The organism is Pseudomonas haemolytica (assembly GCF_009659625.1).
Lineage (GTDB): Bacteria > Pseudomonadota > Gammaproteobacteria > Pseudomonadales > Pseudomonadaceae > Aquipseudomonas > Aquipseudomonas haemolytica.
Window position 1 is genome coordinate 230,687 of record NZ_VOIW01000005.1, and the last position, 57,671, is coordinate 288,357.

Annotated in this window: 48 protein-coding genes and 1 pseudogene (2 of these 49 running past the window's edge); 17 read left to right on the top strand and 32 right to left on the bottom strand. The window is 59.2% G+C overall.

The window, feature by feature from the left end; genetic code table 11:
• Positions 1–343, bottom strand: the 5' portion of a protein-coding gene (locus tag FRT59_RS17685) for a ComEC/Rec2 family competence protein (RefSeq protein ID WP_153871850.1). It extends 1,094 nt beyond the left edge of the window; only the first 343 of its 1,437 coding nucleotides appear in the window; its start codon is at positions 341–343; the stop codon falls past the left edge of the window.
• A 149-nt stretch (positions 344–492) separates the two neighbouring features.
• Here FRT59_RS17685 and FRT59_RS17690 point away from each other — a divergent pair, with 149 nt between their 5' ends.
• Positions 493–957, top strand: coding sequence for an NUDIX hydrolase (locus tag FRT59_RS17690; RefSeq protein ID WP_153871851.1), 465 nt, complete (start codon positions 493–495; stop codon positions 955–957).
• On the opposite strand, the gene FRT59_RS17695 is transcribed toward FRT59_RS17690, so the two are convergent.
• Positions 954–1,514: a cysteine hydrolase family protein gene (locus FRT59_RS17695; RefSeq protein ID WP_153871852.1), complete on the bottom strand. Its 561-nt coding sequence runs from the start codon at positions 1,512–1,514 to the stop codon at positions 954–956. The two genes, FRT59_RS17690 and FRT59_RS17695, sit on opposite strands and share 4 nt — an antisense overlap.
• A gap of 383 nt (positions 1,515–1,897) precedes the next feature.
• Here FRT59_RS17695 and FRT59_RS17700 point away from each other — a divergent pair, with 383 nt between their 5' ends.
• Positions 1,898–4,096, top strand: a complete 2,199-nt coding sequence (locus FRT59_RS17700) for an OsmC domain/YcaO domain-containing protein (protein ID WP_153871853.1) — start codon at positions 1,898–1,900, stop codon at positions 4,094–4,096.
• 120 nt (positions 4,097–4,216) lie between these two features.
• Here FRT59_RS17700 and FRT59_RS17705 read toward each other — a convergent pair whose 3' ends face one another.
• From FRT59_RS17705 to FRT59_RS17725, 5 genes and pseudogenes are all read right to left on the bottom strand, one after another.
• Positions 4,217–5,383, bottom strand: a complete 1,167-nt coding sequence (locus FRT59_RS17705; RefSeq protein WP_153871854.1) for a cystathionine gamma-synthase — start codon at positions 5,381–5,383, stop codon at positions 4,217–4,219.
• Positions 5,380–6,756, bottom strand: a complete 1,377-nt coding sequence (locus FRT59_RS17710) for a pyridoxal-phosphate dependent enzyme (protein ID WP_034119840.1) — start codon at positions 6,754–6,756, stop codon at positions 5,380–5,382. Before FRT59_RS17710 ends, FRT59_RS17705 begins: the two co-directional genes overlap by 4 nt.
• Before the next feature lie 159 nt (positions 6,757–6,915).
• Positions 6,916–7,026, bottom strand: a pseudogene (locus FRT59_RS17715) (VOC family protein); the annotation flags it as partial.
• 103 nt (positions 7,027–7,129) lie between these two features.
• Complete coding sequence (locus FRT59_RS17720) at positions 7,130–7,849, bottom strand: SDR family NAD(P)-dependent oxidoreductase (protein ID WP_153871855.1); 720 nt, start codon at positions 7,847–7,849, stop codon at positions 7,130–7,132.
• Between the two features lie 65 nt (positions 7,850–7,914).
• Positions 7,915–9,099, bottom strand: a complete 1,185-nt coding sequence (locus FRT59_RS17725; RefSeq protein WP_153871856.1) for an MFS transporter — start codon at positions 9,097–9,099, stop codon at positions 7,915–7,917.
• A gap of 94 nt (positions 9,100–9,193) precedes the next feature.
• Between FRT59_RS17725 and FRT59_RS17730 the strand changes: the two genes are divergently transcribed.
• The 3 genes from FRT59_RS17730 to FRT59_RS17740 all read left to right on the top strand — a co-directional run bounded on the left by FRT59_RS17730 (position 9,194) and on the right by FRT59_RS17740 (position 12,389).
• Positions 9,194–10,081 (top strand): LysR substrate-binding domain-containing protein, encoded by an 888-nt coding sequence (locus FRT59_RS17730; protein WP_153871857.1) that lies wholly within the window; start codon positions 9,194–9,196, stop codon positions 10,079–10,081.
• A 113-nt stretch (positions 10,082–10,194) separates the two neighbouring features.
• Positions 10,195–10,806 (top strand): hypothetical protein, encoded by a 612-nt coding sequence (locus FRT59_RS17735; protein WP_153871858.1) that lies wholly within the window; start codon positions 10,195–10,197, stop codon positions 10,804–10,806.
• A gap of 368 nt (positions 10,807–11,174) precedes the next feature.
• The gene (locus FRT59_RS17740) at positions 11,175–12,389 is read left to right on the top strand and encodes an aldose 1-epimerase family protein (RefSeq protein ID WP_153871859.1); all 1,215 of its coding nucleotides are present in this window, start codon (positions 11,175–11,177) and stop codon (positions 12,387–12,389) included.
• A gap of 21 nt (positions 12,390–12,410) precedes the next feature.
• Here FRT59_RS17740 and FRT59_RS17745 read toward each other — a convergent pair whose 3' ends face one another.
• Positions 12,411–12,527 (bottom strand): magnesium chelatase subunit ChlI family protein, encoded by a 117-nt coding sequence (locus tag FRT59_RS17745; RefSeq protein WP_411828935.1) that lies wholly within the window; start codon positions 12,525–12,527, stop codon positions 12,411–12,413.
• Between the two features lie 98 nt (positions 12,528–12,625).
• Here FRT59_RS17745 and hchA point away from each other — a divergent pair, with 98 nt between their 5' ends.
• Both hchA and FRT59_RS17755 read left to right on the top strand, forming a co-directional pair.
• Positions 12,626–13,504 (top strand): glyoxalase III HchA, encoded by an 879-nt coding sequence (gene hchA / locus FRT59_RS17750; RefSeq protein ID WP_153871861.1) that lies wholly within the window; start codon positions 12,626–12,628, stop codon positions 13,502–13,504.
• Between the two features lie 23 nt (positions 13,505–13,527).
• Positions 13,528–14,220: a PA1136 family autoinducer-binding transcriptional regulator gene (locus tag FRT59_RS17755; RefSeq protein ID WP_153871862.1), complete on the top strand. Its 693-nt coding sequence runs from the start codon at positions 13,528–13,530 to the stop codon at positions 14,218–14,220.
• A 26-nt stretch (positions 14,221–14,246) separates the two neighbouring features.
• On the opposite strand, the gene FRT59_RS17760 is transcribed toward FRT59_RS17755, so the two are convergent.
• Positions 14,247–15,392: a serine hydrolase domain-containing protein gene (locus FRT59_RS17760; protein ID WP_153871863.1), complete on the bottom strand. Its 1,146-nt coding sequence runs from the start codon at positions 15,390–15,392 to the stop codon at positions 14,247–14,249.
• Positions 15,393–15,449: 57 nt separating this feature from the next.
• Positions 15,450–16,517, bottom strand: coding sequence for a fatty acid desaturase (locus tag FRT59_RS17765; protein WP_153871864.1), 1,068 nt, complete (start codon positions 16,515–16,517; stop codon positions 15,450–15,452).
• Positions 16,518–16,822: 305 nt separating this feature from the next.
• Here FRT59_RS17765 and FRT59_RS17770 point away from each other — a divergent pair, with 305 nt between their 5' ends.
• Positions 16,823–17,386: a recombinase family protein gene (locus FRT59_RS17770; RefSeq protein WP_153871865.1), complete on the top strand. Its 564-nt coding sequence runs from the start codon at positions 16,823–16,825 to the stop codon at positions 17,384–17,386.
• A 95-nt stretch (positions 17,387–17,481) separates the two neighbouring features.
• Positions 17,482–18,000 carry a GNAT family N-acetyltransferase gene (locus FRT59_RS17775; RefSeq protein WP_153871866.1) on the top strand — a complete coding sequence of 173 codons (519 nt, stop codon included), beginning with the start codon at positions 17,482–17,484 and terminating at the stop codon, positions 17,998–18,000.
• Here FRT59_RS17775 and FRT59_RS17780 read toward each other — a convergent pair.
• Entirely contained in the window at positions 17,997–18,617 is a 621-nt protein-coding gene (locus tag FRT59_RS17780) for a LysE family translocator (RefSeq protein ID WP_153871867.1), read from the bottom strand. The two genes, FRT59_RS17775 and FRT59_RS17780, sit on opposite strands and share 4 nt — an antisense overlap.
• 281 nt (positions 18,618–18,898) lie before the next feature.
• Between FRT59_RS17780 and FRT59_RS17785 the strand changes: the two genes are divergently transcribed.
• The 3 genes from FRT59_RS17785 to FRT59_RS17795 all read left to right on the top strand — a co-directional run bounded on the left by FRT59_RS17785 (position 18,899) and on the right by FRT59_RS17795 (position 22,903).
• Positions 18,899–19,432, top strand: a complete 534-nt coding sequence (locus tag FRT59_RS17785) for a sigma-70 family RNA polymerase sigma factor (RefSeq protein WP_198809852.1) — start codon at positions 18,899–18,901, stop codon at positions 19,430–19,432.
• Complete coding sequence (locus tag FRT59_RS17790) at positions 19,429–20,397, top strand: FecR domain-containing protein (protein ID WP_153871868.1); 969 nt, start codon at positions 19,429–19,431, stop codon at positions 20,395–20,397. The genes FRT59_RS17785 and FRT59_RS17790 overlap by 4 nt, the downstream gene beginning before the upstream one ends.
• Positions 20,398–20,473: 76 nt before the next feature.
• Positions 20,474–22,903, top strand: coding sequence for a TonB-dependent siderophore receptor (locus FRT59_RS17795; protein ID WP_153871869.1), 2,430 nt, complete (start codon positions 20,474–20,476; stop codon positions 22,901–22,903).
• Positions 22,904–23,101: 198 nt separating this feature from the next.
• On the opposite strand, the gene FRT59_RS17800 is transcribed toward FRT59_RS17795, so the two are convergent.
• A complete protein-coding gene (locus tag FRT59_RS17800) occupies positions 23,102–24,016 on the bottom strand; it encodes a LysR family transcriptional regulator (protein WP_153839610.1) in 915 nt (304 codons plus the stop codon).
• Between the two features lie 151 nt (positions 24,017–24,167).
• Between FRT59_RS17800 and FRT59_RS17805 the strand changes: the two genes are divergently transcribed.
• Complete coding sequence (locus FRT59_RS17805) at positions 24,168–25,178, top strand: zinc-dependent alcohol dehydrogenase family protein (RefSeq protein ID WP_153871870.1); 1,011 nt, start codon at positions 24,168–24,170, stop codon at positions 25,176–25,178.
• Positions 25,179–25,335: 157 nt separating this feature from the next.
• Here the strand turns inward: FRT59_RS17805 and FRT59_RS17810 are convergent, their stop codons facing one another.
• The 16 genes from FRT59_RS17810 to FRT59_RS17885 form a co-directional block, all read right to left on the bottom strand.
• Positions 25,336–25,692 (bottom strand): VOC family protein, encoded by a 357-nt coding sequence (locus FRT59_RS17810; protein ID WP_153839612.1) that lies wholly within the window; start codon positions 25,690–25,692, stop codon positions 25,336–25,338.
• Between the two features lie 56 nt (positions 25,693–25,748).
• Complete coding sequence (locus FRT59_RS17815; RefSeq protein ID WP_153871871.1) at positions 25,749–27,242, bottom strand: methyl-accepting chemotaxis protein; 1,494 nt, start codon at positions 27,240–27,242, stop codon at positions 25,749–25,751.
• Positions 27,243–27,426: 184 nt separating this feature from the next.
• Positions 27,427–29,580, bottom strand: a complete 2,154-nt coding sequence (locus FRT59_RS17820) for a TonB-dependent siderophore receptor (protein WP_153871872.1) — start codon at positions 29,578–29,580, stop codon at positions 27,427–27,429.
• Positions 29,581–29,802: 222 nt separating this feature from the next.
• Positions 29,803–30,564 carry a PIG-L deacetylase family protein gene (locus tag FRT59_RS17825; RefSeq protein ID WP_153871873.1) on the bottom strand — a complete coding sequence of 254 codons (762 nt, stop codon included), beginning with the start codon at positions 30,562–30,564 and terminating at the stop codon, positions 29,803–29,805.
• 181 nt (positions 30,565–30,745) lie between these two features.
• Positions 30,746–31,405, bottom strand: a complete 660-nt coding sequence (locus FRT59_RS17830) for a glycosyltransferase family 2 protein (protein WP_153871874.1) — start codon at positions 31,403–31,405, stop codon at positions 30,746–30,748.
• Positions 31,402–32,001 (bottom strand): SAM-dependent methyltransferase, encoded by a 600-nt coding sequence (locus FRT59_RS17835; protein ID WP_153839616.1) that lies wholly within the window; start codon positions 31,999–32,001, stop codon positions 31,402–31,404. Before FRT59_RS17835 ends, FRT59_RS17830 begins: the two co-directional genes overlap by 4 nt.
• Positions 31,998–32,756, bottom strand: a complete 759-nt coding sequence (locus FRT59_RS17840; RefSeq protein ID WP_153871875.1) for a PIG-L deacetylase family protein — start codon at positions 32,754–32,756, stop codon at positions 31,998–32,000. Before FRT59_RS17840 ends, FRT59_RS17835 begins: the two co-directional genes overlap by 4 nt.
• On the bottom strand, positions 32,753–33,751 hold the full coding sequence (locus FRT59_RS17845; protein ID WP_153871876.1) for an acyl-CoA dehydrogenase family protein: 999 nt from the start codon (positions 33,749–33,751) through the stop codon (positions 32,753–32,755). The genes FRT59_RS17840 and FRT59_RS17845 overlap by 4 nt, the downstream gene beginning before the upstream one ends.
• Before the next feature lies 1 nt (position 33,752).
• A complete protein-coding gene (gene glgX / locus FRT59_RS17850; RefSeq protein ID WP_153871877.1) occupies positions 33,753–35,912 on the bottom strand; it encodes a glycogen debranching protein GlgX in 2,160 nt (719 codons plus the stop codon).
• A 121-nt stretch (positions 35,913–36,033) separates the two neighbouring features.
• The gene (locus tag FRT59_RS17855) at positions 36,034–36,303 is read right to left on the bottom strand and encodes a DUF2934 domain-containing protein (RefSeq protein ID WP_153871878.1); all 270 of its coding nucleotides are present in this window, start codon (positions 36,301–36,303) and stop codon (positions 36,034–36,036) included.
• A gap of 23 nt (positions 36,304–36,326) precedes the next feature.
• Positions 36,327–39,077 (bottom strand): malto-oligosyltrehalose synthase, encoded by a 2,751-nt coding sequence (locus FRT59_RS17860; RefSeq protein WP_153871879.1) that lies wholly within the window; start codon positions 39,075–39,077, stop codon positions 36,327–36,329.
• On the bottom strand, positions 39,074–41,158 hold the full coding sequence (malQ, locus tag FRT59_RS17865; RefSeq protein ID WP_153871880.1) for a 4-alpha-glucanotransferase: 2,085 nt from the start codon (positions 41,156–41,158) through the stop codon (positions 39,074–39,076). The genes FRT59_RS17860 and malQ overlap by 4 nt, the downstream gene beginning before the upstream one ends.
• The gene (treZ, locus tag FRT59_RS17870) at positions 41,155–42,900 is read right to left on the bottom strand and encodes a malto-oligosyltrehalose trehalohydrolase (protein WP_153871881.1); all 1,746 of its coding nucleotides are present in this window, start codon (positions 42,898–42,900) and stop codon (positions 41,155–41,157) included. Before treZ ends, malQ begins: the two co-directional genes overlap by 4 nt.
• 20 nt (positions 42,901–42,920) lie before the next feature.
• Positions 42,921–44,477: a glycogen synthase GlgA gene (gene glgA, locus FRT59_RS17875; RefSeq protein WP_080752987.1), complete on the bottom strand. Its 1,557-nt coding sequence runs from the start codon at positions 44,475–44,477 to the stop codon at positions 42,921–42,923.
• Between the two features lie 463 nt (positions 44,478–44,940).
• Complete coding sequence (locus tag FRT59_RS17880; protein WP_153871882.1) at positions 44,941–45,894, bottom strand: D-2-hydroxyacid dehydrogenase family protein; 954 nt, start codon at positions 45,892–45,894, stop codon at positions 44,941–44,943.
• A gap of 25 nt (positions 45,895–45,919) precedes the next feature.
• Positions 45,920–46,924: an alpha/beta fold hydrolase gene (locus FRT59_RS17885; protein WP_153871883.1), complete on the bottom strand. Its 1,005-nt coding sequence runs from the start codon at positions 46,922–46,924 to the stop codon at positions 45,920–45,922.
• Positions 46,925–47,219: 295 nt separating this feature from the next.
• On the opposite strand from FRT59_RS17885, the gene FRT59_RS17890 reads away from it, so the two are divergent.
• From FRT59_RS17890 to FRT59_RS17905, 4 genes are all read left to right on the top strand, one after another.
• Positions 47,220–48,491, top strand: a complete 1,272-nt coding sequence (locus tag FRT59_RS17890) for a hypothetical protein (protein WP_153871884.1) — start codon at positions 47,220–47,222, stop codon at positions 48,489–48,491.
• Positions 48,409–49,212, top strand: a complete 804-nt coding sequence (locus FRT59_RS17895; RefSeq protein WP_153871885.1) for a hypothetical protein — start codon at positions 48,409–48,411, stop codon at positions 49,210–49,212. Before FRT59_RS17890 ends, FRT59_RS17895 begins: the two co-directional genes overlap by 83 nt.
• Before the next feature lie 18 nt (positions 49,213–49,230).
• Positions 49,231–51,222: an RCC1 domain-containing protein gene (locus tag FRT59_RS27015; RefSeq protein WP_167524289.1), complete on the top strand. Its 1,992-nt coding sequence runs from the start codon at positions 49,231–49,233 to the stop codon at positions 51,220–51,222.
• A 150-nt stretch (positions 51,223–51,372) separates the two neighbouring features.
• The gene (locus FRT59_RS17905) at positions 51,373–53,277 is read left to right on the top strand and encodes an RCC1 domain-containing protein (protein WP_153871886.1); all 1,905 of its coding nucleotides are present in this window, start codon (positions 51,373–51,375) and stop codon (positions 53,275–53,277) included.
• Positions 53,278–53,430: 153 nt separating this feature from the next.
• Here FRT59_RS17905 and FRT59_RS17910 read toward each other — a convergent pair whose 3' ends face one another.
• The 4 genes from FRT59_RS17910 to FRT59_RS17925 all read right to left on the bottom strand — a co-directional run.
• Positions 53,431–56,445 carry a hypothetical protein gene (locus FRT59_RS17910; RefSeq protein WP_153871887.1) on the bottom strand — a complete coding sequence of 1,005 codons (3,015 nt, stop codon included), beginning with the start codon at positions 56,443–56,445 and terminating at the stop codon, positions 53,431–53,433.
• A gap of 123 nt (positions 56,446–56,568) precedes the next feature.
• Complete coding sequence (locus FRT59_RS17915; RefSeq protein WP_198809785.1) at positions 56,569–57,009, bottom strand: YqaA family protein; 441 nt, start codon at positions 57,007–57,009, stop codon at positions 56,569–56,571.
• A 3-nt stretch (positions 57,010–57,012) separates the two neighbouring features.
• Positions 57,013–57,459 carry a DUF411 domain-containing protein gene (locus FRT59_RS17920; RefSeq protein ID WP_153871889.1) on the bottom strand — a complete coding sequence of 149 codons (447 nt, stop codon included), beginning with the start codon at positions 57,457–57,459 and terminating at the stop codon, positions 57,013–57,015.
• Positions 57,460–57,541: 82 nt separating this feature from the next.
• Positions 57,542–57,671 carry the final stretch of an SRPBCC family protein gene (locus tag FRT59_RS17925; protein ID WP_153839628.1) on the bottom strand. The gene runs 329 nt beyond the window's last position, so 130 of the gene's 459 nt are visible here — the last part of the coding sequence; its start codon lies off the right edge, out of view; it ends in the stop codon at positions 57,542–57,544.

The following is a 57,671-nucleotide window of genomic DNA, read 5'->3' on the forward strand; positions in this document are numbered from 1 at the left end:
GGGGCGTAATGCCACAAATGTGCAGTACGACAGTCTCAGCGTTATCCCCGAACATAACGACTAACGCTTCAACCGAATTCTCGCTTGCATGGGAAGCTACCTTGAGTTGCACCCATTGGCCTTCAGACGCTTCAAAGGTTGGGAGCCGCTGCGCCAGAGAAGAGAGAGACAGACGCAGGGTCAGCAAACCGCCGATTCTTTTTTCTCCGTAATAGCGAGAGCGTGATTTTCGTGTACTGAAACAATCAAACGTTACCCAGCCATCCCCATCCCCATCGAGCTCTATGTCGACAAGCGCCTTGAACGTCCTGCGTTTGTATTTCATCGAATCATGGTCCTTCATGGCTCTGTCGCTCCTCGCAATGGCTTGGCTGTATTGGTTTGTGAGGGAATGTTACAGCAACCTCCAGCGCGAAGTGCTTGCACAACGAATACGCCGAGATTCGTGCAGTTAAAATGACGTGCCATCGTGATAGGAAAGGACTCAAGCACATGCGTGAACGCAAAGCAGCACGACTACTGCTAATAAGCCCTGCACAGCAAGTGTTGCTGTTCCGCTTCGAGCATAAAGACGGCGCGTTGGCCGGCAGGAATTACTGGGCCACCCCGGGCGGTGGCGTCGATGCCGGGGAAACCTTCCACAGCGCCGCGATTCGTGAGTTGCGCGAAGAGACCGGCCTCACAGTGAGCAGCGTCGGCGAATCCGTGGCAGAGCGCAGCTTCCCGCTGATGCTGCCCAGCGGCGAAACCGTGTTGGCGGTCGAGCGGTACTTCGTCGTGCATGCACCCGGCGAAGCGCTTTCCAGGGCCGAGTGGACGGCAGAGGAGATCCAGGTGATGGCGGATCATCGCTGGTGGTCGGCTGAGGCATTGCGCGCAACGACGGACACGGTCTGGCCGCAGGCGCTGCTAGAAATGCTTGTGCAGGCGGAGGTCTTTGCCCCAGGCCCTGTTTAGCTATTGGTCAGAATCTCACCGGTGTGGAGCACCCTGGCATAGTCCATCGCCAGGTTACTGAGCGATAACGCGTGCACATCTTCAGCGGGCCACAAGCGCCCCGACAGGTCGGTTTGATCGAAGGTAAAACAGGCATCCGCCGCCACGATAACGTCAAACCCCAGGTTGCCGCCTGAACGCACGGTGGCCTCCACGGAGTTGTTGGTGATGACCCCGGCGATCACCAATTGCTTGATCGAGCGCGTGTGCAGCCAGCGCTCCAGGCCCGTGGCGATGAACGCATCCGGTACGTTTTTCTCCACCACATGCTCGTGGGCCAGAGGTTGCAGTGCGTCCTGGAATTCACAGCCTGGCTGACCTGGCCAGAAGACAGAAACGGGCGAGCGGGAGATATGCCGCACGTGGATGATTGGCCGTTGAGCCCGCCGCCATGCGTTCAACAGTTGCTGTATATGCAGTTCGGCGTCTGGATTGTTGCGGCGGCCAAGGCTGGGGTTGCCCATGCCTTTTTGCATGTCGATGATCAGCAGTGCGGCGTTCATCGCTAACGGTTCCATGGCCTGTCCTTTTGCGGGTGAGGTGCGAACATATCAGCCAATGCAGGGCTTATACAGTGACCACTATGTAACTGACATATCGCAATCCAAATGTGGGAGCGGGCTTGCTCGCGAATGTGTTCTGTCAGTTGATAAATATTTCACTGATACACCGCATTCGCGAGCAAGCCCGCACACATTAGTACTGCCGCAACCAGTTTGGCCGTGAACGCCTGATGCTCACCAGGCCGAACGTCCAGGCCACCAGCGAATGGCCTTGGGGAATGAACTGTGCGGCAGGAGCTGCACCGATCGGCAGCCCAGACGCAAAACCCTGAGACTTCCCGGCGAAAATCTTCATAATGGCGGCCAATTTGTTTAGCTCGTTATTCTGGTGTGCCCGCATGGAAATTAAGGTCAACTTTCTCGACAACCTTCGGCTTGAAGCCAAGTTCGATGACTTCACGGTCATTGCCGACCAGCCCATCCGCTACAAGGGCGATGGTTCGGCACCGGGGCCATTCGATTACTTCCTGGCTTCGTCGGCGTTGTGTGCGGCGTACTTTGTGAAGTTGTACTGCCAGACGCGCAATATTCCCACGGAGAATATTCGCCTGTCTCAGAACAACATCGTCGACCCGGAAAACCGCTACAACCAGATCTTCAAGATCCAGGTCGAGCTGCCGGCGGACATCTCTGACAAGGACCGCCAGGGCATCCTGCGTTCCATCGACCGTTGCACCGTGAAGAAAGTGGTGCAGGCCGGTCCGGAATTTGTGATCGAAGAAGTGGACAACCTCGACGCCGATGCCCAGGCGTTGTTGATGCCCAACTCGACGTCCGAATCGGGCACCTACATCGCGGGCAAGGACCTGCCGCTGGAGCAGACCATCGCCAACATGTCCGGCATTCTCGCCAGGCTGGGCATGAAGATCGAGATCGCTTCGTGGCGAAATATCGTGCCCAACGTCTGGTCGTTGCATATCCGCGATGCACACTCGCCGATGTGCTTTACCAACGGCAAGGGCGCGACGAAGGAGGGCGCACTGGCGTCGGCGCTGGGTGAATTCATTGAGCGGCTCAACTGTAACTTCTTCTACAACGATCAGTTCTGGGGCGAAGAGTTGGCCAATGCGCCGTTCGTGCATTACCCGGATGAGCGCTGGTTCCAGCCGGGTAGCAACGATGAGTTGCCGAGTGAAATCCTCGATGCCTACTGCCTGAAAATCTACAACCGTGATGGCGAGCTGCGCGGTTCGCACCTGTTCGACACCAACTCCGGCAACGAAGCCCGCGGCATCGTTTCGCTGCCGTTCGTGCGTCAGTCCGACGGTGAAGTGGTGTATTTCCCTTCCAACCTGATCGAAAACCTTTACCTGAGCAACGGCATGAGCGCCGGCAATACCTTGGCGGAAGCCCAGGTGCAGTGCTTGTCGGAGATCTTCGAGCGGGCGGTGAAGCGCGAAATCATCGAAGGCGAATTTGCCCTGCCGGACGTCCCTGCCGAGGTGTTGGCCAAATACCCTGGCATCCTCGCCGGTATTCAGGGCCTGGAAGCCCAGGGCTTCCCGGTGCTGGTCAAGGATGCGTCCCTGGGCGGTGAATTCCCGGTGATGTGCGTGACGTTGATGAACCCGCGTACTGGCGGCGTGTTCGCTTCGTTCGGTGCACACCCGAGCCTGGAAGTGGCGCTGGAACGCAGCCTCACCGAGCTGCTGCAAGGCCGTAGCTTCGAAGGCTTGAACGACCTGCCGCAGCCGACCTTCGAAGGCCAGGCAGTCACCGAGCCGAACAACTTCGTCGAGCACTTTATCGACTCCAGCGGCGTGGTGTCGTGGCGCTTCTTCAGCGCCCAGTCCGATTATGAATTTGTCGAATGGGACTTCTCCGGCCAGGGCGAAGACTCCAACGCCCAGGAAGCCGCGACGCTATTCGGCATCCTCGAAGGCATGGGCAAAGAGTCCTACATGGCGGTGTACGAGCACCTGGGCGCCACCGCCTGCCGCATCCTGGTGCCGGACTACTCGGAAATCTACCCGGTGGACGACCTGATCTGGGACAACACCAACAAGGCGCTGTTTTTCCGCGAAGACATCCTCAACCTGCACCGCCTCAACGAGGAAGAGTTGCAGGCGCTGGTCGAGCGCCTGATAGAAAGCGAGCTGGACGACTACACCGATATCACCACCCTGATCGGCATCGAGTTCGATGACAACACGGCGTGGGGCCAACTGACCATCCTGGAGCTCAAGCTGCTGATCTTCCTGGCTTTGAAGCAGTATGAAGAGGCCAAGGAGTGCGTGGAGATGTTCCTGCAGTACAACGACAACACCGCCGAGCGTGGCCTGTTTTACCAGGCGATGAATGCGGTGTTGGAGATGGAGCTGGATGACGACCTGGAGCTGGCGGACTACGAGGCCAACTTCCGGCGCATGTTTGGCAATGAGCGCATGGATGCGGTGATTGGCTCGGTCGAGGGCAGCGTGCGGTTTTACGGGCTGACGCCGACCAGCATGAAGCTGGAAGGGTTGGACCGGCATTTGCGTTTGATCGACAGCTACAAGAAGCTGCATGCGGCTCGCGCCAACATAATATCGAGCTGATTGCACATTCAATGTGGGAGGGGGCTTGCTCCCGACAGCGGTGGGTCAGCTGTAAATAAGCTGACTGATACACTGCTATCGGGAGCAAGCCCCCTCCCACATGTTGATCGATGTTTGACGTTAGATGTGTGCCAAGGCCTGGGCTAAATCTGCGCGCAGATCCTCCACATCCTCAATCCCTACCGACAATCGCACCAACCCATCACCAATCCCCAACTGCGCCCGTGTTGCCGCGGGAATGCTCGCATGGGTCATGATCGCCGGGTGTTCGATCAGGCTTTCCACGCCACCCAGGCTCTCGGCCAGGGCGAAGATCTTCACGTTTTCAAGGAAGCGCGTAGCGCCGGACAGGTCGCTATTCAAGTCCACCGAAATCATCCCGCCAAACCCGCGCATCTGCTGTTTTGCCAGCGCGTGCTGGGGGTGGGAGTTCAAGCCGGGGTAGTGAACCCGCGATACCTGCGGTTGCTGCTCCAGCCAGGTGGCCAGGTCCAGGGCATTGCTGCAATGGCGCTCCATGCGCAGCGCCAGGGTTTTCACCCCGCGCAGGGTCAGGAACGCGTCAAACGGCCCGGCAATGGCACCGATGGAGTTTTGCAGGAAGCCCAGGCGCTCGGCCAAGTCAGGGTTGTCGCCGACGATGGCAATACCGCCAATCACATCGGAATGCCCATTGAGGTATTTGGTGGTGGAGTGCACCACGATGTCGAAACCCAGCTCCAGCGGGCGCTGGATCCACGGGCTGGCGAAGGTGTTGTCGGCCACGCAGATAATCCCGCGGTCACGGCAGATACGTGCGACGGCGCGCAGGTCGGTCAGGCTCAGCAGCGGGTTGCTCGGGGTCTCGACCCAAACCATGCGCGTGTCGTCCTGCAACGATGCTTCAAAGGCCGACAGGTCGCTCAAGTCGACATAGCTGAAGCGGTGCCCGGCGCTGCGTTGGCGCACCTTGTCGAACAGCCGGAACGTGCCGCCATACAAGTCATTGCCCGAGACAATATGCGCGCCAGCATCCAGCAGCTCGAGCACGGTGGAAATCGCCGCCAGCCCCGAGGCAAACGCAAAGGCCTGGCTGCCGCTTTCAAGGTCGGCCACACAACGTTCCAGGGCGAAGCGCGTGGGGTTGTGGGAGCGGCCGTAGTCGAAGCCCTTGTGTACGCCGGGGCTGTCTTGCAGGTAGGTGGAGTTGGCGTAGATCGGTGGCATCAGCGCGCCCGTGGTCGGGTCGGGTGACTGCCCGGCGTGGATCACACGGGTGGCAAATGCGCTTTTATCGGGCTGACTCATGCAAGGGATCTCCGTAGGTGATTAAGCAGGTCGACGCGGGTGATCAGGCCGTGGAAGCCTGAGGCGTCAGCAATGATGGCGACCAGGCCGCGATCCAGTTCCGCCTGCAGTTCAGCCAGGCTGGCGCTGGGGGCCAGGGTGTGCAAGGTGTCAGTCATGGCGCTGGCGACGGTCATGGAAAAATCCGCGGCGTCGTGGTGCAGGCCCAAGAGGATGTCGGACTCATCGATGACGCCCACCAGTTGCTGGCCGTCTACCAGCACCGGCAGTTGCGACACATCCGCCAGGCGCATGCGCTGGAAGGCGGTGAGCAGGGTGTCGTCGGGGCTTACGCTGATCACACGGCCATCTTCGAAGCGGCGGGCGATCAGGTCGCGCAAGTCGCCGTAGTGCTTGTACTGCAACAGGCCGGCGTCGTTCATCCACTGGTCGTTGTAGACCTTCGACAAGTAACGCGTGCCGGTGTCGCACACAAAGGTCACCACGCGCTTGGGCTCGGTTTGCTCCCGGCAATAGCGCAGGGCGGCGGCGAGCAGGGTGCCGGTGGACGAGCCGCCGAGAATACCTTCGGCCTTGAGCAGTTGGCGGGCGTGGTCGAAGCTTTCTTCATCGCTGATGGAGTAGGCGTGGCGGACGCTGGAGAGGTCGGCAATCGAGGGAATGAAGTCCTCGCCGATACCTTCTACCGCCCAGGAACCGGGGGTTTCCAGCTTGCCGCTGCGGCTGTACTCGGCCATTACTGACCCCACCGGGTCAGCCAATACCATCGCCAGCTCGGGCTGCACACGCTTGAAGAAACGCGTCAGGCCGGTGAGGGTGCCGGCCGAACCGACGCCGACCACAATCGCGTCGACATCATGCTGGGTCTGCGCCCAGATCTCCGGCGCGGTGCTGGTCTCGTGGGCCAGCGGGTTAGCCGGGTTGTTAAACTGGTCGGCGAAGAACGAATCCGGAATATCCTTGGCCAAGCGTGCGGCGACGTCCTGGTAATACTCCGGATGGCCCTTGCCCACATCGGAACGGGTGATATGCACCTCGGCGCCCATGGCCTTGAGGTGCAGCACTTTTTCCGTGGACATCTTGTCGGGCACCACCAGTACCACCCGGTAGCCCTTGGCCCGGCCCACCAGCGCCAGGCCCAGGCCGGTATTGCCGGCGGTGGCTTCAATGATGGTACCGCCAGGGCGCAAGCGGCCGTCGCGCTCGGCGGCGTCGATCATCGCCAGGCCGATGCGGTCCTTGATGGACCCGCCGGGGTTTTGCGATTCAAGCTTGAGAAACAGCGTGCAAAGGCCAGTATCGAAGCGGCTGACCTTGACCAGCGGTGTGTTACCAATCAGTTCAAGTACGGCAGGGCGTGAAGGTGTGGGCATGTCGTCACCAGGTTACGGAATGGGCGTAGGGTGCGGGACAGCAAAATGCGCAGCGTGGCTTCGAACATAGGCCGGTATTGTCCGGGTCGCAACCTGGCGGTCCGATGCATGACTTTTTTTGGCGCATGGGTGAAGCGCGGGGGCTCGAGCGCTCCCACATCAGCCTCCGGCAATGGCCGCTTCGATAGCCGCAATATCGATCTTGGTCATGCTCATCACCGCGTCAAACGCACGCTTGGCGATGGCCGGGTCTCTGCTGGTCACGGCATCGCCGTTGTACCAGAGGCAGATCGTATTTTTATTGTTCATCGCAAGCTCCTCAGGTTGATAGGAGTGTGAAGTCTAGACGATAGCCCCTGGCGTTCTTCTCGGTTTAAAACCGCTCATCCAGAATCGCCGGCAAGGTGATGTCCTTGACGAAACTGGCCGAAGACAGGCTCAGCGTCATGCGCACCACCAGCACCACGTCATGCACCGGAATCGACTGGCCTTCACCGCGCTGCGCCGCGACTGCGAGCGGTGTGCTCAACGGGTCTTGGGTGTTCAGGTAACCGAGGTTCAGGCAGGTGACGCCCAGGCGCTGCTGCCGATAGCCTTCACGCAAGGCATCGGCAATCCCGCGCAGGGCAAATTTGGAAGCGCCGAACGCCACCTCCGGCCGGCCACTTTGCGGCAGGCCGGAGGTCGAGCCGGTCAGGATAATCCTCGGGTTGGCGCTTTTAAGTAGCACCGGCAGCAGGCGTTTGATCAGCAGCAGGGTAGAGGTGATGTTGCAGGTGACAATAGCTTCAAGCTGCTCATCACTGTCGCCCAGAAAGTTGTACGCCGGATCAAAGGCAAACTCTTCCCAGATACCCAGGTTGTAGATCAGCGTATCCAGCCCGCCCTGAGCCACTGCGGCTTCAATGACCTGCGCCGCCTTGGCGGGTTCGGCCAGGTTGGCTTCGACCCACTGCACCTGCACATCAGGGTTGTGGTCGAGCTGCTCGGGACGGCTGCGGGACACGCCGATCAGCGTATCCCCAGGCTCGCCCAAACCCTCGATCAGGGCTTTGCCCAGGCCTTTGCTGGCGCCAACTACCATGGTTTTCATTACGCGTCTCCTTGACTAGGGGGCGTAGTTATAAGGTAGTTGGCGGGGCCTTTCCAGCTTGCTGCTCAGGCCTCCACGGTTTCCCGGCAATTACGCAAACCCGCACGCCGCGAACGCCAGCCCAAACCCAGCACCATCAGCAAGCCCAAGCCCGCCATCAGCGCGCCCGCCAAGGAAATGGCCGGGTAGCCCAGCCCGGCGTTGATCACCGCGCCGCCCAATGCCGCGCCAATCGCATTACCGAAATTGAACGCACCAATGTTCATCGCCGAAGCCAGGTTAGGCGCATCCTTTGCAGCCTCCATCACCCGCATCTGCAACGGTGGCACCAAGGCAAAACTGGCGGCGCCCCACAGCAGGATCGACAAGGCGGCGGGCAGCGGCCATTGCATCAGCACCGAGAAGGCCAGCAGCACGGCTATCAACACCACCAGCGAGGTGATCAAGGTACGGTCCACCGAACGGTCCGCCGACTTGCCACCCCACACGTTGCCGAGGGTCAGCCCGACACCGAACAGCACCAGCATCCCGGTGACGAAGTTGGTCGAGGCGTGGGTGACATCGCGCAGAATCGGCGCGATATAGGTGAACACCGTGAACATCGCACTGGAGCCCACCACAGTCAGCGCCAGCGCGGCCAGCACCGGCCCGCGACCCAGTACGCGAATTTCCGCCATCAGGCTGCCACCTTTTGGCGCGGGCGTATTCGGCAACGCCCACCACAGCGCCGCCATCACCACCGCACCGAGCCCACTGATGCCCCAGAACGCCGTACGCCAACCGAAGTTTTCGCCAAACCAGGTGGCCAAGGGCACACCGCCAATAGTCGCCAGGGTCAGCCCCAGAAACATCGCCGCGACGGCACCCGCACGCTTCTCCGGCGCGACCACACTCGCGGCCACAATCGAGCCAATACCGAAGAAGGCCCCGTGGTTCAGCGACGTCACCAGCCTGGCGATCATCAAGGTCTGGTAGTCGGTGGCCAGCGCCGACAGCAAATTACCCAAGGTGAAAATCGCCATCAGCCCGATCAGCAGATAACGGCGTGGCACCCTGGCCGTGGCGAGGGTCATGATCGGCGCGCCAATCAGTACGCCCATGGCATAGGCACTCACCAACAGCCCAGCGGCGGGGATGGAGACATCAAGATCGGCGGCAATACCGGGCAACATGCCCATAGGGGCAAACTCTGTGACCCCGATGCCAAAGGCACCGATGGACAACGCTACAAGGGGTGGATTGATACGCATGGGTGACTCCTCATCTGTGAGTCAAATGCTACAATCCTGCCTTTTCAAGCAGTAGCCCACGGTTGGGAACTACAGCTTTGCGCAGGGAGCACAAATGGACATAGGCGGTCGGTCGGGAGAGATGGAAGTGTTCGCCATGGTCGCCGAGCACGGCAGCCTGTCGGGCGCGGCGCGAGCCCTGGGGCTGACGCCATCGGCCATCAGCCGCATCATCACCCGCACCGAACGGCGCATCGGCACCCGGTTACTGCTACGCACCACCCGAGCAATCACCTTCACAGCCGAAGGCGAAGCCTACCTGCGCGGCGCCCGCCGCATCCTCGCGGACATGGCCGAAGTCGAAGACGCCATCACCGACCAGGGCGCCCCACGCGGGCGCCTGCGAGTCAGCGCCGCCCTGGCCCATGGCCGCCTGACCATCGTGCCGCTGATCGCCGCCTTCAGCGCCCGCTATCCCGCCATCGTTGTAGACCTGATGCTCGGCGATGAAGTCGTGGACATCCTCGGCGGCCAGGCCGACGTCGCCATCCGCTTCGGCCCACTCGCCGACAGCCCCCTGAGCGCCCGCCACATCGGCTCCACCGGCCAAGTCATCGTCGCCTCCCCGGACTACCTGGCACGCCACGGCACGCCGGTGACGCCGCAGGATTTACTCCAGCACAACTGCTTGCGCTTCAACTTCCGCCGGGCGGCGCCGGATTGGCCATTTCGGGTAGATGGGCGCGAGTTTTCGCTGAAAGTGGCGGGGACGATTGAGGGCAATAGTGGAGAGGCGTTGGCGCAGTTGGCGAAGCTGGGGGCGGGTATTACGCGGATTGGGGCGTTTAGTGTGTTGGAGGAAGTGAGGCGGGGGGAGTTGGTGGTGTTGCTGGAGAGGTTTAACCCGGGGGATGTGGAGCCGATTCATGCGGTGTTTGTGGGGGGAGCGGCGATGCCGGCAAGGGTGAGGGCGTTTGTAGATTTTTTGGTGGAGCGGCGATAGGGCGAGGTGAATGGAGGGTTTTTCCCAAAAGATGAACTCACTATTGAGTCCCATGAACGAGGGGCGATAATAAGCTCGACTTTGTAAAGTATTCACCGGAGGGAGTTGTAGTAATGGACGTTGAGCAGATTATAAAAATTATTTTGGCGTTGGCCGCGATGGCGGGCATCGCTAAAATAATTTATGAGTTTTCTATGGGAAGCAGGCTCCGCCTAAAAGACGATTATCGATTCGCAAAAGAGTTCTTGGGAGACATCGAAGCAAACCCAAAACTACATCATCTTGTTATTGAGCGAGGGTACTATGCGATTGCCGGAACTGTGTCGATGAAAGTTTCGGAAATTAAATATTTAATTTCGTTGTCTGACGCCGAAAGACGGCTCAAGGATTATGTTTTGGCGCGTAGATATGTAGAGCTAGTAGAGGCGAGTAATAAAATAGATTTTCGGTATAAATATAAAAAACACTTTTCCAGAGTTTGGAGAAAAGCCCTTGCAATACTCGTTTACATGGTAGGGTGCTTCCTTGCTTTTTCTCCATTTTTAATGATTAAGTCGTTGGGGCTGGAGCCAAAATACTTGCTCTTGGTTTTGTTTACGCTACCCTGTTTCGGATTTTTTGCTGTGGATGCATTAAGGAGTTTCGTGAAAATTGCAAGAGGAGAAGCACTCGTTAAAGAGCAACAGGAAAACTCCCCGTTAATTTTTATAAGTAAACGGCCTTAGGTGTCGTAGTGAGCGTCCTTCATGCCTGGCTCATTCAAGGCTGGTATATCATAATGCAGCCTAAAGTGTGATGTTCGGGCGGGTCTATTTGAGTCAAGCGAGTTTCTGCCTTTTGGTTTTATAAAATGAGCATTTCCTCAATCTGGTCTAACTTTCTTGTTGATGCAAATGCTTCGCCAAGTAACGCGAGGGCTCTCTGAAGGTTATTTACCTTTTGGGGGCTGGTTTGCTGGCTACAGCATCGACTCACTTTTCCGACTCGTCACCATTCTTTCTTGGCATTTCCCCGCGTCGTGTCGTTTTTGAAGCTTGCTGAAACGTTTCATCGAGTTTATAAAACCCGCACAACTCCAAGAAAGGCTACCGCCATGACCCCGCTCAAACTCTTCCTCGCCCTCAGCACACTGTCCGCCACCTCCCACGCCCTAGCCTGGGATTACGTCTTGCTCGACACCGACAAAGCCGCCCAGAACTGGCAGGTCACCAGCCAGCAACTCGGCATACACACCGACACACCCTTCAGCGTTACCCTGCGCACCTTGCACGGCGGTCGGCAGGAGGGCGTCAGCATTGTCGACATCGATAACGGCACGATGAAACTCTCGGTGGTGCCGACTCGCGGAATGAACGTCTTGCAGGCCTCGGTCGGCGATGTGCGCATGGGCTGGGATTCGCCGGTCAAGGACGTGGTCAATCCGTCCTTCATCGAACTCAATGGCCGCGGTGGCCTGGGCTGGTTGGAAGGTTTCAACGAGCTGGTCGCTCGCTGCGGATACGAATGGGTCGGCCACCCCGGCGTCGACAACGGCGAACTGCTGACCCTGCACGGTCGGGCTGCCAATATTCCTGCGAATAAAGTCACCCTGCACATTGATGAAAAACCCCCGTACGCCATCACCCTGCGTGGCGAACTGAAAGAGCAGGCGTTCAAGAAGGTCGATTTCTCTGTCGCGACCGAACTGGTCACCGAGCCCGGTAGTGTAGTGTTCGCCCTCAACGATACGCTGACCAACAACGGCGACTATCCGAAGGAATACCAGGCGCTGTACCACAGTAACTTCAGCACGCCGTTCCTGGAGCAGGGCGCTCGTTTTGCCGCACCGGTGAAACAGGTGTCGCCGTTCAACGACAAGGCCAAGGGCGATCTGCCCGACTGGCAAACCTACCGCGCACCGACCAAGGACTACGACGAAACGGTTTACAACGTGGTGCCGTATGCCGACGCCAAGGGCGATACGTTGACCGTGTTGCATAACAAGGCTGGCAGCCTCGGCGTTTCGGTCGGCTTCAATACCCAGACACTACCGGTATTTTCCCTGTGGAAAAACACCGATACCCAAGGCCAGGGCTATGTCACGGGGCTGGAGCCGGGGACTAGTTTTTCCTACAACCGCCGTTATCAGCGGCCACTGAACCTGGTGCCCACCATTGGGCCGAAGGAACACAAGCAGTTCCGCATCAGCTACAGCTTGTTGGCGGATAAGGCGGCTGTAGACAAGGCCTTGAAGCAGGTGAGCGAGATTCAGGCGGGGCGGGAGACTGAGGTGCGGCAGACGCCGTTGGTTGATCTGACCAAGGGGTGACACCGGCAGGTGCGTTGTCGGTCAATATTGCTGCCCCTCGGCCAGATGTTTGCGTGTTATTTCGCCGGCTTGTTCAAGGTCCGACAGCGTGCGCGTGACCTTGAACAGTCGATGGCACGGCTGCGCTACAGCCCACACGCGTGTCAAGCCTGCACTGAGGGAAATCCCTCATTGCAGCACCTCCGTCCCCCTACTAGCATGAGCCACGAAACCCACCCAGTTCAAAGGGAAAGCTCATGACGACCCATCACAGTGACGACAAGCAACCCACCCCGGATCAGGCCGAAGACAACGCGTTTTTCCCGTCTCCCTATTCCCTCAGCCAATTCACCTCACCCAAATCCGACCTCAGTGGCGCCGACTATCCCAACCCCTACACGGGCGGGCGCTGGAAGGTCCTGGTGATCGGTGCTGATGAGCGCTACCTGCTGACTGACAACGGCACGATGTTCTCCACGGGCAATCACCCGGTCGAAACCTTGCTGCCCATGTATCACCTGGATAAAGCCGGCTTCGATTTCGACATCGCGACCCTGTCGGGCAACCCGGTGAAGTTCGAATTCTGGGCCATGCCTTCCGAAGACGTGGAAGTGCAGGGCTTTTATGCCAAGTACCGCAACCAGTTCAAGCGCCCGCTCAAGCTGGCCGAGGTGATTGAAAATGCGCTGGGCGAGGACTCGGACTATATCGGCGTGTTTATCCCGGGTGGGCATGGTGCGTTGATCGGCTTGCCAGAGAGTGCCGAGGTGAAGACGGTGCTGGAGTGGATGGTCGCGAAGGACAAGTTCGTGATTTCGCTGTGTCATGGCCCGGCTGCGCTGCTCGCGGCGGGTGTGGGTGAGTCCAGGGACGCTTATCTGTTCAGCGGTTATAAGATCTGCGCGTTTCCCGACGCTCTCGATGCCACGACCCCCGACATTGGCTATATGCCGGGCCATCTGACCTGGAAGTTCGGCGAGCAACTGCAGGCGCTGGGGGTTGAGATTGTCAATCAGGACATATCCGGAGCGACGTTGCAGGATCGCAAGCTGCTGACCGGTGACAGTCCCTTGGCAGGCAACAACCTTGGCAAGCTGGCGGCGGATGCATTGCTGAAGGCGGTTGCGGCGCAGTGAGTGAGGCCACTGCTGAGAGGGCTATGCGCGCCGTTCTAGAGATTGAGGCGGCGCAGAAGCTTGAGGCGGTCCAACAGGCGGTACGCAGTTTCGCCAGGCCCTACGGCTATGATCGGTTTGTGCTGTTTTCCGCTTCCCCGGTGAGCGATGAAGTGGTTGAGCGCATTTACTGGGTGGAAGGCGATTGGTTCGGTGACAGCCAACGTGTTGACGCCCGGACCTATGTGCGTCGCTGCCCGTTCACGCGCCATGTCCTGGAGGCACGTGAAGCCTTCTTTTGGAGCAAGGTGCAGGAGCAAGGCGGGGAGCTCTACCAGGTCGTGCGTGCGCCGAGTGGCTCTGGCGTGCAAGGGTTGCAGGTGCCGGTGTTCGGGCCGCAAGGGCTTGAGGGCGCCATGAGCCTGGGCGGCGAGCAGGTGGAAGGTTCGGCACGCGTACGTCTGGGGTTGTGTATGGTCGCCACAGCGGCTTTTTTCTGTGCACGCAGGTTGCTTGAGCCGCCTGTGGGTGAATGGGCAGGCAAGCTTTCGCAGCGCGAGCGGGAAGTGCTGGCGTGGACGGCTGCTGGCCGGCGTCAGGCAGATATTGCAGCTACCCTCGGTTTGTCGGAGCGCACCGTGGAGAATCACTTGCGTTCGGCGCGCCGGCGTCTCGGGGTGGCGACAACGGCGCAAGCCATCAGGATCGCCATTCGTAACGGGGAGATTGAGGGTTGAAGCAGAGACTCAATCGCCTATATTGCTTAAAGCGCCGCATACACCAGAGAAGACAGCCGCCCAGGGCGCGGATCAATCATCGAGTGGCTGCCCGAGGTGGTGGTGACAAAACCAAAGCTGACTTGTGCTTCGGGGTCGGTAAAACTTATCGGGCCGCCCAGGCCGATATGGCCGAAGGTGTGTGGGCCCATCGCGTGGGACGCCGACGGGTCACGTTGTTGCTCCAGCATGCAGCCTAATCCATAACGCATCGGGCGCATCCACACGCGATCCATGCCATGGCTGTGCTCTTGCGTGAACTCATTGAGCAGTTCGCGACCGATAAAATTTCCCGCCAGTAATGCACTGTAGAACCCGGCCAGGCCGTGGGCGGTGCCATGGGCACACACGGCCGGTTGCCGATAGGCCCACCAACGCGGGTCGCTGGTGCGCCTGGGCACCATGCCGGGGTTGGTGAAGGCGAGGGTGGCGATATGCGTTGGCTGGCTTTTCAGCACGGTTCGCAATGCTTGCGAATAGGGATCACCGACTCGCCCCGTGGCACTGTCGAAACGCGCGATACGATGAAAGTGTTGCTCGTCCACGCCCAGGTGAACCTCGAGGCCATGGGGATCCAGAATCTCTGCGTGGATAAAGGCACAGGGATCGCGCCCGTCGACCCGGCGAATCAGCTCACCGAGAATCCAGCCAAACGTAGTGGTGCCGTAGCCCAGGTCGGTTCCCGCGGCCCACCACAGTGGCTCGGCTTCCAGCACCCGCAGCATATGTTCCCAGTCATACATCCTCGGGTTACGGTCGGGCGCACGCAGCGCCGGCAGGCCGGCAGTGTGGTTCATTACCTGGCGCAAGGTGACCTTGGCTTTGCCGCTCTGGGCGAACTCCGGCCAGTAACGGGCCACCGGCGCGTCCAGTTCCAACTTGCCTGCTTCGACCAGCATCAGAACGGCCACCGCGACGTAGGGTTTTATCACGCAAAAGGTATTGGCCAGGGTCTGGTGGGTCCAGGGTTGCGTGCCCTCTTGATCGGCCACGCCAGCCCACAGGTCAATAACCCTTTCTGCGCCTACCTGCACGCAAAGCCCGGCCCCACGTTCCTGCGGATCATCAAACATGTCTTCGAAGGCTTGCTTGACTGCTTCGAACTGTTTCGCACAGATTCCTTGTGCTTTCATACTTCAGCTCCTTGTATATGAAGTAGTGCCTTTGATACTTGCTGGACTTGAATGCATTCACCCTCGCGACCGAGTTTTAGAGTGGTCCATGCAATAGCGGTTGGCGCGATGGTATGTGCCAAAGTCATTGAACCTGACACCTGCCTGCGCCATGACTTTATGGGCATAAGGTGCTGTCATCTGGCGGAGATAAAACGGGTCTCTGACCACGAAGTGATGAATGCTGTGGGTGCTGCCGAAGTTGAAGCAGAACAGCTGGAATGGCCACAGCCACCAAGGGTTCATGACTTGAGTTTGTTGTATCGCATTGCGTGGTGCTACGTCACCGTAATAGTGCATGTTTGAACTGATAAAAAACAGGCAGAACTGGCGTATCATATTCGGCGCAATAAGGATGACGACGGCGCTGTCGACAATATTCATCAACTTCAATGTCGCAGCAGAAGTGTAAGCCTCCGTTCCCATGATGGGCGCCAGCCAGGCATACAGGTGGTAGCCGAGGAACACATACCAGCACCCCCAATACAGCAGCCCGAAAGGCGTGTTGAGGCGGATAATCTTGCCCAACAATCTTACCTTTTGCCGCCAGCCCGGCGCGAACACCGCATTTAGAAAGCCAAAGACAAAACCATCTAGCAGTTTCAATAACCTTAGTAGGCCCCACGGGCTACCACTGGTGGTGATCCAGGCCTCCACATCCGAATCAGTTCCGGACTCTTTATGGTGATGAAAGTGCAGGTTGCGTCTTAACCAGGGGCTGGGCATTCCCGGTCGAGCCAGCCAGCAGAAAAACATCATGGCATTATGGGCCAACGGCTGTTTTCTGAAATAAAGACGGTGAATCAAATCATGTTCGATTTCATGAATAAACGAAGTCAGCAGCGCGTTGATCAAAATACACCCCCATGCGGGGATAGAGCCGTTGATGTAGAGCCCTCCCGTGACAATCATGCCAGCCAGGGAAAACACCATGACACTCGCCCCCAGCGTATTTTGATACTGCAGGATCGGATACCGCTTGCGCAGGTAATTGCCATGATCGGTAATACTGCGGGTTACGTTGTCAATTTTTTCCTGATCGGTAGTTAGTCGATCAATTTCGATGGCGTTTTCCAAGACTTTCATCTACTTATCCTCCGCTTGCATCGCGAAATTACCGGGCCTGATAAACCGGTCAAGTCAATTGCCTGAGCTATAAAACAGTAGGTGTGCAAATTCAGTGCATGTCATTCAATAAATGCAAAATCGACGGGTTAAAAATAATTTGTTAGCATCCTTCAAGCTTCAAAATGATAAGACAAGTTAAATTCTTTGCAACTGTGTATTTTGGGTGGGTTCAGTGTTACAGGTGTTTGTGTAAAGAATTGTTATTTAGTGACACTTTGTACAAGTATAAAAGGACTGCGTACAAGTATTGCCAAGGAGGCATCATGAGATTGCATCGCGTCAGGTATTTGCGGCTCCCGTTAGAAGCGCTCGAGGGCATCGTAGAGAACATGGGCAGCCATGACGTGTTTGACGCCGTATTTTGTGACGAGCCTGCAGATAATTGCGTGAATCGCGCAGGCTTTGAACGGCTAATCCGCTACCTACAATGCGGAGATACTGTAGTAGTGGACAGCATGGCATCGCTCTCCTCCAGTACGGAGCAACTGTGCACTCTCATTCGCACACTGATTGAAAAACAGGTCACGCTAGAGTTTTTGCATGAAAACCTGATTTTTCGCCATGACCGTCTTGAAGTTGTGAAGCCCATCATCGCAGTCATGGAGCTGATTGCGGAGTTTGAACGCGCTGCAACGAGAGAAAAGCAGGCAGCAGGCATTGCCACTGCAAAAGTTCGCGGGTCGTATAGGGGGCGCAAGAAGAAACTGTCTGACAATCAGGTTGTAAGTTTAATTGACCGCGCTGGCGCTGGAGAAAGCAAATCCAAATTGGCGCGGGATTTTGATATCAGTCGTCAGACCCTTTATCGATACTTGCGATCTACATAGCGGCCCTCCCGGCAGTCACAGCGAAACTTATTTCGTCATACACGCGCATGCATACTGAGATCACCTCATTCAATGTCCGATAAAGGCATACGTCCATGATCCGCAAGGCCTTACCCTCCGATGCACAGGCCATCGCCCAGGTGCATATCAGCAGTTGGCAAGCCGCCTATCGTGACGTGATGCCTGCCCAATTCTTGAAGGGATTGGAATCAACGCTGGCTCGACGTGAAGCTTACTGGGTTCGCTCGATTGCATCAGGTGAGCCGATTGTATGGGTTGCCGAGGTGAACCAGCAGGTTGTTGGCTGGATTGCCGTCGGCGCCAGCCGTGACGAGGATGCCATTGGGAGCAATGCAGGTGAGGTCATGGCCATCTACGTTCTGGCCGAGTATTGGCAAACTGGCGTCGGGATAGCCTTGTGGAAGGCGGGCCTGCAGGACTTGCTGGAGCAGGGGTATCAGCGTTTGACCCTGTGGGTCCTGGCTGGTAATGAAAGGGCTATCCGCTTTTATCACCGCGCAGGATGTATCGAGGAAGCAGGAACTGCGCGCCATCTTGAGAGGGGCGGTGTACCTCTGGTGGAGGTCAGGTATGGTCTGCCCATACAGCGTTAAGCCCTGCGCGCCGTCAACAACACCGTCGCCGCCGCCGACAGCAACCCCGCGCAGCAGCGATTGAAGATGTGTTTGCCCCGTGGCTCGGCAAACCAGCGACGCATATGCAGGCCCATATAGGCGTAGGCGCTGATGGCGACCCACTCCAGCGCCAGGAACATCGCGCCCAGCAGGGCAAATTGCGCGGTGATGGGCTGACCGGGTACTACGAACTGCGGGAGGAAGGCAGTGAAGATCAGGATGGCTTTTGGATTGCCCGCCGCTACCAGAAACTCTTGCCGCGCCAAGGCCCACAAACCGACTTTATTCGTGGCAGTGTCCGCCTCTCTCTGCGGGTCGGCACGCCACAGTTGATAGGCCAGGTAAAACAGGTACGCCGCGCCAAGAATCTTGATCCCATAGAACAACAGCTCCGACGTTTGCAGTACCACCGCCAACCCGGCGGAGGCGAGGGCAATCATGCCGGCGAAGGCCAGCAGGCGGCCGATACCGGCCAGGCAGGAAGTGCGGTAGCCATAGCGGGTAGCGTTGCTCACTGACAACAGGTTGTTGGGGCCGGGCGCCATGTTCAGGGCGAAGCAGGCGGGAAGGAAGAGGGCGAGAGTGGCGAGGTCCATGGCGGCTCCGGATTGGCAGGTGTCAGGTGTATGAGCATATATTGGTGCTGAAGGTTGCCAGCAAAGTCAGCACAGCTTCCGCGATCAGTTTTTCGTCGTATTTCATTATGGTTACTCCACTCGTTTGACGCTGACCAGTCAATCTACGCTCCTGGTATTACGACAGGCACGCGTAGTTGCAGATGTATCCAGCCCTGTGTCAAGTCACAACCTTTTACTTGCGCGAGACCACGCTTTCGCTGATAGAATGAGATGAATTCTCATTAACATCTGTCAATATCGTGCAGTCTACTTCATCGGCAAGCCACCACTCGTCCCAGTCCATTGGTCATCTCTACAGCCACCACCACGGTTGGCTGCAGGGCTGGTTACGCAGGCGCTTGGGCAATGCCGCCGATGCGGCGGACCTGGCCCAGGATACGTTCGTGCGGCTGCTCAGCAGTGGGCCTGGCGAGCCGCCGGACTTTACGACCCCGCGTGCGTATCTGGCCACTGTCGCCAATCGCCTGACCCTCAACCTCTACCGCCGCCGTTCACTGGAGCAAGCCTACCTGGTCGCGTTGGCGCAAACTCCGCAAGAGCTGGCGCCGTCGCTGGAACATCAGGCGTTGGTGCTTGAAGCGCTCGACGAGATCGACCAGCTACTTGCCCTATTGCCCGCCAAAACTCGGCAGGCCTTCCTGATGGCGCAGTTGGAGGGGTACACGCAAGAAGAGATCGCCAGCCGGCTCGATCTGAGCGTGCGTTCGGTGCAACGCTACCTTGCGCGGGCTTTTGAAGAATGCATTGTGCTCGCCAGCCAGTGCGCGGCATGAATAACACGCCCATCGACCGGCGTATTGCCCGCGAAGCGGCCAACTGGTTCGTGCGTTTGCAGAACAGCTGCGCGTGCGCCGCCGAACATGCTGCTGGCGCAGAGTGGCGGGCGCTGCATGCTGATCACGAACGGGCCTGGCAACTGGCGGAGCAGTTCTGCGCTCGGGCCCAGCAGCTTGCCGGACCTGCAGAGCGCGCAGCGCTCGAGCGCCCACGCGGCCTGGAGCGGCGGCAGGTGCTCAAGACCCTGGCGTTGCTGATCGCTGCCGCCCCGCTGGGCATTGCCGCACACCGCAGCCTGCCATGGCGCGAGTGGCAGGCGGACGTACGGACCTCCACGGGGCAGCAGCGTACCCTGAACCTGCCGGATGGCGCGCAGATTCGGCTGAACACCGGCAGCGCTGTCGACATCGCCTACGACGACAGCATGCGTCGCGTACGTCTTATCGCCGGCGAGATGCTCGTCGAGGTGCCCCATAGGCCCGTAGGGCTGGCGTTCCTCGTCGAGACTGGCGAAGCACACATTGCCCTTTTCGGCAGCCGCCTTATGGTGCGCCAATACCCGCACAACACCTACCTGGCCGCGCTGGACGGCGCAGCTGGTGTGCGCCCGCGGCTTGCACGAGGGGAGGACGCCATGATGCGCCTGGCGGCAGGCCGGCAGACCTATGTCAACAACCAGGCGGTGGAACCCCCGATGCCAGTGGCGCAGAACCGTCTGGACTGGCTTGGTGGCGTACTGCGCGCAGAAAAGATGCGCCTGGATGACTTCATCCACGAATTGGATCGCTATCGCCCCGGCTTGGTGCGTTGCGATCCAGCTGTCGCCGGGTTGCTGATTTCCGGCGCTTTCCAGTTGCGCGACACCGACCAGATTCTCAACGCCCTCAGCCAGACGCTGCCGGTGAGTGTCCATTACCGCACGCCTTACTGGGTGACTGTCACGGCACGTACAAACGCGTAAAAAAGAGTGTCGTGTTTTAGTCGAGTTACGTGTCCCTCTCATAACAACATCACTTTCATGGGGCGGGGACGAACACATGGCAACGTCGCAGGGCATGCAACCACTGGCACGGGCAGTACACGCGGCCGCACTGGGCTTGATTATTGCGGGCGGCAGCCTGACTGCCGCTGCGCCGCTGGCCGCCGAGCAAGGCGTGCAGCAGACGCGGGCCTACCAGGTGCCGGCCGGTAACTTGAGTAGCGCACTCTCAACTTTCGCCAGCCAGGCGGGTATTACCCTGCCCATCGAACCGGGCCTGGTGGAAGGTCTGCGCAGCCCTGGCCTGAATGCCGCCACCAGCGTGGAGGGCGGCCTGCAGCAACTGCTACAGGGCACTGGCCTGCAAGTTTCAGCGCAGGGTAATGGCCTCTACCTGCTGACACCGCAGGTCTCGGATACAGCCCTGGAGCTGGGCGCGACCAGCATCACCGGCCAGGGGCTGACCCAGACTACCGAAAACAGCGGCTCCTACACCACCGGGGCTATGCAGACTGCTACCAAGCTGCCCTTGAGCCTGCGCGAAACACCGCAGTCGGTCAGCGTAGTGACGCGCAAGCGCATGGACGACAAAGCCATGACCACCATCAGCGATGTGGTCAAGAGTGCGCCTGGGCTTTTCCTGAATAACGCCGGCGGCGCTGGGCGGCCTACGTTCAGCTCACGGGGTTTTGACGTCGACAACATCATGTACGACGGTTTTCCCACCAGCTTCTTGACCTACCTGCCCAGCGGCGACGCGAACCTGGCGATGTATGACCGGGTGGAGATCGTGCGCGGCCCCAATGGGCTGGCTCAGGGCGCCGGCAGCCCTGCGGGCGCCATCAACCTGGTACGCAAGCGCCCGACCCGGCAGTTCCAGGGCACGCTCACCGGCAGTGCCGGCAGCTGGGACGATTACACCGGCACGCTGGATGTCGGTGGCCCGCTCAGTGACAGCGGCACCCTGCGCGCCCGCACCGTGGTCTCGCGCCAGGACGCCAAAAGTTTCCGTGACTCGGTGAAGAGCGATAATGATCTGTTCTACGGCGTGGTCGATGCCGACCTGAGTGAAAATACCACCCTGACCCTGGGCGGTTACCGGCAGAAGAGCCACACCAACTATATCTGGGGCGGATTGCCGATGGCCCGTGGCGGCGGCCACCTCGGGCTGCCACGCGACACCTTCCTGGGGCATGACTGGGAATACTCGGACAATCGCACCACCGGCTATTTCGCCACCCTGGAGCAAGGCTTGCCCAACGACTGGACGCTGCGTGCGGCCGCCATGCAGTCCAAGACCGACACTGACGTACTGGCCTCGTCGATATGGGAGTACAACCGCCACTATCTGTGGACGGAAGCCATGGAGCAGAAGGAAACCGGCTACGACCTGGCGCTCAGCGGCCCCTTCCAACTGCTCGGTGAGCAGCATGACCTGACCCTGGGCGTCAGCAAGCGCAAGCTGGATTATCGGTCTGGCAAAGCCTGGAGTAATTACATCGACACTGGCATCAATCTCTTCACGTGGGACCCACGGGGACATGCCAAGCCCAATTATGTCAGGGGCGACAACGGCCGCCCTGAGACCACCACTCAGGACAGCGTCTATGCCAGCACCCGTCTGCGCCTGACCGAGCCGCTCTCGCTGATCCTTGGCGGCCGTGTCGACTGGTACGATTTCGAAGACAGTGCCGATCGTGAAAACAACTACAAGGTCACGCGCAATCTGACGCGCTACGCCGGCCTGGTCTACGACCTGGACACCCATCATTCGGTGTATGTCAGCTATACGGATATCTTCAAGCCGCAGACCGAAAAAGGCGTCGACCGTAAAGCGATCGTGCCTATCGTGGGCGAGAACTACGAAGTGGGTATCAAGGGCGAATACTTCGATGGCGCATTGAACGCCAGCATGGCGGTTTTCCAGATCGACCAGAAGAATCGGGCCCAAGATCTGCCTGACATCAAAGGTTGCGGCTCAGGCCCGGCCAGTGCCTGCTCCGAAGCTGCCGGCCTGGTACGCAGCCGTGGCATCGACATGGAGATCCAGGGCGCCCTCACCGATAACTGGCAACTGGCTGCCGGCTACACCTACACCCAGACAAAATACGTCAGTGATGCCAACGCCGCCCGGGAAGGCGAAGACTTCGACCGCAAGAAACCGCGTCAACTGTTCAAGCTCTCGACAATCTACAACCTGCCCGGTGAACTGCAGCGCTGGCGCGTTGGTGGCGATATCTACCAGCAAAGCCGCATCCGCACCGCCGGAGGCGCCGGTGCCACAGCCTGGAAAAACGAGCAGGGCTCGTACACCGTGGTCGGTCTGGTAGCCGGCTACAAGGCCAGTGAGCAACTGGACCTGCAGCTCAACGTCAACAACCTGTTCGACCGTGTGTACTACAGCAGTGTGGCCAGTGGCGGCTATAACCCGTACGACATCTATGGCGACCCACGTAATTTGAAACTGACTGCGCGCTACAGCTTCTAGTGAAGCGATCTTATCGCTAGACCGAAAAATTCCCCCGAGTATCTCGGGGGTACTTTTCGATGGGAAGCCTGACGTGAAAGACGCTGTCCTGTTCTGCATCCCAGCTGACCTCGATGGATCCAGCGTGGGTGGGGCGTACCGGGCATGGACGATTTTGCTCTGATCCCACATTGGGATCGGGCGCAACGGTTGGAGCAACTATTGGCTCAGCCACGCAGCGTGCAGCTGGACAAAGTTCTCCTGCAACCACTCAACAAACACCTGCACCTGCGGTGCCAAGTGTGTCCGGCTTGGGTACAACAGCGACACCGGACGAGGGGCCGGCCGATAGCTGCGCAGGATCTCCACCAGCGCGCCGGTGTGCAGGTGCTCGGCCACCGTGATGCCGGGCGCCTGGATGATGCCGAAGCCCGACACGCCGCACTGCACGTAGGCATTAGACTCAGTGACGGTGATACCCGCTTCACAGAGCAACGTACGATCCTGGCCCTTGACCGAGAAATGCCAAGGCAATGCGCGGTTGCTTTGGCCGGACAGGAAATTGACACCGCGATGGCTGGCCAGGTCCTTGAGGGTTTCGGGGCGGCCATGGGTACGCAGGTAGCCGGGGCTTGCGCAGGTGACCATGGTGGCCCGGGCGATAGGCCGAGCGACCAGGCTTGAATCAGGCAGGTCGCCGATGCGCAACGCACAATCGATGCCTTCGCCAATCAAATCAACGGCCCGGTCGGTCACCCCCAGTATCAGGTTGATGCCGGGAAAACGGTCGGTGAAACCCTTGAGGCTGCTGATCAATTCCATTTGTGCGAAAGCGGTCGGGATATCGATGCGCAGACGGCCGGCAAGCGTCGCCCCGGTACGGTCGAACATGCCGGTGGCGGAGCTGATATCCGCGAGGATGTCCTGCACCCGGGCGTAAAAGCGCTCGCCTTCGGTAGTGAGCGCCACCTTGCGTGTGGTGCGCTGGAACAGACGCACGCCCAATGACGCTTCCAACTCCTGGATATACCGGGTGACTTGGGGGCGGCCGATGTCCAGCGATTCAGCGGCCTTGGTGAAACTGCCGAGCTCCGCCAGCCGGACGAACAGGCGCATTGATTGCAGCAATTCCATGACGGTTCCCATGGCCGGAGGTGATTGTTATCTCAGAATAGAACAATCATGTCTTTTTTTGTGCATTTATTGCGGGTAGCCAGTAGCGAAAAATGCGCCCAAGGCAGATCGATTGTGGTTTGCGGCCATTACCTGCATTGGGAGATTCATCATGAAAGCGTGGTTACTGAAAGACTTCGGCCTAGACAACCTGCAATTGGGTGAAACACCCACCCCACAACCGCGAGCTGGCGAGTTGTTGGTCAAGGTCGGCGCCGTATCTCTCAACTTTCGCGACAAGGCCATCGTTGACGGCATCTATGAGCCGCACAAAGTGCCCAAGCCGTTGATCCCGGTGAGCGACGCTGCCGGCACCGTGGTAGCGGTGGGAGAGGGTGTGACGCGCTTTAACGTCGGCGACCGGGTTAACTCCCATTTGTATTCGCGCTGGCTGGATGGCGAGCCCGGGCCGCACGAACCGGATTACTGCTTCGGTTCGCCGCTGCCGGGCGGCCTGGCCGAGTACATGATCATCCATCAGGACAGCGCCGTGGCCGCGCCCGCCAATATGAGCGATGAAGAGGCGGCTACATTGCCCATTGCCGCGCTCACCGCCTGGTACTCACTGGTGGATTTTGGCCAGATCCTACCGGGGCAAACCGCACTGGTCCAGGGCACAGGCGGGGTCTCCATCTTCGCTGTGCAGATTGCCACCGCGCTTGGTGCAAAGGTGATCGCAACGTCGAGTTCCGACAACAACCTGCACGCCGTCAAGCGTCTGGGAGCGGTAGCCGGCATCAATTACCGGACGACGCCGGACTGGGCGGATGAGGTGCTCAAACTCACCGCAGGCAAGGGTGTCGACCTGCTGCTCGATGTCGCGGGCGGCAGCGGTATCAATCAGTCGGTCGCTGCCACCAAGGCATCCGGGCGCATTGCACAAATCGGCTTTTTGACCGGGCAGACCGTAGCGCTCAACCTGATGCCGCTGATCTTCCGCCAGACCACCCTGCGTGGCATTGCCGTTGCGCCACGTTCATCGTTCGAGCGGATGAATGAGTTCCTCAACCAACACGATATCCGCCCTGTCATCGACCAGGTGTATCCGTTTGAGCAGGCGCGTGAAGCTTACGAGCATCTTGCCAAGGGCGCATTCGGGAAGGTGGTCATCAAGGTGGGTTGAGGGTGCCGCAGGCACTTGCCCTTGGGCCTTGGCCGTTTGCTCGCGCTTTGTCTGCTTGGTTCGCAAGTCGATCACGATTGCCCGCAACATCTGCTCGGCATGGTATAGCTTGACCGGTGCGGCTTGAATAACCCGCCTCGTTGAGCAACCTCTCGAATCAGGACGCAGCGCTCCACACCGCCAGTTCATACCCATCCGGATCGGTGAAATGGAACCTGCTGCCGCCCGGGAATTCATACGTCTGGCGGGTAATCACCGCACCCAACTGCTTAAGCCGCTGTTGCGTGCTGTCGAGATCATCCGCGTACAAGATGATTAAGGCGCCGCCCGGGCGTACCGGCTCGCCGGTGGTGAATCCGCCCGTGAGCCGGCCATCGCTGAATTCGGTGTAGGTGGGGCCGTAGTCGATGAAGGTCCAGCCGAATGCGGCGCCGTAGAAGCTTTTGCTGCGGGTGATGTCGCCCACATTGAATTCGATATTGTCGATTTGTCGGTCTTTACCGCGAGTGCTCATGCTGGCGTCCCTGGCAGGTGGTCGAGGTGGCGAGTGTAGCGTGTCCGGTATTTTACTCAGGGATGAAACTTACGCCCCAACGCCTCAAGCCGCACCGCAATCGGCGGCAGGCGTTCGCTGCTGCGGGCGAGGGTCTCGACGTCGTCGGCGGTGTTTTGGGCGATGTTCTGCACTGACTGCAAGCGCTCGACAATCTCCAGGTTGGCCGAACTCTGCTCGCGGGTGGTAGTGACGATGCGGCCGTTGAGTTGATCGATATGGGCGATGTCCTGGCCCACGGCGCGGAGCATGTCCACCGCCAGTTGACTGTCTTCCACGCAGCGCTCTACGCCTTCGCGGCTGGCATGCATGGCTTCGACGGCGTGGCGGCTGCCGTGTTGCAGGCCCTCGATGATGGTTTTGATTTCCTGGGTGGAGAGGGCGGTGCGCTGGGCGAGGCTGCGCACTTCATCGGCCACCACGGCAAAACCACGGCCTTGCTCGCCGGCGCGGGCGGCTTCGATAGCGGCGTTGAGGGCCAACAGGTTGGTCTGGTTGGCAATGCTGCTGATCACCTCGAGCACCGAGCCGATTTGCTCGGCCTGTACGGCCAGCGATTGCACGGTGGATTCAGTGCCGTTGATGCGTGCAGCCAATTGGCTGATTTCATGCTGGGCGCGGCCGACGCTTTCCTGGCCGCGAACTATCTGCTGGCTGGCCTGGCCTGCATGCTCCACCGCTTGTTCGACCTGCACGGTGATATGGCTCATGGCGCCTTCCATGCGCTGCATCGAACCGGTCATCTCGCCGATCTGCGCCAGTTGGTGCCGCGCACCTTTTTCCAGGGTGCCGCTGGCGGTGGCCAATTCCTGGCCGAGTTGGCCCAGGCCGTGGGAGTCGCGGGCTACGCCGTCGATCAAGTGGGTGAGCTGTTGCAGGAAGTGGTCGAAACGCGTGGCCAGGGAGACCCGCGACTTGCCTTCGCCTTTGGCCGACTCCACGGTGAACTGCGAGGTGACGGCAAGCATCTTCTCGAGCATTTCCTGGCTCTCTAGCGCATCTGCCTGGCTATGCACAGCCAGGTAAAGCAGAGCGACGGTTTCCATCACGACATAGAACGCGTGAACGAAGATCATCGTCCAGCCGCCGTGATGCTCCATCACAAACACCGGCACACCTTGGTGCTGCAACGCATGGAACACCACGTGGTGCACAGCGATGGTCAGCGCCGCCACCAGGATTGGCAGCCAGTCACGATAGAACGTCAACACCGCCAGCAACGCGAAGATGCCGAAGTGGGATTCGATCACCCCCTGTGCCTGGTTGATGTGCAGCGCCGCCATCACCATCAGGCCGGCGCCCAGTGCGCAGCGCATCACACGGGTGCCGCCGATGACGCGGTAAAGCGCCGTCAGCACCACGCCGGTGCCGCCCCCGACGGTCAATGCCTGTATCAGGGTGTTGTGCCAGAACGCCAACCCCAGGGAGAACAGAAACATCAGCCAGATCAACGCCAGCATGATGCGGTCGGCCTTGCGGTAGTGCTCGAGAAAACGGGTGCGGACGGGCATTCACTCTTACTCCATGAGGGTGGGGCGCCGAGGTCAAGCAAGCACGCGGCGTGCCACGAAGGCGCGCCGCTGTGGAGTGAAGCAGATGTTCGGGATTTTGTGCGGTTGCCAACGTTTTATCGGCATGCCAGCGGGGGGCTTTAAGAACGGCTGCCCGAGCGGGCAGCCGGCACAGCATGGATGATCAGAAACTGTATTTGGCAGTGACCATCATGTTGCGTGGAGCACCATAGGTATCACCGCCATAGTCCACGGATTCGGAAATGGACAGGTAGTACCGGCGATCAAAGATGTTGTTGGCGTTGAGCTGCAAGTCCAGGTGCTGGTTGACCCGGTAGCCGGCCATCAGGTCGGTGACGGCATAGCCGCCTTGCTTGAGCCGGTAGTTGCTGCCATCCGCGAGCTTGATGTCGTTGTACATGCGGCTCTGCCAGGAGACGTTGCCGCCCACCCGGAGTTTTTCCAGCGGGCCTTGAAAGTTGTAGCGGGTGGTCACCTTGAACAGGTGCTCCGGCGTATCGGTGTCGAACTGCTTGTTGACCTTCTGTGGGTTGGCGTCGTCCTTGATGGTGTGGGTTCGTGCGTAGGTATAGCCACCGCCGAGCTGCCAGTTCTCGGTCAAGGCACCTTGCAGTTCGAAGTCGATACCCTGGCTGCGGATCTCACCTGAGGCTTCATAGCAGGATGCCTGCGGGCAATTTGGCACGACGATCTGCACGGCGCGATTTTCCTGATCGACGCGGAACAGCGCCAGGCTCGCATTCAGCGCGCCGCCCAGGTATTCGCCTTTGATGCCGACTTCGTAGTTCTTGCCCACGATCGGCTTGAGTGGGGTAGCGTTGGTGCTCTTTTCTTTTTGCGGCGTGAAGATGTCGCTGTAGCTGACATACACCGAATATTGATCATCCAGGTCGTAGATCAAGCCGGCGTAGCGCGTGAGGTTGCGGGTGACCTTGTAGTCGCCGTCACCATCGCGGTTGTCGTAGTCGTACCAGTCCAGGCGCCCGCCAAGGATCAGCTTCAGCGGGTCGGCCAGGCTCAGGCGCGTGGTCATGTAGAAACCGTCCTGGGTGGTGACTTCACGTTGGTTGTTGGTGCGGGTGAAATTCGGTTTGCCGGCGTTGATCGGCCAGTTCATGTCATACGGACTGTAGTTGTGGGTGGTCATGTCGTAGATGCGTTTGCTGGCGCCCACTACCAGTTCGTGGGTTCGCCCTAGTGCCTGGAACGGGCCGCTGACAAAGGCGTCGACACCGGCCTGGTTTTCGTCGTAAGAGGCCTGGTACACCGTGCGGGCCAGGGTATTTGGCGTCCAGCGCGATTGGTAGGAGCCAGAGAACAACGCGTCCTGTTCGGAATAGTTGGCGTTGACCTGCAGGTTCCAGTCATTGGCCAGGCGCTGGCGCAGCTCGGCAAACACCGTGTTGATTTCCTGGTCCTTGTTTTCCCAGTCGGTGCCTGGGTTGTAGGAGCGCGACAGGTCGAGGTGATGACCATCCAGGCCGACCATCGACGCCCCCCAGAAGTAGTTGGTCTTGTCCTTCTGATTCGAGTAGCCGAGGGTCAGGCTGGTGTCTTCGCTCAGGTCGGCTTCGGTGACGGCATAGAACAGGCCGTGATCCTGCTCGGCTTTGTCGATGAAACTGTTGGCATCGCGGTAGGAGGTCACGACCCGGCCGCGCCAGGTGCCACTGTCATTCAGCGGGCTGGAGGCGTCGAGTTCGCCACGGTAGTCGTCCCAACTGCCGGCGGCACCGGTGAGGGTGATTTTCTGTTCGTCCAGCGGGCGCTTGCGGATCATGTTGATGGCGGCCGAAGGGTTGCCCGCGCCGGTCACCAGACCGGTGGCGCCACGCACCACCTCAACGCGATCGAACATCGCCAGGTTTGGCTGGGCGCCCACCGACACGCCGTTATAGCCACTGGGGATGCCGTCATACATGATGTTGTCGATATCAAAACCGCGTGCGGTATAGCCCTGGCGGCCGGGGCCGCTGGAGTAGTTGAGGAACAGCCCCGGCGTGGCGTTGACCACGTCGTTGATGCTGGTCATCGCCTGGTCATCCATGCGCTGACGCGTGATCACGGTGACGGCCTGCGGGGTTTCACGCAGGGTCAGCGGTAGCTTGGTCGCGGTTTTCATCGAGCCGGTGGTGTACGACTCCGAGCCTTCGGTAATTTCGCCAAGCTGCTGGCCCGAGACCTGGGTGGCGCCCAGTTCAATGGTGGTCGGTGCCTCGGTTTCGGCGGCCGAGGCCGCTTGAGAAGTTGCTAGACAGATAGCCATCGCCATCAGACTGGGAGAAAAAACGTTGCCGCCGCGTTGTTGCACAGACATGGATGTGGAGCTCCCCAATGCCGTCCGTGGCGAATAATAAATCTGTTGATAATTGTTCTCATTAGTGTGGCAGATTGAGTCTCAGGGAAAAAGCCTCCTGGCAGAATTGTTTAACCAAATTTTCACAGCGACGAAACAGGTCATTTGCCATGTACGTTGCCTGCGCACAATGCTGTTCGCCACGCCTGCCTCAAGCTTGGTCGCTGCGATAAAAGCCCGTGCCTACGTAAACACGATTTCGTAAGGGTCACGCATGCGTTCAAGCAATATCTGGGCAAGCATGGGCGGCAAACCGATCTCTGGATCACCCATCAATTGACTGGCATAGGCATGGGCGGCGTGCAGCTTGCGCGCCACGCTCCAAGTGTCCAGGCGTACCTTGCGCGCACGCTGCCAGGGAATCACCGAGCCTTCCCGCGCCGGCCAGTGCCAGGCCCAGATCGGCAGTTCATACAGTCGCGCGCCTACCGTGCTGCAGGCCTTGGCACTGGCCCGCCCAACGGCATCGTGATCGTCATTACCGTCGTGGCGCCAAGTGGTAAACACCACGTCGCCAGGTTGCAGGTAGCGTGCGATGAACTGGCTCATCGGTTGTTCACGGACGGCCAGTGCGTCATCGCAAAACCCGCCGCGAATCCATTTCAAGCTGTGCAACGGCATGCCCAAGCGCCGCAGTGCCTCGGCGCTTTCCTGCGGGCGCACCACGCTCAAGCGGCTGGCGGGCCACACATGGGAGCCCGGGTGGCTGGCGCTGCCATCGGTGATGGAGATCAGTTGCAGTGGGTGTTCGCGGGTGCTGAGCAATTGCAGCAAACCGCCGCACGCCAGGACTTCATCCCCCGGGTGCGGTGCAATGACCACGACCCGGGCGCCAGGCGGTACCAGTGTGCTGATCGGGATGGAAGGGACTTGCGCCAACTGCGGCGCGCTGTTCCAGATTTGCGCGGGGCCGCGACGGCCATCGCTTAAGGAGGCAGGCTTCATTTGGGGTGTTACATCCTTGTCGGTTGATACCGGGTCGTGCCCTGTTGACGGGTCGACTCTCTTGTTTTCACCTCAGGCTCCGCTGTGGTGAGGGCTCGGCATACCATTCCTGGAATGCCGTGCGAGGCGTTATGAGCATAGACAAGGATGTATCGCTTTTACATTTTGTGTTGTCGTTTTTTTACGAAACCTGCATCAGGCTTTTCAAGTAGTCGCCGAACCCGCCCTGGGCCCGGCAGTCCAGGCGCGCACTGGTGACCACTTGCGGCGCATGGCTCCAGGCGATGGAGGCGCCGCAACGTTCCAGCTCGCGCACCAGTTGCACATCTTCATGGCACGCCAGCGGTGCAAACCCTCCCGCCTGCACATAGGCACTGGCACTGACCCCCAGGTTGGCGCCATGGATATGCCGATGCCCATCGCGCGCCTGGTAGGCCTGGTGATAGCGGATCTGCGCTGCCGGGTCGAAGCCTTCGCTCCAGGCGTCCACGGTCACCGTGCCACATACCGCGTCGCAGCCCAGGGCCAGCTGCGCCACCAGCCAGTCGGGGGCCACGCGACTGTCGGCGTCGGTACAGGATATCCACCGTGCACCTTGATCCAATAAATGCCGTGCGCCGACGCCGCGCGCCTGCCCGACATTGCGCGCCTGCACGTGCAGGCTGTGTACTCGGTGAGCCTGGGCAATCGCAACGCTGCCATCGCTGCAGCTGTCGAGCACCACCAGGATGTGTACCGCTTCTCCCTCCAGGCCCGGATGGCTGGCGGCAATCCGTGCCGCCTGCAGGCACTCACCCAACAGCGCCTCCTCGTTATGTACCGGGATCAAAATACCGATCATCGCAAACCCTCGTGGCATGCGACCGAGGTGCCGTCGCGGCTCCAGAGGTCGAGCAGGAAATCGTTGTCATGGTGCTGCACCAAAGGCGGCATACCCCATCGTTGCTGGAGCAGGGCGTGTACCTGTTCAGCGGTTTGCGGGCAACCGTCGATGTAGGGCCGCCAATGGCAGGCCAGTAATTGACCATCGTCGGTCAAGGCGGCGAGGGCGCGATCCATCAGACGATGCAAATCTTCGACGTCGAGGTAGTAACAAAGCTCACTCAGTACGATCAGCTCGAACTGCCCCGTGGGCCATTGCTCGGGTAAACGCCGCTGTTCTACCTGGGCGTGGGGGAAGTCCACCATTCGTGCCTGTGCCAAGCGCACCGCCGCGCTTGCGGTGTCGCAACAAACCAGGCGCTCGCAACGGCTGGCCAGTTCAGCACTCAGCTCGCCGTTGGCACAGCCTGGCTCGAATATCGAGGTGTAGCGCGGCCGGGTCAGCACGGCCAGGGTCAGGGCACGTTTGCGTTGTTCATACCAGCGCTGACGAAACGCCCAGGGGTCGTCATTGCCGGCAAACAGTTGATCGAAGTAGGGCGTTGCCACACTCATACGAACACCACTTCAAAAGGTTGCAGCAAGCGCTCCACTACATAGGGCGCCAGCACCGGTGGCAGGCCGATTTGCGGGTCGCCTTCCAACTGGCTGGCGAAGGCGTGGATCGCATGGCGTTTGCGCGCCACGGCTTCTACGGTCAATGGAATCTTGCGCGCTCGGTGCCAGGGCACCATGTCGTCCTCAGCAGTGGCCCAGTGCCAAGTCCATACCGGCAGTTCGTACAAGGTCGCGCCGACGGCCTGGGCTGCCTTGGCGCTGGCGCGGCCCACGGCTTCATGGTCGCAGTGGCCGTCTTCGCGCCAGGTGGCGAACACCACGTCAGTGGGCTTGAGGTGGCGCTGGATAAACTCGCAGAGCTGGGCTTCGCGCTCAGCGACTTTGCTGTCGGCAAACCCGGCGCGCAGCCATTTCAAACTGTGCAGCGGCAAGCCAAGACGATGCAGGGCCTGGGCCGACTCCTGCGGGCGTACCACACTCAGACGCTCCACCGGCCAACGCTGCGAGCCGGGATGGCTGGCGCTGCCATCGGTGACGGAGATCAACTGCATGGGCCGGCCCAGCGCCGCGAGACCTTGCAGCAGGCCACCGCTGCCAAGTACTTCATCGTCCGGGTGCGGGGCGATAATCACGGCGCGGTGCCCCTCGGGTACCAACTGCGCGACGCTGATGTGCGGCAATTCGGCCAGCCGTGTCGAGGTTTGCCAGTGATTCAGCGGTGTGCCTTGGCCGACAATCGGATTGGGTTTCATAACTGCCACCTTCCACTGGGTTCGCCGGCCACCTGTTCGCCCAGGGCGGCCAGGTCGCGTTCGGCATGGCTTTGCCGCACATACACCGGTAAGTCCGCCATCAGTTGGGCAAAGTGCGGGTCCTTGCAATACGGCCCAGCGCCGACGCCCCGGCCGACGTGATGCATGACCTTCTCAACGGTGTCCTCGATGCAGGCTCGTGTCTGTTGTGCCAGTTGCCGGGCATCGGCGCTGGGCTCATGGTCGATCTGCTCGGCGCTGGCGCGCAGTACGCAGGCGGCGCCGTTCAAGGCGCTATCGACCGCACCGAGGTGCGCCAGGGCATGGGGCTCCGGGCGCTTGGCGCAGTGGGCGCGCAACACTTCACCCAGGCGTTGCGCAGCACCGTACCAGCACGCGGCGATGCCGACCCCGCCTTGCCAGAAGCCCGGACGGGACAGGTAATCGCCTGGCCCGCCAACCGCTACACCTCTGGCTTCGCTGAAGAGAATTTCGACGCTGCCCGTGGCGGCCATGCCTACCGCATTCCATCCCTCATCCGTTACCCTGACGCCAGGTTGGTCCATCGGCACGGCCACCAGTTGTTGGCGCTCCTCCTCATCCCAGGCGGTGAGCAATCCGTGGCTGACCACCGCCGCGCCGGAGCACCAGGCTTTGCGCCCGTCGACGATCAGCTGCTGGCCGTCGCGCCGCACCCGCACTTTGGCGGTGGGTGGCTCGGCCGCCCACATGCCCCACGTACTGCCCAGTGGCGGCAGCGGACTATTGAGTTCGGCAATGATCGCCAGCGCGTCGGTATGGCCTTCGAACAACTTGCACAGGCGCAAGTCATGGCCAGCCACTTGGGCCAGCCCACTGAAGCGCGCCAGGGTCTGGCCGCTGCCCGGCAGCGGCAGTTGATCCAGCCCTTCCTCCTGAAGTGCCTTCAGCGCATCGCCAAGGGCCTGCGTATTCGCATAGCCCCGGTAGCCCTGAAGGAAGCTGTGCAACGCCATCTCACACCTCGCCTTCACGCTGCAGTTCAAACAGCAGCAACGAGCGGCCGGTCACCGCGTACTCATGCTCAAAATCAAAGCGTTCCTGGCCGCGCACCGCTGTATCGTTGGTGTCGAGCATACAGGTCCAGAACTCACCCTCGGGCACCGGCGGCAGGCGGAAATTGACCATGTCGTGGTGAGCGTTGACCACCAGCAACAGCGTGGCATCCGCGCCGGCGCGGCGAATCCCGGTCTCCTGGGCGCGGCCATCCATCAGCATGCCCAGGCAACGACCCTGGCTGTCTTCCCATTGCTCGGTGGTCATCTCGTTGCCATCCGGCGCCAGCCAGGTGACGTCCTTCACACCGATATCTTCGTTGTAGTCGCCGACCAGAAAGCGCCCACGGCGCAGGATCGGGTAGGCCAGGCGAAGCTTGATCAGGCGCTTGACGAACTTGAGCAGGGCCTTGCCGTCATCGTCCAGGTCCCAATTGACCCAGCCGATTTCGCTGTCCTGGCAGTAGGCGTTGTTGTTGCCATGCTGGGTGCGGGCAAACTCGTCGCCGGCGACGATCATCGGTGTGCCTTGGGCCAGCAGCAGGGTGGCGAAGAAGTTGCGCATCTGGCGCAGGCGCAGTGCGTTGATCTCCGGATCATCGGTGGGGCCTTCGACGCCATGGTTCCACGACAGGTTGTTATTGCTGCCGTCCTGGTTGTTCTCGTCGTTGGCCTCATTGTGCTTGTCGTTGTATGACACCAGGTCATGCAGGGTAAAACCGTCATGGGCGGTGATGAAGTTCACCGAGCTATAAGGCCGGCGCCCGCGATGGTTGAACATCTCGCCCGAAGCGGTCATGCGCCCGGCGAAATCCGCCAATTGGCCGTCGTCGCCTTTCCAGAAGGCGCGTACGGTGTCGCGGAAGCGGTCGTTCCATTCCACCCAGCCTGGCGGGAAGTTGCCCACCTGATAGCCACCGGGGCCGCAGTCCCAGGGTTCGGCGATCAGTTTCAACTGGCGCAGCACCGGGTCTTGGCGGCAAGCGACCAGGAAGCTGTGGCGCTCGTCGAAGCCGTCGCGGTAGCGCCCGAGAATGGTTGCCAGGTCGAAGCGGAAACCGTCCACGTGCATCTCGGTGGCCCAGTAACGCAAGGAGTCAGTCACCATCTGCAGCACGCACGGATGGCTCAGGTCCAGGGTGTTACCGGTACCGGAATCGTTGATGTAGAAGCGTTTGTCATCGGGCATCAGCCGGTAATAAGAGGCGTTGTCGATGCCGCGCATGGACAGGGTCGGGCCGCGCTCGTTGCCTTCGGCGGTGTGGTTGTAGACCACGTCAAGGATCACTTCCAGCTTCTGTTCATGCAGGTGCGCGACCATCTCCTTGAACTCGGCAATCTTGCCGCTGGCCAGGTAGCGCGGGTCGGGGGCGAAGAACGCAATGCTGTTGTAGCCCCAGTAGTTGGTCATGCCTTTTTCCAGCAGATGCTGGTCGTTGACAAAGGCGTGTACCGGCAAAAGCTCGACCGAGGAAATACCCAGTTGGCGGATATGCTTGAGCACGTCGTCTTCCATCAGGCCGGCGCAGGTGCCGCGCACCGACTCGCCCACCGAAGGGTGGCGCATGCTGATGCCGCGCAGGTGGGTTTCATAGATGATCGTGCGGTCCCACGGCACGCGCACCGGTTGGTCGTTGCCCCAGGTGTGCGCCGGGTCGATGACCTTGCACTTGGGCACGAACGGCGCACTGTCGCGCTCATCGAAACTGAGGTCGTCGTCGGGGTGGCCGATGGTGTAGCCGAACAGCGCCTCGGACCATTTGAGCTCGCCTACCAGCTGCTTGGCGTAAGGGTCGATCAGCAATTTGTTATGGTTGAAGCGGTGACCGTTGGCCGGGTCATAAGCGCCGTACACGCGGTAGCCGTAAATCAGCCCGGGGTGGGCGTCGGGCAGGTAACCGTGGAAGATCTCATCGGTGTATTCGGGCAGTTCGATACGCTCCAGCTCGACCTCGCCGGCATCATCAAAAAGGCACAATTCCACTTTGGTGGCGTTGGCTGAAAACAGTGCGAAGTTGACGCCCAACCCATCCCAGGTGGCGCCGAGGGGGAAGGGCAAACCTTCACGAATCCGCGACGGTTCATGCTCCGGCGTCGCTGTGGTTTTATCGGGTTTGCTCATTGAGTTGCTCCTGCAAGGGGACTTTTTTCGGGCCGAACGCAACCGTGCTGACGGTGCTTCAGCGCATCACATGGACGGAAAAGAGCCTCCAGCTCGCAATGCGGGCTGGAGGCCCAAAGGATCATGGGGCGGGCGGTTTCGGCTTCTTCGGCGCGGCCGGTTTTTTCGCCGCAGGCTTGGCGGCGGCCGGCGCAGCCGGCTTAGGCTTGGTGGCGACCTTGAGTGCGGTTTTCGGCTTGGCGCCAGGCTTGGGCTTGCTCGGCGTAAGCGCTTCGGCCTCGGCCAGTTTGCGCGCCATCTCCCAGTGACGATCTTGTTCACCGTCTGGCTTACCTTCGGACTCCCAGATCTGATGCGCCAATTCGCGAATGCGTTTGTCTTCTTTACTCATCACAAACTCCTCACAGAAAATGTTCAGCTTTCTTGATTATCAGGATTGATAAAGACATTGACCGGGAGATCCCCCAGGGCAGTGCTGATCAACAGCTCCTTGTTGGGTGTGACTGCGCCTGTTTGAAAAAGTCCCTTCCAGTTTTGTGTTGTGGCGGCGAACGGTAATTTCACCCGCGTATCGCCCCAAACCTGCGCATTGACCTGAGGAAACATGCCGTTTTCAAGCAGGTGATAAGGCCAGCGCGGCACCACTACCAGCAGCTGTCGGCCGTGATGTTCGCGGTAAAAAGCAACCACCCGCTCGGCGTGCTTGCCAACCACTTCCAACGGTATATAGCTGCCGTCGCGGAACAGTTCAGGACAGGCTTTGCGCAAGCCCAGCACCTGGGCGATCAACGCCTGTTTGATACGCCCGTCGCGCCAGTTGAACAGCAGTTCGCCGATGTCCGGTGGGGTATCCAGTGCGCGTTGCCGCGCATTGAAATCCACCGGGCGACGGTTGTCCGGGTCTACCAGGCTGAAGTCCCAGAACTCATCGCCCTGGTAGACATCCGGTACACCCGGCACGGTGAGGTGAAGCAAGGTTTGCGCCAGCCCGTTCAGGGCGCCTGCGGGGGCGATGGTCTGGGCGGCGCTGTCGAGGGCACTGCGTAGCGGCGCGCCGGCCTCACTGAGCAACAGGCGTTTGAGGAACCCCTCGACACCGTGTTCATAGGCGTCGTTAGGGGCGCTCCAACTGCTTTGCAACTTGGCTTCGCGCAGGGCTTTTTGCTGCCACTGCCAGAGGCGTTGCTGATAGGCCTCCAAGTCTGGGTTGTGCTCCAGAGGCCAGCTGCCGAGCAGCACCTGATACAGGATCAGTTCATCACCCGCCGTCGGGCTGTCAGCACTCTCGCGCAGGGGCGCGGCGAGGCTGCGCCAGTGTTCGACCTGTTCGGCATACCAGGGCGCGCACTCGCTGAGCACCGCCAGGCGTGCGCGGGTGTCTTCGCCGCGTTTGTGGTCGTGGGTGGCAGTGGCCAACAGGTTGTCGCGGAAGGTGTTCAAGCGCTGTTGGCTGGCGGCGTGGAAATCCGCCAACGGCGCACTGAACTGCTCGGTACTGAAGCCTACATCGTTACGCGACAGCAATACCGCCGAGCGATAGAACGCAGTGTCTTCCACAGCCTTGGCGGCGGCGGGCGAGGTCAGTTGCTGGAAACGCACGCAGGCATGCTTGAGGATCTTGCGCTCGCGGCCCACCGGGCGATTGCGCCAAGGCTGGCCGCCCAACCATTTTTCCAGGTGATCGAGCACCGGCCAGTCGCCTTCGTTCAGGGTGGTGCGGGCGCCGTCCATGGCCTGCTGGAATACCTTGTCGTCGGCCGCGCTGCGGCCCCTGGCGCTGATGTAGGTGCGGTACACCGGAAAATGCACAATCAGTTCCTGCAAAGCGCGACGGATTGCGCCCAGGGTCAGGTCGCGGGTCATCACATCGTCACGGGCCACTTGCAGCAAAGCCTGGGCCACGCTTTCGAAGTCGCCGCCCAACGAGCCATTAAGGATCTGCTGGCGCGCCAGTCGCGCTTCTTCGCTAAACGCCGAAGGGCGTTCGCTGTGACGCGTCCACACGTCGGCCAGCGGGGCAAAACCGTCTGGATGGTGTTGCAGCAACGACAGTTGGTTCATGAATTCGTAGCCGGTGGTGCCGTCTACTTGCCAGTCTTCACGCAGGGTCTCGCCCTCGCCGAGGATCTTTTCTACAAAGATCGGCAGATGGCGCTGGGGCGACAGCGCGTCCACGCGGCGGCGCAATTTGCGGCAATAGCCACGCGGGTCGGCCAGGCCGTCGATATGGTCGATGCGCAGGCCGTCCACCAGGCCCGCGCTGATCAGCTCACAGATCTTGCCGTGAGTGGCTTCGAACACCGCCGTGCGCTCTACCCGCAGGCCGCCCAGCTCATTGACGTCGAAGAAGCGCCGCCAGTTGATATCGTCGGCGGCAGTGCGCCAACTGGCCAGGCGGTAGACCTGTTGTTCGAGTAACTGATGCAGTCGGTTGAAACCCTCGGGCTGGCGACCGTCGAAGTCGGCCAGGCGGCGGTCGATGGCCGGCATCACTTCAGTGGCCCGTTCGGCCAACGCGTGCTTGAGCCAACCGGCTTCGGCGTAGGCGTCGTCCTGATAGGCGAGGGCAGCGAAACGCTCGGCCAGTGGTTGGACCGATTCATCGCTGCCGAGGATCAGGGCGTAGTCCCTTGGGCAGATTGGAAAACGATGCTCGTAATGTTCGGCGTAGAAACTCCCGTGGGTGGCGTCGAACTTGAGCGTCAGCGTACCGCTCTGCAAGGCTTCACCGTAATCGCTGCCCAGGAACGGCATCAGCAATTGGCCCTTGAGCAAGGGGTCGGGCGAGTGCCACTGGATATCGAAGAATTCGCTGTAGGGGCTCAGGCGGCCCCACTCCAGCAGGTCCAGCCACCACGGGTTATCCGCACCGCCCACGGCCATATGGTTGGAAACGATGTCGAGGATCAAGCCCATGTCGTGCTCACGCAGGGCTGCTACCAGGCGCCGCAACGCAGCTTCGCCGCCCAGCTCGGGGTTGACGCGTGTGGGGTCGACCACATCGTAGCCATGCATGGAGCCAGCGCGGGCGCTCAGCAGCGGCGAGGCATACAGGTGGCTGATGCCCAGTTGGGCGAAATACGGCACCAGGGGCACGGCATCATCGAGGGTAAAGTCTTTGTGAAATTGCAGGCGCTGGGTGGCGCGCAAGGGCAGGGCATTCATCGGTCACGCTCGTGGGCTTGGTTGCGGGCTACGGCCAGCAATTCGAGGCGGCGCGCAGCGCTATCGGTGTCGAGCAGGCAGGCGGCCTGGCCTGGAAGGCGGCGGCGCCAGTTGGGGTGGGTGTCGGTCGTGCCAGGCAGATTGGCCTGTTCGTCGATGCCCAGCGCGTCCTCCAGCGGCAGCAACACCAGCGGCGCACGGGTGTGGCCCAAATAGCGCACGCTGGCGTCGATCATATGGTCGGTGTCGTTGCGGATCTCATCGACAAAATTCTGCGGGTCCTGGCCCAGGGCTTGGCGCAGTGCGTGGCGTTCGCGCAGGCGGTGTTCGCTCCATTGCTCCACGGTGGGGGCGTCAATCAGGCCGAGTTGGATATTCCACTCGATATCGCGGCTGTGCCACCAACCATTGAGGGTGGGCAAGTCGTGGGTACTGGTGGTGGCCAAGGCGTTGTCGGGCCAGTCCAGAATCGGCGTGAATTGGCCGTCGTGGTTCTGTTCGAACAGCAATACGCGCATGCCCAGAATCGAGCGGGCGCTGAGTTTTTCGCGCAGACCGTCAGGCACGGTGCCCAAGTCTTCACCCAGGACGATGGCCTGGTGGCGGTGGGATTCCAGCGCCAGCAGGCGCAGCAGGTCGTCCACCGGGTAATACAGGTAGGCACCTTCACGGGGTGAGGCGCCCAGGGGGATGACCCACAGGCGTTGCAAGCCCATCACATGATCGATACGCAGGCCGCCGGCGTGGGCGAAGTTGGCCCGCAGCATTTCGATAAAGGCGCGAAAGCCGTTGCGCTGGAGGCCTTCGGGCGAGAACGCCGAGATGCCCCAGCCTTGACCTGCACGGTTAAGAATGTCCGGCGGCGCACCCACGGTCAGGCCGGCCAGCAGTTCATCCTGGCGGCTCCAGGCCTGGCTGCCACCGCCGTCCGCACCCACCGCCAGGTCGGCGATCAGGCCGATGCCCATGCCACTGCCACGGGCGGCTTGTTGCGCGCGCTCCAGGCTGCGGGCTATCAGCCATTGGGTGAAGGCGAAATAGCCGATTTCTTCGCGGTTTTCCTCTGCGAACTGCGCCAGGGCCGGGCTCTGTGGCGTGCGCCAGGCGTCGGGCCATTGGCGCCAGTCGAGGTCTTCGCCAGCGGCGGCGCGCCGGGCCTGCACGGCTTCGAAACGGCAATGGTTTTCCAGCGCTTCGCCGCCGGCCTGGCGGAAGCTCAGGAAGTCGGCATGCTGCGGGTGCGCCCCGTGACGGAAGTCTTCATACAGCGTGCGCAGCAGGCGTTGCTTGGCCTTGGCAGCGGCGGGCCAGTCGATCAGCGTGAGCTCTTCCAGGGCATGCAGTTCGTCCGTCAGCCCGGCGGCCTCGATGGCGTTGCGCACTTCCCGCTCGCCCAGGATACAGGCGGGCGAGGCATACAGGCTGTTGAGAAACAGGCGGCTGGATGGCGAGTAAGGGCTGTAGTGCTCGGTGTCGGCACTGAACATCGCGTGCATCGGGCTGATCGCCACTGCGTCGGCACCGCGTTCGGCGGCCGAGCGCACCAAATGTTCCAGGGCCAAGGTATCGCCAAAGCCGCCATCGCCGGGGCGCCGCAACGCATACAACTGCGCGCTCAAACCCCAGGCGCGGGCGGGGCGGCTGTCCACCGCGTCGGCCACGCTGTAACAGTGGCTGGGGGCAACGGCCAGGGTGAAGGTTTGCCCATCGATATGCACCTGGTGGTAGCCAAGGGCGATTATCCCGGGCAGTACGGCATCGCTGTCGAGGCGCAGCTCAAGGGTTTCGCCCCCTTCGAGGCTGACTCGACACGGTGTGTCCGGGGCGAAGTAGCGCGCCAGATCCAGGCCTTCCCCGCTGTCGGTGGTCATCAACGGCGGCAGGTGCGTGTCGTGTTGCACTTGCTCCAGTTCCAGCAGGCTGGCGTCGATTTCGGCATCGGTATCGGCCGGGTGCCCGAGCCCTTTGAGGACGGCGCGCAGGGCTTGGGGCTCGACATGTTGCGGGCGACCGTTGGCATCGATCCAATCGACGGCCAGGCCCGCACGGCTGGCGAGAATTTCCAGGTTCGCTTCGCTCAAGGGTGTTCTCCAACTGGGGATAGGCAAACGCGTGCGCTGCAGGGCGGTAGCTGCGCACCTTGCTGGGCAGGCGTCTGGAAAATAATGTGGGGTGGTGCCGGGAGATCGAGGGGCTGTTCACTCAGGTTCAGGTCGATCTGCAATATGCTGCCGTTGCCCAGGCGCCAACGCGCCGTGACAGCGCCCTCCGCCAGCACCTGCGCGCCCAACGCAACGGTGCCGGGCAAGTGCGGCACCACATGCAGGTGGCGCAGGCTCAGCAGGTGACGATAAAGCTGGGCGTGGTCGTTCTCGACGAAGGAGGGCGCCGATTGCAGGAAGGTCGGCAGCGCGTTGGGGTCGGGGATGCGTTCGCGCTGCTCGGGGTCGTGAAACGCGGCGAAATCGGCAAACTCATTGCGCCGCCCCTCGCGCACTGCTTCTGCCAGTTCGCCGTGATGGTCGGTGAAAAACAGGAAGGGTTCGGCGGCGTTGACCTCATCGCCCATGAAGATCATCGGAATCATAGGGCACAGAAGCAACAGGGTGGTCGCCGCTTTCAGCGCCTGGGGCGAACACAGCTGGTGCAGGCGTTCGCCCAGTGCGCGGTTACCGACCTGATCATGATTCTGCAGGAACGCCACGAAGGCGCTGGGGGGTAGATCACCACTGGGTTCGCCTCGAGCATGACCATGGCGTGTGGTATCGCCCTGGTAGATAAAGCCTTCGCCCAGGCAGCGTGCCAATTTTGCGGTGGGCTGCTCGGCAAAGTCACTGTAGTAGGCGTCCGTCTCGCCGGTCAGCAGCACATGCAATACGTTATGAAAGTCATCATTCCATTGGGCGTCGAAATGCTCTTTTAACAGGCTGGCCTGGTTCAGTTCATTTTCCAGCACCAGCCACACGTGGCGATCGCTGTCGACTTGTTGGCGCACCCGTTGCGCCAGTTCCTGCAGGAAGCCTGGGTTGTCGATGGCGTGCACGGCATCCAGGCGCAGCCCGTCGAAGCGGTATTCCAGCAGCCACATCAAGGCGTTATCGAGGAAGAAATCCCGCACTTCGCGACGCTCGAAATCGATGCCGGCGCCCCAGGGGGTGTGCACGTCTTCCTGGAAGAAACCCTGGGCGTACTGGCCGAGGTAATTGCCGTCGGGGCCGAAGTGGTTGTAGACCACATCGAGCATCACGGCCAGGCCGTGGGCGTGGGCGCTGTCGATCAGGTGCTTGAGTTGCTCGGGCGAGCCGTATGACGCGTGGGGCGCATACGGCAGCACGCCGTCATAACCCCAATTGCGTTCGCCGGGGAATTGCGCCAGGGGCATCAGTTCAATCGCAGTGACGCCCAATTCGGCCAGGCGGGGCAGGTGTTTCTCCACCTCGGCGTAGCCACCCATCGCGCCGACGTGCAGCTCGTAGATCACTGCGGTGTGCCAGGGGCGGCCTTGCCAGTGGCTATGGCGCCATTCGTAGGCATGCGGGTCGACCACTCGGCTCCAACCGTGTACATCTAGGGCCTGGGCTCGGGACGCAGGGTCGGGGACCGCCTGTTCGCCGTCGATGTTGAAACGATAAAGCGTGCCGGCGGGGCACGCTGCTTTTACTTCGAACCAGCCATCTGCCTGGGGCAGCATGGCGATGGATTTACCGTGCTCCAATTCAACGCTGACATAAAACGCGTCTGGCGCCCACAGGGCAAAACGCGTGTTTTGCGCGTCCAGCATAATTGCGCCGTGGGGCCAGGTTTCCAGAGTCCGTAATGGCATCTATGAAGCCCTCCCAGTGATTATTTAGTCGATTTCCCCAGGGCCTTGGCCACCAATTGTTCGTAGAGTTCGGCGTAGGGTTCCACCGCCTGGCACCAGTTGAAAGGCTGGGTCATGGCGCGGCTGCGCATGGCGTTGAGCAGGCCAGGAAAGGCAAACACCTTGAACGCACGGCGCAAGGCTTCTTCGTAGCTTTGCACGGTGGATTCATTGAACAGGAACCCGGTAACGCCATCTTCGATGGTGTCTGCCAAGCCTCCGGTGTTACGCGCCACCGGCAACGAGCCGAAGCGTTGGGCGTACATCTGGCTCAGGCCACAAGGTTCATAACGCGACGGCATCAGCAGGAAGTCGCTGCCGGCGAACATGCGGCGGGCATCGGTCTCGTTGAAGCCGATACGCACACCCACTTGGCCGGGGAAACGCAACGCCAGTTCGCGCATGGCCTGTTCTTCTTCCGGCTCGCCACGGCCGATGATCGCGATCTGGCCGCCGTTTTCGACGATGAAGCTGGCCACCGCTTCGGTCAGGTCCAGGCCCTTCTGGTAAACCAGGCGCGACACTACGGCAAACAGCGGGCCGCTGGATGGCTGCAATTCAAACAGCTCGCGCACATGGGCGGCGTTGATGGCCTTGCCTTCCCAGTCGCCGATATTGAAGTTGTGGGTCAGGTGCGTATCGGTGGAGGCTTCCCAGCTCTCGTCGATGCCATTGGGAATCCCGCTGAGCAGACCTTGCTGGGTCTTGCTGGCAAGGAAACCATCCAGGCCGCAACCGAATTCCGGGGTGGTGATTTCCTGGGCGTAGGTGGCGCTCACGGTGGTGATATGGCTGGAGTAAGCCATGCCCGCCTTGAGGAACGACATCTTGCCGTAAAACTCCATGCCTTCCTGTTGCAAGGCATGGGGTGGAATGCCCAGCTCGGGCGTCGACGCCAGGCTGACCACGCCCTGGTAGGCCAGGTTATGAATGGTGAACAGCGTCGGTGTGCGTGACCCACGCCAGTGCATATAGGCCGGGGCCAGGCCAGCAGGCCAGTCGTGAGCGTGCACCAGGTCCGGGCACCAGTGGATTTGCGCGAGGTTGGCGGCCATGTCAGCGGCGGCAAGACCCAGGCGGGCGAAGCGAATATGGTTGTCCGGCCAGTCGCGGCCGTTGTTGGCACCGTAGGGCGTGCCTTCGCGCTCGTACAGTTCCGGGCAGATCAGCACGTAGATGACCAAGCCGTCTTTAAGGTCCATGCGCCCGATCTTGCACGGCGGCAACGCGGCATGGCCGCCCAGCTCACCGACGATATGAATCGGGTTGTCGCTTTCCATCACTTGCGGGTAACCGGGAATCAGCACCCGCACATCGTGCAGGTGCGCCATGGCGCGGGGCAGGGCGGCGGACACGTCGCCCAAGCCGCCGGTTTTCACCAGGTCGGCGAATTCGGAGGTGACGAACAACACTTTCTTTCGATTCGGGTTATGACTCACGATCGGCCGCACAGTGTTGGGCAGGTCGACCAAAGACGTTGGCCCCCCTGCCGGCTGACTAAAACGCTCTCCCTGAGTATCTACTGCGGCACTGATCATAATGCACTCCCATCTGTTGGTCGGCTAATGGCCCGCTGCCATTAGCTCCGAATGACCGCATCCTGCGGCCAGGCGCACACGCGCTACACAATCTGGCAAGGCGTATGCCAGTTGCGGCTCAAGCTTGAAAAGATTGGATGAACGGGCAATTGGCGTGAGTCGCACGTGCACGTCCTTACCTAAAACTGGACCTGTGGCAGAGTTGGAAAGTTTCGATTTTTTGCGGGGTTTTTGTTTTGGAACGGACCCATCGGTCATGAGTCTAGGACAGATCCTAGAGCCTGTAGCGTTTTAAGGCAGATTTTGTAGGACAAAAAACTTTTAACCTTATGCAGGTTTAAATCCGTGGCGAGGGAGCCTGCTGCCGCTGAAGTGCCCAGCGCTCCCAGATGTTGGCCGCGCTAGGCGCACCAGCGGGAGCAAGCTCCCTCGCCACAGAGTGCGTTCGCACTGAAATGGTGCGTCAGCCCAGCACGCGGACGGGCACGCCGTTGGCCCAGGCTTGGATATCTTCGATCATCTGCTGGTAGAACTGCCGGTAATTCTGCTCGCTCACATACCCGATATGGGGCGTCGCCAGCACATTGGGCAAGCTGCGCAACGGATGGTCAGCCGGTAGCGGTTCCTCGGCATAGACATCCAGCGCCGCCCCGGCCAGGCGGCCGCTGCTCAGTGCCTGAACCAGCGCCTGCTCATCCACGATCGGCCCGCGTGCGGTGTTGACCAGGCGCGCCGTGGGCTTCATCCAGCCCAGTGCCTGGGTGTCCACCAACCCGCGGCTGCGGTCACTGAGTACCAGGTGGATGGTCAAGATGTCGGCCTGCTCGAACAGCTCGCGCTTGCCGACCCAGGTCACCCCCGATTCGGCCGCCCGCTGCGGCGTGAGGTTCTCGCTCCAGGCAATCACCCGCATACCGAACACCTTGGCAAACTGTGCGACCTTCTGGCCAATACTGCCCAGGCCGAGAATCCCCAAGGTCTTGCCATGCAGGTCACCGCCCAGGCCAACCTGCCAGCCGCCCGCACGTAGCGAGGTGGCTTCGCAAAGCAGATTGCGGGTGGAGGCCATGATCAACGCCCAGGTCAGTTCCGGCGCCGCGTGTTTGTAGCTGTCGGTGCCGCACACCTGGATGCCCAGGGCCTTGGCGGCGGGAATGTCGATGGCAGCATTGCGCATGCCACCGGTGACCAGCAATTTGAGTTTGGGCAGCCCTTGCAGCAGGGCCTTGTCGAAGGTTGAGCGTTCGCGCATGAGGCAAATCACCTCGAAGCCCTTTAAGCGATCAACCATCGTGGCCGTATCTGCGGGGTAGTCGTGAAGGAAATGCACCTGGCCCACGGCGTCCAACACCGACCAGTCCACCACGCCGCTGGCCACATTCTGCCAATCATCAATCACTGCGATCTGTACCGACATTCACCCGTGCCTCGAAAAGGTTGGATTAAAGGGCGTTCAGCCCCTGCAACAGTGCTTTATGAAACTGTTCCGGTTCTTCCATCTGGGGTGCGTGACCCAGGCCGGGAAACTCCACCAGCGTGGCGTGGGGAATCAGCTTGGCCACCTGCTTGCCCAGCACTTGGTAATTGCCAATCCTGGCCTTGACTGCCGGCGGCGCTACATCCTTGCCGATGGCAGTGGTGTCGCTGGTGCCGATCAGCAGCAGGGTGGGCACCTGCACATCCTTGAATTCGTAGTACACCGGCTGGGTGAAGATCATGTCGTAAATCAACGCCGAGTTCCATGCCACTTGGGTGTGCCCCGGGCCTTTGTTCAGGCCGGCAAGCATATCCACCCAGCGCTCGTATTCGGGTTTCCAGCGCCCGACGTAATAGGTGTCCAGTTCATACTTACGTACACCCTCGGCGCTCAGTTTCAACTCGCGCTGATACCACTGGTCGACGCTCTGGTAGGGCACGCCGAGGGCTTTCCAGTCTTCCAGGCCGATGGGGTTCACCAGCCCAAGCTGCTCGGTTTGCGTGGGGTACATCAGCGCGTAGCGAGTGGCGAGCATGCCGCCGGTGGAGTGGCCAATCACCGTAGCCTTCTGGATGCCGAGTTTTTCCAGCAACTGATGGGTGTTGATTGCCAGTTGCTGGAAGCTGTACTGGTAGTGCTCGGGTTTGCTGGAAGTACAGAAGCCGATCTGGTCAGGGGCGATGACGCGGTAACCGGCGTCACTGAGGGCCTTGATCGAACCTTCCCAAGTGGCACCGCAGAAGTTCTTGCCGTGCATCAGCACCACGCTGCGACCGTTTGCTGTGCCTGTGGCGGGGATGTCCATGTAGCCCATCTGCAGGGATTTGCCTTGGGATTGGAAGCTGAAGTGTTCGACGGGATAGGGGTATTGGAAGCCTTGAAGCTCAGGGCCATAGGTTGAGGACGCCGCGTACGTCGGCCCCACCGCAGCGAGCAAGCAGGTGAAATATGTAACGAAAGCATGGGGCATACAGTTCTCCGCACGTAAATAAGGGATGTTGGTGTTGGCGGATTATCGCGGAGTTAACGGCCTGCGGCGGCTTGTCGGGGAAGCACGCAATATCCGGACGAACGGTAGCGCACCCTGTTAAATCTGACAGTAGACGGGCTGCCGCCGCTGGCGCTAACTAAGCATGTCGCTCAGTTGAAATAAGTAAGTCTAAGACCGAGTGGTTGCGCTCCCGCATCGGAAGGATACGGCTGTTCGCCGGTTGTTTTGGGGGGCTCCCTTTCTCGGTAAATATTTTTATTGCGAGGATGCCATCGTGAAGGAACAAGAACAAACTCCCCTGCTCGAACCTATAGCGACCAGTGTCACTATCATGGGTGAACCGATGCCAGGCGCTACTGTTCGCGGTAGCTACTTATATTCGGGAACAGGTGACGAGGCGCAAGAGGGGCGGTCGCTGGGCCGCTGGTATATAAATGAAGTGCCCCATGCTTATACGGAAGACTTGGATTTAGTTATTTACCAATCCATGGTTGGGCAGAAAATAAGGTTTGCGATTACACCGGTGTCGGCTTCGGGGGTCAGCGGCATTGAAGTGTATTCAGAGAGTCAGACAGTCTTTCGCGGGTATCAGAATATCAGTGACGAAGAAAATGAAAGTAGTTTTATTAAGCAGTTTGGGGCATTTTCTTTATATCGAGAAGAGCCGCCGGATCGGATACTCACTTCTACGTCTGGCGCATTTGCGATTAAAAGCGGTGCCACTCAAAGTGTGGTGGTAAAGGGGCGTACTAACCAAGGAGGTACCCCGCCTCCTGAAATTGCTCAATATTTGAGGAATAATCCCGCCACGCGCATGTTTGCAAGCGGTTGGGACTTTGGTGCGCTGGTCCCGGTGCTCGGAAGTTCAAACCGATTGTTGGTATGGGGTAATCATATTCCTAACCCTATTCCGCCGACATTAGACTTGAGTAATATTCTGTCTGTGTACGCTAACGAGTCAGCCATCGCGTGGATTCATAAAGATCCGCCACCCGGTAAAAATACGATTGGTGCCATTGGCCCTGTCCTTAATGGTGGTGTGGTGCCAGAGGAGGTTCAGAGAAGCCTTCTATTCGATAAGCCTAAAGCGATTTATGCGACCGGTGCGGCCTTTACTGTTCTGACTGAAGGGGGGCGCGTTCATTCGTGGGGCCACGCGGGTTCAGGAGGCTTGATTCCTGCCGCTACGAAGATTGTCCTGGACCAGTTGAACATCACCAGTATTGTCTGCTCCGCAGGCGCGTTTTGCGCCATCGGCTCGGAGCGATTTGGTGACCCTTCGATCAAGACGCTGTGTCCCTGGGGGGGCGTAGCCAGTGGTGGAGCACTCAACCCAGGTGATCTTGAAAAGATCATGGATCAGGACGGTGTAAAACATGTAGTCGCTAATCGCGATGCCTTTGTTGTGATTACTAAAAGGCGATCACAAGCGTTGAGTTGGGGCGGTGGGAATGGGGGGGCTGATGAACGACGCTGCTCGGGCACTCTCTGCGCGCGGCAATATCGTCATGTGCGCGGGAGCGGCTTATGCGTTCACTATGGTTAACACCGGAGGAGAGTCAGCATCCTGGGGCGCTCTTGGTTATGGCGGTAAGACGTCAACATCCGAGAAAGGAACTGCCGCGACGGAAGATGATGTAGATGCAGGTGTAGTCTTTGAAGCCAGCGGTGCCAAGGAGCAAATTCGCGCCGCGTTCAAGCAACTGCGCGTGGCAGAACACTATGAGCGGGACGCGGAAAGTCCCGGCGGCGACTGCAGCATTCAAAGTACAGGGAAACTGCGGAGCAGTCTGACCCATTTAGTGACTTCAGTAGGCAATATCGAACTTGTTGCCAATGATATGAGCTTCTTCATGGTCGTCAGGGAGGGCGGTTATACCGCCGACTTGATCAACTGGGGGCATGCAAGTTTCGGCGGACTCATACCTTCTGCTACCCGGCAAGTGCTGATGGCCAGCCAAATCACTGGGGTTTATTGCACCAATGGTGCCTACGCTACGATAAGTGTACAAGGCGGTGTCAAAGGCGCCGTAAACGCTTTTGGTGGCACCCTTGCACAGCATGATGCAGGGCATATTCCGGAGGCTATTCAACCGGCTCTGAGCGCAAATGTCAGCGAGATTTATTCTATAAAACGCATGCCCCCCGTTACGCCTATTGCTAATTCCCAGGCAGCTTTTTCGGCGAGGCTTCAGAACGGCAATTATGCTGTTTGGGGTTCGGCAAACATTTCGGTAAGTGAAGTGTTTGACCCTGCAAAATCTTAATAAGTATTGGAGAAAGCTATGAAAAAGCCTAAACCCATACCTATACATATGATACCTGAAGCAAAGAATGTCGAAATTGTTGGTGACGTGTATGTAGGCGCCACAGTGCGAGGCTCATATACATATGAAAGTAACGGCGCTGGTAATGAGGGGCTGTCGGAATTTTTTTGGCACATTAATGGTAAGCCACTACTCGAGGAAGGGCAGCTGGATTTAAAACTCCACGCGGCGGATGGGGGCAAGTATCTACAGTTTTCGGTTATCCCTGTCGCTTCTGACGGCACAAAAGGCATCGAGCATTTTTCTGCGACGTACGAAATAAGGTCCGGCTTTCAAAATATATCGGATGAAGAAAATGAGTGGTGCTTTTTAAAGCAACGCGGCAACTTCTCTTTTCATGTGCCCGAGCCGTCGGACAGACTGTTTGTTTCCACGGGAGGCGTATTTGCGCTGTTACACCCACCTACCGGAGATATGCATCTTGAAGGGCAAAGAGGTTGGGGGTTACCGGTTCCTGCCGAAATTATCAATTTTCTGAAAAACAACAAGGCGGTCAAACTGTTTTCTTCGGAAGTCAGTTTCGCGGCACTGGTTCCAGTAGGAAGCAGCAACCAATTGCTGTGTTGGGGAGATACCGTTCCGCTAACGCTTCCTCCGCTACGAGGTATCAAATCGGTCTACAGCACAAGAAGTGCATTTGCGGTCATTTATGAAAACCCCGTTGGCAACAGCAACCGGATCGCGGCCATTGGCCCGGTGGGCCGAGCGGTTTCCACGGTGCCTGACGAAATTCAAGCAGAACTGCTGTGGGACGCGCCCAAAGCCATCTACGCAGCCGACGATGCCTTTGCGGTCCTTACGCAAAACGGCAAGGTCCATGCCTGGGGGAACTTTGCCAACGGTGGCGGCCTTCACGCGGCGGCCATTGACCGTCTCAAGTCGATGTTTATTGTTCGAATCGTTGCTTGTGCGACAGGCTTTTGCGCAATCGCTGACGATGGCGATTTCGTTACCTGGGGAAACGCGATGATCTCAAATGTACCTATTGATAGGTACGAGGCCATTCTGAACGATGGGGGGGTTGGGTCGGTTATTGCCGCTGAGAACGCATTTTGCGCCATTACCAAGAATCGACGCAGGGCGGTGAGCTGGGGAACTGCCGCAGAGGGCGGTACCATGTCCGCGTCGGCATTGGCACTGGCGTCTCGCGGGAATATCGTCCTCTGCCGGGCTAACCGCTGGGCGTTTTTAATGGCCAACGCGTCGGGCGAAGCGGAGGCATGGGGAGCCGCTTTATACGGTGGAGCGCCACTGACGGCTGCGGTGAAAAGTGAAATCAAAGCGGCATTCACGATCAAAAAGTCAGCCAAAGATAGTTGCGCGTTTCCAGGCTACCCTGAGCGCCCCACACACAAGGGAGAAGTGCCGAGGCGGCACGGGAATGTTACTTCCCGCGCAATCATCCTTGAGGGCAACCTCAGTTTGTATGCCACCGATGTCAGCTTCTTTTTGCTGAGTCGGCACGACGACGGTCGAACCCATGCGATTGTTCTGCATGGCTACGCGACCCACGGTGCTGTCATGAGCGGGGCACTACGGCAGACCCTTATGGCCAGTTTGATTCGAGACGTCTATTGCACCAATGGAGCCTATGGCGTGATCGTCACGCAGGGCGGTACGGAGGGGGCCGTTCATGTGTGGGGGGCCACTCTGGCGATGGAGGATGCGGGAGAAATCCCACCGGAACTGGCCGAGCATGTGCGCAGTGGTGTCGTTGAGTTGTACTCGATCAAACGATTTCCCTACGTCAGACGGCCAGATCCTCCACCGCCCCCACCGCGCCCACCGCCACCGCCACCGCCACGGCCGCCACAGCCGGTATGGCCACCGCCCACACCTCCGCATATCGATCCCTCGTTCGCGGCGCGTCGTACCGATGGCACCTATGTGCTGTGGGGGGGCAATGTCAGAAACCAGTATTTTGATCCGGGTGCTGAGGATAAAAAATAGCATTGCGAAGTAGAAAATGACCCGCGCTTGCGCGGGTCATTTGTAGACGGTCCCCATCTTCGAGAATGTTATCAACAAACGGGCCCGCACTGGTCGCTGTTGACGGTCTGTTTCATTCAATGACGCAATGCGAAATGTTTGGAGAACGGTATGAAAAAACCCAAGACTCATTCCGTAAAGCCGGAAGCAACTCACGTACAAGTTGTAGGTGATGTGTTAGTCGGCGCTACGGTGCATGGTTTTTATATCTACAACAGCAATGGCGGGAGTTCTGAAGGGTTGTCCAGATTTTATTGGTATTTGAATGGGCAACGCCTCACCGATGAAGGGCAGTTAGATATAAAGCTACGGGCTGCGGATGGAAATAAATTTCTGCAGTTTTCGGTTATTCCAGTGTCGTCTGATGGCCAGGTGGGGGATGAGGCATTCTCTCCGCTTTATGAAATACGCTCCGGTTTTCAAAATATATCCGATGAAGAAAATGAATGGTGTTATTTAAAGCAGCGCGGTAATTTTTCGTTTCACGTTCCAGAGCCTTCGGATAGGTTGTTTGTTTCCACGGGCGGGGTGTTTGCATTGCTTGATCCCACCAGTGGTGATATTCACTTAAAAGGGCAAAATGGATGGGGGCTCCCGGTGCCGCCAGAGATAATCAGTTTTCTCAAAAATAATAAGGCCGTCAGGCTGTTTTCATCGGAACGTAGTTTTGCGGCGCTCGTTCCGCTAGGGGGTACGAACCAACTGTTGTGCTGGGGTGGGGATATTCCTGCCACGTTACCGCCTTTACAGGGGGTTCGCTCTGTTTATAGTACGAGGAGTGCTTTCGCAATAATTTATAGCAGCCCGGCTCCTGGGGCGAATCGAATCGCTGCTATCGGGCCAGTGAATAACCCTGTTTCTACAATTCCCAACGCGATTCAACAATCTTTATTGTTTGATCCGCCTGAGGCCATTTACGCTGCTGATGATGCGTTTGCCGTTCGCACACAAAACGGTCGAGTTTACGCTTGGGGGGACCCTAATAAAGGCGGCACGATACCTGCTGATGTCAGGAATCAACTCGCCTCTATGTTTGTTACCAGGATTGTTGCGACAGCCATTTCTTTTTGTGCCCTTACCGCTGATGGTGAGTTTGCTGTATGGGGGCATGCCACGGGTGGGGGGACTATTCCGGTTGAGCAATTGCAACGCATTATTGATGACGGCGGGATCGAGTCGGTTATCGCCGCTACAACGGCATTTTGCGCGATCACCCGAGGGCGCCATCGAGCGGTGAGTTGGGGGAGGGTAGGCGAAGGCGGAAATATGTCGGCAGGTGCTGCCGCGTTAGCAGCGCGCGGTAATATCATTCTTTGCACGGCTAACCGCTGGGCGTTTCTCATAGCGAACGAGTCGGGACAGGCTGAGGCTTGGGGGGCTATTGGATTTGGTGGTGATCCGATACCCCCCCAAGTGAAAGAGCAGTTTAAGGCTGCCTTTAATGGTTCTTGTGCAACACCAGGAGATCCACAACGGCCATCGGAAAAAAAGGAGCCGCAGCGACAACGTAAAAATGTATCGTCCAGAGCGATCATTGTTGATGGGCATCTGAGTTTATATGCCAATGACCACAGTTTTTTCTTATTAAGTCTCCGTGACGACGGCACGACGAATGCCATTGTTTTGCATGGGTTACATACTTCTGGTGGGGAGATGAGTGCCGCACTGCGCCAGACGCTGATGGCCAGCCTAATACGGGATGTTTACTGTACCAATGGTGCCTACGGTGTTATTACCACGCAAGGCGGGACAGAAGGAGCCGTGTCTGTTTGGGGCGCCACACTAAGGATGGAAGATGCGGGAGAAATTCCTGCTGAACTGGCTGAGTATGTGCGCAGCGATGTCGTTGAGCTGTACTCGATAAAACGCTTCCCTTATGTCGGGAATCCTCCACCGCCAAGGCCCGTACATAACGACCCCTCATTTGCCGCCCGGCGCACCGATGGCACCTACGTGTTATGGGGCGGCAATGTGGACAATCAATACTTTGACCCCCACGCTGAAAGCAAAAAATAGTCACCCTGGATGAGCCTTAAAACCCGCGCTTGCGCGGGTTATTCATGTGCGAACCGCTGCCAAAGTCTTGTCCGGCTGCGATGTACACCTATAAAAAAGAGGCAGTCTGCCCAACTGCCTCTCGCCTTCAACGCCCACGTTCATTCACGTCACCTAAGAGGTTTCCTGAACCACAATTTGATCCACCATAAACGTGGCTGCGGTCCCCACCGAGAGTGAAAGACGTACTGCGAGATTTTGCAGGGGAGGAGTCGCGGGTGTCGTGAACACCTGGTTCACCTGTGCCCAGTTTCGATTCGGCTCCACCACTCGGGTGGTGCCCGCCACTCCGAACTCAATACGCGCGGTTGTTTGAGCGGTCGTGCCAGAAACCTTGCAATAGAAGCTGACCTCATAGCGCGTGTTCGCCTTGAGTTCGACAAAGTTTTTCAGCAGACCCGGTTGCAGAGTTTCACCTGCGGTTTTGGTGGCACGCCAGCAAATGTTTTCAGCCCCTTCTATGGCAAGCTCACCTCTTGCCGCTATGAGGTTTTCCCAACCATTGCGGAAGTAGTTGAAGAAGTCCGTAAAATCTCTGAACTGGGTCGCTCGAATGATATAGATCTTAGTGGTGAGGGGGAGGGCCATGGTAGGGTCGATGCTACCGCTTAAACCAATCCAGATTTGAATAGTGAGTATCGAGTTGTCCATGAGCAAACGTAGTTGTTCTACCGGAGCAGGGCGGTTCAGGCCGATCAGCGCGCCCTCTTCGCCTAAACGTTCACCCGCATAGGTGCTCTGGTGAAAATCGGAGCCGTTACTGTAGGTACCCCTAAAGTCCTCCCAGATGATGCAATCTGGATGAATGAAATGCCAAACGGGCGTCAGTGTACGAGCCCCGTCAGTCAACCGAGATAACTGAAGCTCATTCACATCGCCGATGCCTTCGATATAAGTTTTGGGCAACTCGGTAAGCGTCAGTAGATCCAAGGGTACGATCTCGGATTCATACGGGACTCTGTCGCGTTGGAAACGGTATTGCACATTGATCCTGTGAGCATGCTCACGAATACCCTTGGCGATGATGAGTCGCGGTATAAGCGCCTCAACCTCTTGCGACGTGGCGTTCCCCTTGACTGGTACGGTGGTGCTACCAATGCCGTCATCCGTCAGCCAGTCCAGAAAAATATCCTCACCATCGCGCATTGGAAACTTTATGCGCACTCGGGCCCCATCCAGCGCAGCCAGTGGGTTGAGTTGGTCAGGGAAAATCGAGGCGCCGGTGATGATAGGGCGCTCCAAAGTGATCCCCGGCCCCACAGTTAGCTTGCGTACTTCTGAACGGAGCACTTCCTCGGGTGGGCCTTGTCGCAGCAGGCTATAGGTAATAGTCAGCGAGCCGCCGTTATTGCGGTCAATGATGTCGCGTGTCACCGGTAATCGCAGCTCTTTGCCCGCTGTGCCTGGGTTAATGTTAATCGTGCCACTGAGCGGGTCGCCAGGTTTGGAGCCAAGTAGGGTGTAATGCAGGGTGTCTTTGTCCTGTGTACCCGTATAAGGAAATATCACCCGCACGTCTGGCCCTACCACATGCTCGGGGTTGATGTTGTTGCCAATGGTGCCCTCCAGCTGGGCCGCTGGCATCGTGGGACTGCGCTCACCCACCTGAATACCCAGTTCCACGGATTTTCGAACCGTGAGCACATCAAGGGTGCGACGATTTTTTGCCTTGCCGTCGTCTACCAGGTAATAAGCGACGACATTGCTGCGCCCCCTGAACCGTTGCAGTTCCGAGCTGGGAATCAACCGTGTACCACCCGGTGCGCCAGCCAACTCACCCTGCTCATAATAAGCGCCACCGCCGCCAGCAACGATTTCCTCGATGACTAACGTTTCCCATAGATCAAACGCATACGGAACGTATTCGGGGATGTGGGCTACACAGTCATGATCAGGGTCAATCAAGCCCAACTCAATCGGTTCGATTCTGAGCGCCGGCATTCTTGCAGGGGTGCCCACCACCTCAATCATGACACTGGCTGACTGCCCAAGCGCATTACCTGCGCTGTCATGCCATAAGTAAGAAGCGTTGAACGAGCCCCCTACGATCTCATTGATGATTTCAGCGGGAACCGACGTAAGAGTCTCACCGGTGTTTTGGTCTTCCACATCCCCCAAGGTGAAGGATTTCATCGAGCCATCCGCCAGCGTTGCTTTCAAGGTGACGGTGACACGGTGAGGCGGGACAGGAGCCGGATCGGGTAGCACATCAGGGGACGCTTTCACACTGAACTGCGATGCGTAATCTTTATCGAAATCGACTTGTAGCGTCGGTGTGCCATTGACGAGGAATTCGGGCGCTCCGCGTAAGCCGGGGTCCAGTTCACTAATCAGGTGGTACGGCTTGGAAAACTGGAACTTCTCTCCGCCGGAGATATTTTCTACAAAATCGATCACTCGGTACCGGATAGTTACCGGCCCCTTGAGACTACCCTGCAGGATGACAGACGCAGGAATATGTACTCTGACTTCCTCTGCGTCGACGTCGGGCTGGGTTACCCGCTGTTGAACTTTAATACCGTCCCATCGCAGATCAATAAGGTCGTTCTTGCGCATATCTTGATAAAAGTGGATGACAGCGTCCGCGCCGTCCTTTGTGTTATCTAGATTGATGACACTACCTTCCGGAAAACCTTCAATGTGCAGAGTCAGGCCATCATGCCATCCGGGCTGCCCAGGTTCAGGGTCTTTGCTGACCCCGCCGGGGCGGGTCGTCTTTATGTAAATAAATTGGCCTGGCGATTCACTAGGCGTGCCGGGACCTACACGAACGACACGCCCCCAGATAAAAACCTCGCCTCTTGGGACTTGGTGTTCTGGTACATGCAAAGGGTAGCGGTTTTCTGTTAGTGACATAACCGTGTCAGCTGCGAGCGGATACTCATCCCGGTCGGTGTACAGGTAGTACTCATCGAAGAGATTCAAGGAAGTCCAACGCTCGAATAACATCGTTAGATTAGGCACAACTTGTCGAATGCCTAGCCCGTAGTCATAGGGCTCGTCAGGAAAAAGACTCAGGTCAACGTTGGAGAACTTTGAAAAAGGTTCGTCTAAGTCAGTGTCAATCGTTTGCCCATTTAGAGGCGGCGGTGATTTTTTTTCAGGAGGTATTACGGGATCAGCGGGCATGGCAAACACTCCTTGCTATGAGAAACCCACAGGGTATTCGTGGGCGTATAGGCAAGAGTGATGAAGCGCTGGCCAGCAAAGCGTGTCTAGCTGTCAGAATTGACAGTAGCGACAAATGGTCGTCTATCCAGGCGAAAGATGCATCAGTGTGAGTACTGCCAGCGCGATATAACGCGCGCTCTTGGCCACGCTGACTAACAGCAGAAACCGCCACAACGGCTCACGCATCACCCCGGCCACCAAGGTCAGCGGATCACCGATGATCGGCACCCAACTGAGCAACAACGTCCAATGCCCCCAGCGCGCGTAATGCCCGCGGGCTTTGTCCAGCTGCTTGGCACTCACCGGAAACCAGCGCCGTTCCTTGAAGCGCTCCACCGAGCGCCCCAGCAGCCAATTGACCACCGAACCCAGCACGTTACCCAACGTGGCGATGCCCAGCAGCAGCCACAGGTTGTAATGCCCACTGAGCAGCAGGCCGATCAGCACGGCTTCCGATTGCAGGGGTAACAGCGTCGCGGCGCCAAACGCCGCGACGAACAGCCCCAGGTAACCCATCAGCACCGGTCAGTGGGCCGGGTAGTCGGCCACCACCACATCTTTGCCTGCACGGGTCAGGCCGATGACTTGATACGCCTCGCTGCGCCCGTCCACTTCCATGCCTGGCGAGCCGAGGGGCATGCCCGGTGCGGCGATGCCGAGCAGATCGTCGCGCGTGCGCAAGGCCAGCACCTGTTCGGCGGGCACATGGCCTTCGACGAATTTGCCGTCGATCACGGCGGTGTGGCAGGACGCAAGGCGCGGTGCGACGCCCAGGCGTTGCTTGACCGCGCTCATGTCTGCTTCCACATGGTCGTTGACCTTGAAGCCGTTGCTTTGCAGGTGGCTGATCCACTTTTTGCAGCAGCCGCAGTTGGCGTCGCGGTGCACGTCGATGGGGATCAGGTCGGCGGCCTGGGCCAGGGTGCTGGTGAAGAGGGCGCAGAGCAGGGCCAGTCGCAATGGGTTTTTCATCGTGGGTCTCACTGAAAACGCGGCAATAAACCGCGCATTCTCCCTGCTTTTTGCAATGGGGCACCGTGGTAATGTTTCTAAATTATACGAAGGCGGGGTTTTCCAAGCGTTGCTTGAGCTGGTCCAGCGCAATCGCCGACAGCTCGACCATGCGCTCGTGCAAAGTCGCCAGTTGCAGTTCGGTCTCATAGGTCAGTACGCGCTTGAACAGC

Coding starts and splice junctions, on each gene's coding strand:
- glgX (WP_153871877.1), bottom strand. CDS start 35,912: ATGAGCAAACCCGATAAAACCACAGCGACGCCGGAGCATGAACCGTCG.
- FRT59_RS17690 (WP_153871851.1), top strand. CDS start 493: ATGCGTGAACGCAAAGCAGCACGACTACTGCTAATAAGCCCTGCACAG.
- FRT59_RS17920 (WP_153871889.1), bottom strand. CDS start 57,459: ATGAAAAACCCATTGCGACTGGCCCTGCTCTGCGCCCTCTTCACCAGC.
- FRT59_RS17730 (WP_153871857.1), top strand. CDS start 9,194: ATGGACATAGGCGGTCGGTCGGGAGAGATGGAAGTGTTCGCCATGGTC.
- FRT59_RS17910 (WP_153871887.1), bottom strand. CDS start 56,445: ATGCCCGCTGATCCCGTAATACCTCCTGAAAAAAAATCACCGCCGCCT.
- FRT59_RS17760 (WP_153871863.1), bottom strand. CDS start 15,392: ATGAAAGCACAAGGAATCTGTGCGAAACAGTTCGAAGCAGTCAAGCAA.
- FRT59_RS17845 (WP_153871876.1), bottom strand. CDS start 33,751: ATGGCGTTGCACAGCTTCCTTCAGGGCTACCGGGGCTATGCGAATACG.
- FRT59_RS17820 (WP_153871872.1), bottom strand. CDS start 29,580: ATGTCTGTGCAACAACGCGGCGGCAACGTTTTTTCTCCCAGTCTGATG.
- FRT59_RS17825 (WP_153871873.1), bottom strand. CDS start 30,564: ATGAAGCCTGCCTCCTTAAGCGATGGCCGTCGCGGCCCCGCGCAAATC.
- FRT59_RS17855 (WP_153871878.1), bottom strand. CDS start 36,303: ATGAGTAAAGAAGACAAACGCATTCGCGAATTGGCGCATCAGATCTGG.
- FRT59_RS17780 (WP_153871867.1), bottom strand. CDS start 18,617: ATGGACCTCGCCACTCTCGCCCTCTTCCTTCCCGCCTGCTTCGCCCTG.
- FRT59_RS17840 (WP_153871875.1), bottom strand. CDS start 32,756: ATGAAACCCAATCCGATTGTCGGCCAAGGCACACCGCTGAATCACTGG.
- FRT59_RS17765 (WP_153871864.1), bottom strand. CDS start 16,517: ATGAAAGTCTTGGAAAACGCCATCGAAATTGATCGACTAACTACCGAT.
- FRT59_RS17700 (WP_153871853.1), top strand. CDS start 1,898: ATGGAAATTAAGGTCAACTTTCTCGACAACCTTCGGCTTGAAGCCAAG.
- FRT59_RS17805 (WP_153871870.1), top strand. CDS start 24,168: ATGAAAGCGTGGTTACTGAAAGACTTCGGCCTAGACAACCTGCAATTG.
- FRT59_RS17895 (WP_153871885.1), top strand. CDS start 48,409: ATGAACGACGCTGCTCGGGCACTCTCTGCGCGCGGCAATATCGTCATG.
- FRT59_RS17755 (WP_153871862.1), top strand. CDS start 13,528: ATGCGCGCCGTTCTAGAGATTGAGGCGGCGCAGAAGCTTGAGGCGGTC.
- FRT59_RS17740 (WP_153871859.1), top strand. CDS start 11,175: ATGACCCCGCTCAAACTCTTCCTCGCCCTCAGCACACTGTCCGCCACC.
- FRT59_RS17830 (WP_153871874.1), bottom strand. CDS start 31,405: ATGATCGGTATTTTGATCCCGGTACATAACGAGGAGGCGCTGTTGGGT.
- FRT59_RS17860 (WP_153871879.1), bottom strand. CDS start 39,077: ATGAATGCCCTGCCCTTGCGCGCCACCCAGCGCCTGCAATTTCACAAA.
- FRT59_RS17705 (WP_153871854.1), bottom strand. CDS start 5,383: ATGAGTCAGCCCGATAAAAGCGCATTTGCCACCCGTGTGATCCACGCC.
- FRT59_RS27015 (WP_167524289.1), top strand. CDS start 49,231: ATGAAAAAGCCTAAACCCATACCTATACATATGATACCTGAAGCAAAG.
- glgA (WP_080752987.1), bottom strand. CDS start 44,477: ATGATCAGTGCCGCAGTAGATACTCAGGGAGAGCGTTTTAGTCAGCCG.
- FRT59_RS17770 (WP_153871865.1), top strand. CDS start 16,823: ATGAGATTGCATCGCGTCAGGTATTTGCGGCTCCCGTTAGAAGCGCTC.
- FRT59_RS17885 (WP_153871883.1), bottom strand. CDS start 46,924: ATGCCCCATGCTTTCGTTACATATTTCACCTGCTTGCTCGCTGCGGTG.
- FRT59_RS17725 (WP_153871856.1), bottom strand. CDS start 9,099: ATGCGTATCAATCCACCCCTTGTAGCGTTGTCCATCGGTGCCTTTGGC.
- FRT59_RS17790 (WP_153871868.1), top strand. CDS start 19,429: ATGAATAACACGCCCATCGACCGGCGTATTGCCCGCGAAGCGGCCAAC.
- FRT59_RS17905 (WP_153871886.1), top strand. CDS start 51,373: ATGAAAAAACCCAAGACTCATTCCGTAAAGCCGGAAGCAACTCACGTA.
- FRT59_RS17720 (WP_153871855.1), bottom strand. CDS start 7,849: ATGAAAACCATGGTAGTTGGCGCCAGCAAAGGCCTGGGCAAAGCCCTG.
- treZ (WP_153871881.1), bottom strand. CDS start 42,900: ATGCCATTACGGACTCTGGAAACCTGGCCCCACGGCGCAATTATGCTG.
- FRT59_RS17735 (WP_153871858.1), top strand. CDS start 10,195: ATGGACGTTGAGCAGATTATAAAAATTATTTTGGCGTTGGCCGCGATG.
- FRT59_RS17775 (WP_153871866.1), top strand. CDS start 17,482: ATGATCCGCAAGGCCTTACCCTCCGATGCACAGGCCATCGCCCAGGTG.
- FRT59_RS17710 (WP_034119840.1), bottom strand. CDS start 6,756: ATGCCCACACCTTCACGCCCTGCCGTACTTGAACTGATTGGTAACACA.
- FRT59_RS17795 (WP_153871869.1), top strand. CDS start 20,474: ATGGCAACGTCGCAGGGCATGCAACCACTGGCACGGGCAGTACACGCG.
- FRT59_RS17800 (WP_153839610.1), bottom strand. CDS start 24,016: ATGGAATTGCTGCAATCAATGCGCCTGTTCGTCCGGCTGGCGGAGCTC.
- FRT59_RS17880 (WP_153871882.1), bottom strand. CDS start 45,894: ATGTCGGTACAGATCGCAGTGATTGATGATTGGCAGAATGTGGCCAGC.
- FRT59_RS17695 (WP_153871852.1), bottom strand. CDS start 1,514: ATGGAACCGTTAGCGATGAACGCCGCACTGCTGATCATCGACATGCAA.
- FRT59_RS17835 (WP_153839616.1), bottom strand. CDS start 32,001: ATGAGTGTGGCAACGCCCTACTTCGATCAACTGTTTGCCGGCAATGAC.
- FRT59_RS17810 (WP_153839612.1), bottom strand. CDS start 25,692: ATGAGCACTCGCGGTAAAGACCGACAAATCGACAATATCGAATTCAAT.
- hchA (WP_153871861.1), top strand. CDS start 12,626: ATGACGACCCATCACAGTGACGACAAGCAACCCACCCCGGATCAGGCC.
- FRT59_RS17815 (WP_153871871.1), bottom strand. CDS start 27,242: ATGCCCGTCCGCACCCGTTTTCTCGAGCACTACCGCAAGGCCGACCGC.